Source organism: Cryobacterium sp. 10I5 (assembly GCF_035019865.1).
Classification (GTDB): domain Bacteria; phylum Actinomycetota; class Actinomycetes; order Actinomycetales; family Microbacteriaceae; genus Cryobacterium; species Cryobacterium breve_A.
Genome location: NZ_JASJVI010000028.1, coordinates 1 through 40,767, shown reverse-complemented (window position 1 = coordinate 40,767; position 40,767 = coordinate 1). Strand labels below are relative to the sequence as shown.

Below are 40,767 nucleotides of genomic sequence, written 5' to 3'. Positions count from 1 at the left end.
TCGTTCAGTCAGGTGGATGCGTCGACGACGCGGGTGTATGGCGGTTCGGGTCTGGGTTTGGCGATCAGTCAGGCGCTCGTGGAGATCATGGGGGGCCGGATCGAGGTCACGAGTACCGTCGGGGTCGGCTCGACCTTCGCATTCACCATCGCCTGGCGGGAAAGCCCGTCTCCGGATCGTCGCGTGACTGAAACGATCTCGCTTTCTGGCCTCCGCGCCCTGATGGTGGACGACAACGAGGCCAACCGTCGGATTCTGTCCGGTCAGCTCTCCCGGTGGGGGATGACATGTACCGTGACGGCGACATCCGCTGAAATGATCGCGGACGCCCGGAACGGCCCGGTTCCCGATATCGCGATCCTCGACATGCAGCTGCCGGGGATGGATGGCGCCGCGGTCGCGCGGGTGCTTCAGGACCTCCCGGGATGGCAGGACACCCCGATGATCCTGCTCACGAGCATGAGCGCGACACTGAGCAAGGCGCGCAAGGCGCCGTTCGCCGCGGTCCTGACGAAGCCGGTGCGCAGCGCGCAACTGCAACGCGTCGTCATCGAAGTGCTCTCCGGCCAGGTCGCTGTGGGTGCCGAAACGCCCGCGCGCGCGGACGCCGTTTCCGGATTGCGGATCCTCCTCGCGGAGGACAACCTCGTCAACCAGAAGGTCGCGCAATTGATGCTCGCCAAGGGCGGTCACCGCGTGGACACCGTCAGTAACGGTCTGGAAGCCGTTCAGGCGGTCCAACTCGGCGACTTCGACGTCGTCCTGATGGACGTGCACATGCCGATCGTGGACGGGCTCGAAGCCACGCGGTTGATCCGGGTACTGGGCGACAGTATCCGCCAGCCCATGATCATCGCGCTGACCGCGAGTGTTACGGCGGAAGCGCGCCGGGCCTGTGCCGACGCGGGCATGGACCAGTACCTCAGCAAACCGATCCGGGTCGAGGAACTCGTGGAGGCCCTTGCCCTCACCATCAGGATTCCGGCGCGTCAGTCCGTTCCGTCCGTGCCCGTGCGTGCCCTCAGCGAGCCGAAAGATGAATCGGTTCCGGTTCCGGTTCCGGTTCCGGTTCCGGTGCCGAGTCCAGAGTCGGAACCCGCAGCCGACGTCCCCGCGAAGCTGGCGGCAGAGAAGGTCCCGGTGCTCGATCCCGAGTTGTTCGGCTACCTCGACGAGATGGGCGCCGAGACCAAGGCCGTTCTGTTGCAACACTTCCTCGACGAAAGCGGCGGCCACCTCGCGGCCCTCCAGGCCGAGCTCGACCGCGGCAACCTGGTGCAGGCCGCGTTCATCGCGCACCGGCTGCGCGGGAGCAGCGCCACGATCGGGGCCAGCTCGCTGGCGGGGGTATGCGGTGAGATCGAAGCCCGCGCCAACGAGGGCGGACGCATCACGGAGGATCACCTGGCCAGGCTGGAGGCCGCCATCGCCGAGGTGACGGCGGTACTCGTGCCCCACCTCGCAGCTACGCTCGACGCGGGGTGACCCTGCTGCTCGTCGAGCAGCATTCCGTTGATTTCCTGACCGCGAGCGGTCGCCGATCGTCGCGGCGCTGAGCGTTGCAGCCGTCTTCGCGGTCGTCGGTATTGCCGTGTACTCGGCGATGACCGGCACCCACGGAGACGAGCGATCGGCCGCTGCGGCGGAGGGACCTGCGACGCAGTCCACTCTGCAGGCGACGTTTGCGGGACTGACGCCCTCGACCGGGGCCCCTGAACTGGAGAGCCTGGGCCGGGTGCACCCTGGCCCGGGTGCGATCGTTGCCGCAACCGGGCACGAATGTACCGGCCACGAATACATCGGCTACAAATGTGCCGGATACGAACGCGGTCGGGTCGGGTGCCTGTGCACTGGCCCGGCCGTCGTCGAATCCCGATGGTCACCATCGGTGCGGTGCGGTGCGGTGAACGTGACGACGTGAGCTTCGTGCGGATCAGAACCGGCCATCAACCGGCAGGACTGGGTTCTTGCTGGTCAGGAGGACGGGTTGATGGTCGGGGTCGAGTCCGGTGGCGGGGTGAGCCAGTACTGGCCGGTGTGGTCTCGGGTGATGTGCCAGTGTTCGTTGTGGAGTCTGAGGTGGTCGGACCGGCAGAGCAGGATCCCGTCGGCCAGGTTCGTCTCGCCGGCGTCGTCTGTCCAGTGTTGGATGTGGTGGGTTTCGGTCCAGGAGGGTGGTCGGTCGCAGCCGGGCCACATGCAGCCGCCGTCGCGAAGGGCGAGGGCGGCGCGTTGAGCGGGGCTGAAGGTGCGTTGTTCGCGGCCGAGGTCGACACCCCTCCCGTGGTCGTCGAAGGTGACGTTCAGGAGTCCGCTGTCGCACCGGTTCCGTTCTAAAGTCTCGGACGAGACGGTGACCGCGGTCCCCTCGATGACACCGGGCTGGAGTGCGGGCGTCTCAGTTTCGGGGCCCGCAGCGGCGTCGGAGGCGAGTGCATCCGCGGCCAGAGTTGGGCCGCCCGTTTCAGTACCACCGGCTGCGGCCCCGATAGACGCGGTGCTGACCTGGGTGGTCCCGGTCGGTGCAGTGCTCGTGGGTGCGGCCCCGGTCGACGCGATCCCTGTGGATGCGGTCTCGGACTGTGAGGCGCCGGTGGGTGTGTTCCCGGTCGGTGCGGCGTCGGTCGCCGCTGGCCCGGCGGGCGACGACCCTGTCGATATCGCCCCGGTGGGTGTGGTGTTCCTGGGGCGGATGGTGACCATGCGCACGGCGGGGCTGCGGCCCCCGGCGATGCGCTTCGGGTCGGCCTTGACCCCGAGTTTGGTCAGGGCGAGGAACGCGTCCGCGGTGAGCTGCTCGGTCGTGCGCGGGTCGTCTTGCACCCGCTTCGCCCACGCGGCCTGCTCCTTGTCGACGAACCGCACCCCGCCCCGGCGGGGGCTCGTGATGGCGTCGTAGGTCTGCATCAGGTATTCGCCGTCTTCCGGGGCGAACAGGCCCACCATGCGCACCTGCCCCGTGTGGAGCCGGTAGAACCGCAGGGACCGGTCGTCGTAGGCGGCTTTCTCGCGGGCGGCGATGCCGGCCTCATCGAGCACGTCCCGCACCCTTCGGGCCCGTTTGAACAACTGGTCCGCGTTCAGGGTCCGTGCCTCGGCGAGGAGCCGGGCAAGGGCGGACGCGAGTTTCTCCGGTGTGATCGCCCGGTCCAGGTCACCGAGACCTTTGCGGAGCGCGTCCGCCTTCTCGACGCTCAGCCAGCCCTCTGCGAGGGCCCGGCCGATCGGGGCGTGCCACGGCGGCACCGCGGCCGGCGGAACCGGCGGAAGGTGCGGGGCCATCCCGTCGAGGGGCGGTTGCTCGCCGTTCCCGCCCTGCCCGTCGAGCCCATCGTTCCCGCCGTGTCCGCCCTGCCCGTCGAGGGGCGGAGTCTCGTCGAACAGCTTCTGCGCCTCGGCGGCTTCCCGGGCGGCCTTCTCGGCGGCATCGGCCTCCGCGAGGAGACGGCCGACCGCGAGCAGCTTGGCCGCGTCACCCTTGCTCGACCCGGAGATGGTCTGAAGCAGGTCTTCCGGGGAGCGGTAACCCTGCCGGGCCGCGAGGCCCTTGCCGCCGAGTTCGGGCCGGGACCGGCGGGCCAGGGTCGCCGCGAACCATGCCGCCTGAGTCTCGAGCGCCCGCCGGGCACCGGCGATCAACACCTGCCCCTCCAACACGGCCTCGTCAGTGAGTGCGTCGACGGCGGCTGACGAGCCACCCAGCCCGGTGACGACATCCGCCATCGACCGCAAGCCGGCGAGCACACCGCCGCCCTGCCCCGGGTTATTTAGTACCGGGCAGCCCTGCCCCGAGTTATCCAGCACCGGGTTATCCAGCACCGGGCCGCCCTGCACCGACTCGCCGAACACCCGGTCGCGATACGGCTGATCGGGTGAAGCGGGTGACTCCGGCATGTTGCTCATGCCCCCACGTTACGACCGACCACCGACACTCTCTGAGCAATGCTCAGGTATGTGGAAACTCCCGTTGATCAGGTATCTGTTGAGGACAGGACCATTCGATCACCCGCCGGCTATTCGTCGTCGGTCTCGGCGCGGGGATGCCGTTTCGTGTCGGTCGGGGGCAGTGCGCCGGGCCTGGTGACCTCCTCGCCGGTTTCGGCGTTGACGGCCGTCTGGCCGGGCGGAAGGTTCGACAGGTCCGGCGCGATCATGGTCGGCATCAGGCCGGAGTCCGGCAGGCCGAACCGTGCAATCGACTCCGCTTCTGTCGTGGCGAGCACGAGGTCGTCGGTCTGGCGTGGCAGGGTGCGGCCGCGGAAGAAATTCGGGTTGATCGCCCACCAGATCAGCATCACGATCACGCCGAGCACCAGAGCGCCGATCCCGACGACGGCGACGGCGCCGATGCCGAAGATCGTGACGTTGTTCCCGTTGTCGTCGGTGAGCCAGTCGACCGTGGCGTACTGCTGCAGCCCGTAGACGAAGGCGGCGGTCAGCATCAGGCCGCCGAGCAGCGGGAAGAGGCCCCGCATGATCACGTTCCGGAACGACGACCACATCGACCTGCGGTAATACCAGACGCACGCGAAACCGGTGAGCCCGTAGTAGAAGGCGATCATCAGGCCGACGGAGCCGATCAGCGCCCCGAGCAGCTGGACACTGATCAGTGTGAAGAGCAGGTAGAACCCGATCGAGATGCCACCCATGGCGAGCGTGGCCCAGGTCGGCGTGAGGTACCGCGGGTGGATCTTCGCGAAGCGCGCGGGCAGGGCGCGGTAGACGCCCATCGACAGCGCCGTGCGTGCGGTCGGCAGGATCGTGGTCTGCGTCGACGCGGAGGCCGAGGTGAGGATCGACGCGGAGAGGAGGAGCATGGCGAGGTTGCCGAGGGTGCTGTCGCCGAACAGGGCCGGCCCGATCGCGGCGAAGACGTCCGCCGAGTTCGCGTCGTTGCCGAGCCCAACGCCGTCGGTGCCGACGCCCGCGAAGGCGACCGCCGCGACCGTCACGAGGGCGTAGGTGCCGAGGAGCAACAGGGTGCTGATGATGGCTGCGCGGCCGGGAGTCTTCGCCGGATCGGCCGTCTCCTCATTGACCGAGACGGCCGTGTCCCAGCCCCAGTAGATGAACACGGCGGTCAGCACGGCCGGGGCGATCACGCTGCCGAAGTCGAGCGTGAACGGGTTGAACCAGTCGAGTGTCGGGGTCAGTGAGTAGCTTTCCGCACTCCCGGTGTAAACGCGGATGAGGGCGAAGACCGCGAAAATGATCAGTACGACGACCTCGATGCCGAGGAGCACGTACTGGATACGGGCGGAGAGTTCGATGCCGCGGTAGCAGATCCAGGTCATGATCACGATCCAGATCACGCCGGCGACCGTCGACCAGAACTGGTCGTTCGCGAGGTCGGCGACACCGGTCAGTCCGAGGTCGCCCATGAACGTGAAAGAGTACGAGCCGGCGACCTGGGCGAGGTTGGCCATCACGATGACGTCTGCGGCGATGATGCCCCAGCCGCCGAGCCAGCCGGTGATCGGGCCGAACGCTCGGGTGGCCCAGGTGAACGTCGTTCCACAGTCAGGTTCCGCCTTGTTGAGTTCCTGGTATGCGACGGCGATGAGGTACATCGGCACGAAGGCGAGAAGTACGATCCCCGGCGCCTTGACGCCCGCGAGGAGGGCTCCGCCGCTTGCGACAATGAAGCCGAGGCTCGCGGCGAGACTGTACGCGGGGGCGGTCGACGCCATTCCGACGACCACGCTCGACAGCAGGCCGAGCGCCCCGCCTTTCAGGCCCTTGCTGTCGACCTGGTCGGAACGTTTCTCGCCGGCTTGGGACGAAGCGCTATCGGTCATCAGTACTCCCCACAGGAGGGCCGACCGGGGTCGGCAACAGGGCGGAACAGGACGAACGCGGTCCCTCAGCGGTGAGCGATCGTGATTGACACCGTTCTACCCCTGTTTCCCGCGGCCCGCACCTGCCGAATGTTCCGGTTTCGCATGTTTCTGGGCCGCGGGAGGGACCCTCGATCACCAGTCGGGCAGGAATTCCTGCCAGACCGCCCGCCGGTCCCCGCGGGGATCCGACTCGACGCGGTCCGCCGCGTCGATGATGAGGGTCAGACGGTCCTCCTCGGTGAAGCGGGGCCAGCCTGCGTCGGGACGGCCCGTGACCGCGAAGTGCAGCCAGTTCCGGCGCATCCGCTCGCCCGCGTTGATGAAGTGCTCGCGACCGCCGAGCACGCTCATGATCCGGGCGACGGGCAGGTCGGCCTGGTCGAACAGCGCGAAGAGCTCGATGCCGTGGGTCGCGCCGAAGCCGAGCATGTGCATCAGACGCGGCGCGAGGTCGAAACGGTAGACGTACACCGGCGCGATCCTCGAGTGCAGCTCGCCGAGCTGCAGGCTCGGATACCAGAACACGAAGTCGCTGCCGAAATCGACGGAGCCTCGCAACGGCGACAACCCCGCGTACGCCGCGCGCATCGCCTCGTGCGCGCTCTCCGGCGCCTGGTCGAAGATGGCGTTGATCCGGGGAGCCGAGCGCGGCAGAATGTCGACCCTGCCGCGGAAGAGGGTGCCTTCCCTCTCGTTGGAGCCGATGATGAGCGGGACCCGGTGTTCGCGGCCGGCGCGGAAGGCGTCGACCGGGCGTTCCGGCAGGAAGTCCCCGTCGACGACGGGCACGAGGCAGAAGGTGCCCGGGTTCGAGTCCGGGGTCCGAGTCTGCACCGCGACGGCGGCCTGGGAGATCACGTCGGCCGGTGCCATCGTGAGCAGCTGGTCCGGCGCCAGGCCGACCGCTCCGGCGTCGGCTTCCGTGAGCGTGCGCAACTCCTCGACGACCTCCTCGGCCCAGGCATCCGTGAGTTCGCGCGAGAACGCGGCGTTCGATGGCGAGCTCTGGGCGATTGCGCGCGCGAAGAGCCCCTCGGCCGCCGGCGTCGCCATCAGCGTGACGACCGCGTTTCCACCCGCGGATTCCCCGAACACGGTGACGTTGTTCGGGTTACCGCCGAAGGCGCGGATGTTGTCCCGCACCCAGCGGAGGGCGGCAACCTGGTCGCGCAACCCGAGATTGCTCTCGAGAGGGTGCTCCGGTGTCGAGTACCGGGTGAAGTCGATGTAGCCGAGCGCCCCCAGGCGGTAGTTGAAGCTCACGTAGACGATGCGGCCGCTCCGCACGAAGCGCTCGCCGCGGCCGGTGAAGTCCTGGGAGGAACCCACGCTGTAGCCGCCGCCGTGAATGAATACCATCACCGGCATGCCGAGGCGCCGTGGGTGCGCCGCGGCCGGTCGAATGACGTTGATGGTCAGGCAGTCTTCTCCCGAGGGCCTGCGCGGCCCGTGCGCGCGAAACTGCCCGCGGTGCGGTTGCGAGGCGATCTTGCCGAACTTCGAGGCGTCACGGATGCCCGTCCACGGTTCCACGGGACGCGGCGCCCGGAAGCGCCCTTCGCCGACCGGCGGCGCCGCATACGGGATCCCTCGCCAGGCCAGGATCCCGTCCTCGTGCACCCCGCGCACGAGCCCGCCGGTGACGCGGACGTCGAGTCGTCCCCGGGGGAGTGCAACGGAGCGCAGGGGCATTCCCAGACCCGGGTCGGCGCCCGGGTGCGGTTCGTCGTCGAGGGTCACTGCTGTGGACATGCGCTCCTCCTCGGGGGACTGTTCTGGAGTTGTCTGGGTCCTTTAGGTCGGCGGTGATCGTGCGGGGTTCGGGGCGGCGGGCCGGTTGCCGGGTCAGCGGTACTCGGGGTTGGGTTCGAAGCCGAAACGCTCCCCGGAGTCCCAGTCCTTGCGGAGATTCCCAAAGGCGGGGAAGCCGCCGTTGGCCTTCAGAATCGCCGCGAGGTGCATCAGGTTCCAGGTCATGAAGGTTGTGTTGCGGTTGGTGAAGTCATTTCCGGGGCCGCCGGACCCGGCATCCAGGTAGCTCGGCCCCGGCCCGATCTCGCCGATCCAGCCGGCGTCCGCGGCGGGCGGGATCGAGTATCCGATGTGCTGCAGGCTGTAGAGGATGTTCGACGAGCAGTGCTTCACGCCGTCCTCGTTGCCGGTGATGATGGCGCCGCCGACCTTGCCGTAGTAGACGTACTGGCCCTTGTCGTTGAACTCCCCGCTCATCGCGTAGAGCCGCTCGATCACGCGCTTCGTCACGGAACTGTTGTCGCCGAGCCAGATCGGGCCACCGATCACGAGGATGTCCGCGGTCCTGACCTTGTCGAAGAGCGCCGGCCAGGCATCCGTCTTCCAGCCGTGCTCGGTCATGTCGGGATAGACGCCGGTCGCGATGTCATGGTCGATCGCCCGGATCGTCTCGGCGTACACGCCCTGCTCGTGCATCAGGTTCATGCTCAGGTCGATGATCGCCTGGGTATTGCTGGCTTCGGGGCTGCGCTTGAGCGTGCAGTTGATGAACAGGGCACGCAGTCCGGAGTAGTCGTAGGAGGCCTGGGTGTTGCGGCTCGGGGTCATGGCGCCAGTGTGGCACCTGCTCCGCGCACCGGCTACCCCGGGTGCGGGTTCACTTCAACCGGGATTCGGGGTTGAATTGCCGGGTGACTCCTCGCGAACGCCGTATCCTGATCGTCGCCATCCTCTCCTCCTTCGTCGCCTTTCTCGACGGTTCGATCATCAACGTCGCACTCCCCGCGATCTCGCGCGAACTCGGCGGCGGACTCACCCTGCAGCAGTGGGTCGTCGACGGCTACCTGCTCTCCCTCGGCGCCCTGATCCTCGTGGCCGGCTCACTCTCGGACACCTTCGGCCGAATCCGCGTGCTGCGGGTCGGCCTGATCTGGTTCGGGATCACCTCGCTCGCGTGCGCCGTCGCTCCCTGGGGCGCCGCGCTCGTCGTCGCGCGCATCCTGCAGGGCGCTGCAGCCGCCCTGCTCGTCCCGAGCTCCCTCGCACTCATCACCTCGACGTTCAGCGGACCGGCCCAGGGCCGGGCGATCGGAGCCTGGACCGGCTGGACCGGCATCGCGGGCATCGCCGGCCCCATCCTCGGCGGCATCCTCGTCGACACGAGCAGTTGGCGACTCGTCTTCGCGATCAACGTGCTGCCGATCGTGGTGACCCTCATCGTGCTCGCCGGGGTGCGGGAACCGGCGCGCACCGGTCCGGCTGCCCGGATCGACGTCGCCGGTGCCTGCCTCGCCGTCGTCGGCCTGGGCGGTCCCGTCTTCGCGCTCATCGAGCAGGGCAGGCTCGGCTGGGGCAGCCCCGTCGTCTTCCTGCCTCTTGTCATCGGGTTGCTTTCCCTCGCCGCCTTCATCTGGTGGGAGGCCCGCGCACCGCACCCGATGATGCCCCTCGGCCTCTTCCGGGCGCGCAATTTCTGGGCGGGCAACCTCGCGACCGTCGGCATCTACGGCGCCCTGAGCCTCGGCTTCTTCATCTTCGCCGTCTACCTGCAGCAGGTCGGTGGCCTCTCGGCGACGAGCGCGGGACTCGCGGGCATCCCGGCGACCCTGATGATGCTGTTCTTCTCGACGCTGTTCGGCGGGCTTGCGGGCCGGTTCGGCCCGCGGCTCTTCATGACCCTGGGCCCGATCGTGGCAGGCAGCGGTTTCCTCCTCCTCACCCTCGCCGTTCCCCCGGTGGATGTCTGGCGCACCGTGATCCCCGGCATCGCCGTCGTGGGCCTCGGGCTCGCCATCACGGTGGCGCCCCTGACCGGCGCCGTGCTCGGCTCCATCCACCCGGAGCAGGCCGGAATCGGCTCGGCGATCAACAACGCCGTCTCCCGGGTCGCCGGACTCATCATGATCGCCCTCGCCGGCACGATCGCCGGTGAGCAGCTCGGCGTCGCCGGGTTCCAGCGGGTCCTTGTGGTCACCGCCTCCCTGATGTTCGCCGGCGCCCTCGTCTCCTGGCTCGGCATCCGCACCCCGAAGAGCGTGGCGGATGCCGCGACACCGGTGGCAAGCGAGCACACTTAAGCGCTGCATCCGGTGTCTCTCGCAAGCCCTCGAACGGGAGGGGCCCGGAAATCTGTTATAGTTTCTAAGTTGTCTTCGCGAAGGATTTCGCCTGGCACATGCGCTCGTAGCTCAACGGATAGAGCATCTGACTACGGATCAGAAGGTTGGGGGTTCGAATCCCTTCGGGCGCACAGTATGAAAGCGGCTCACTTCGGTGGGCCGCTTCTTTTTTTCCGCCGCGGTATTCCCAGCGACCCTTTTCCCGGCAGGGTCGGAGGGGGAGACTGTCCGCATCAGGACAGTCGAGCGAGGGAGACCTCTATGAAGACCTATCCAAGCGAGCGGTGGGTTCGCGCGTTCGTCGGGGATGTGACACTGGTGGAGAGCCGCGACCCACTCCTGTTCTGGGAGGACGGCTTTCCCGTTCCCGGCTATGCGTTCTCTCCGGCGACCATCGATATGACACGGCTCTCCGAGTCCGGTGCGGCGCCGGAGCGCGGCGGCTTCGACTTCTTCGGCCCGAAGGGCCAGGTGCAGACGTGGTTCGATGTCGTCGTGGGTGGGCGGGTGATTCCACACGCAGCGTGGATGCTCGCCGGCCTCGGCGACCGGATCGTGTTCAGTTGGCGTCCGGGCGGGATCGACCGGTGGCAGGAGGAGGATATCGTCGTCAGGTCTCATCCGCGGGACCCGTTCCACCGCGTCGATGCTCTGCCGAGCAGTCGGCACGTTCAGGTGTCGGCGAACGATGTCCTCCTGGCCGAGAGTCGGCACCCGGTGCTCCTATTCGAAACGGGGCTCCCAACGCGCTTCTACCTCCCGCAGGCCGACGTCAGGCTTGAGTTGCTCCGGGCGACGACCACGACCAGCGTCTGCGCCTATAAGGGGCAGGCCGATCAGTACTGGGATGTTGTCGACGACCCGAACCTCGCGAACGTCGCCTGGAGCTATACCCGGCCGTCTGCCGCTGTAGCGGAGATTGCGGGCCTCGTCGCGTTCTACAACGAACGGGTCGACATCACTGTCGATGGGGTGGCTCTGGGGCGCCCGGTGAGTCCGTTCAGCGATCCGGCGCAGCGCCCCTCGTAGGGCCCGTGTGCGATCCTCCGTGACGTGACCGGCCGACCACCCCGCATCGCGCCGCGAGTCACTCGCCCAAGCGGCCCGGCGGAGCGGCGCGCACCTGCATCCGCTCGCCCTGACGGCCGAAGAGGGTGAGGAACTCGACGTCGCCAGGTCCGACCCTCCCGAACCAGTGCGGCGTGCGGGTATCGAACTCGGCGGCCTCCCCGGCCGGGAGCACGAGGTCGTGCGTGCCGAGCACGAGCCGCAGCCGGCCGCGGAGCACGTAGATCCACTCGTATCCCTCGTGCACTTTCGGATCCGGATCCCGCTCCGCCACCGAGGCCAGGATCAGGTGTTTGAACGCCTGGGGCCCGCCACTGCCGCCGCGGGACAGCGGCACGATCGTCTGGTCGCGATGCCGGGTCGGTCGCAAGTGGATGCGCGGGTCACCCGTCTCCGGTGCCCCGACCAGCTCGTCGAGCGGGACGCCGTAGGCCCGAGCCAGCGGCAACAGGAGTTCGAGCGCGGGACGCCGCTGCCCGGATTCGAGCCGGGACAGTGTGCTGACCGAGATGCCGGTGGCGCGAGACAGTTCGGCAAGTGTCATCCCGTGCTCGCTGCGCCGCGCGCGCAGGAGCGGGCCGACGGCGGCGAGCATCGTCTCCGTCGTGGGGGAAGTGTCGTCCATGGGTTGATCTTGCCACTTCGGCAAACGAGCTTGGCGATTCCGTCGATCCAGGCCGAGCATCGGAGCAGGAGGTCTGCCATGACACACGAGGAACACCCGTTCGGCCGCGACTATTGGGAAGAGCGCTACGCCGCTCCCGGTCTGGCCTGGAGTGGGGACCCGAACCCCGTGCTGGTTGCCGAAGCCACGTCACTCACCCCGGGCAGAGCCCTCGACATCGGCAGCGGGGAAGGCGGCGACGCACTCTGGCTGGCGATGAGCGGGTGGCAGGTCACCGGTGTCGACATTTCCACGAACGCGCTCGCCAAGGCGCGTGCCCGGGCGGAGTCCGTCGACGGACGTGCCGCGGCGCGCATCCGCTGGGAGCAGCACGACCTGACGTCCTGGTCGCCGGAGCCTCGGTCGTTCGACCTCGTCTCGCCCCAGTTCATGCACCTGCCCGGGTTCGCCCGGAGCATTCTGTTCCGGGCCCTCGCGGAGGCCGTCGCACCAGGTGGCACGCTGCTCATCGTCGGTCACGACGTCTCAGAAGCCGATGCCGGCGAGCACCGGGCTCACTTCCGAGAGCTGATGTTCGGGGTCGACGACGTGCGTGCCGCAATCGACGGCGCGGAGCTCGAGGTTGATCTGGCCGAATCGCGCGAGCGGGACGCCCCCGCCGCCCACGACAGCGTGACTCGGGTGCGAGACGTGGTGGTCAGGGCGACCCGGCCGGTCAGGCCTCCGGCAGCAGGATGAACGGCGTCCGGCCGTGGGTCACACCGTTCACCTGCAACTCGACGGCGTGCTCCCCCGGGTAGTAGCGGCGGGTCGTGATCGGCCGGAGTGAATGGCCCTTGGACAGCAGGACAAGCTCGCCGGGCGCAAGGGTCAGGGTCGTGAGCTTGAACGTCTTGCCGCTGAGGGTGCCGTTCGCCTTCTGGTGGTGCACGACGTAGTCGACCGCCAGGCGGGTGGCCACCCGGGCATTGTTGCGGATGCTGGCGGTGAAGTCGACCGTTCCCCCGAACGCCACCTTCGCCTCGGCCAGCACCGGGCCGGCCACGGTCACGTCGGCGGCATGGAAGCCGAGCTGGGCGAGCGCGGCCGGGTGGCCCCGCTTCACGAGGGTGCGCAGCGCGTGCCGCACGAGTCTGGCGGTGTGCTCGTCCGGTTCGGCGAGCCAGGCGGCCGTCGCGGCGACCGCGAGCTCCGGATGCTGCCTGCTGAGGTCGTTGAGATGGTTGGCGACCGACCGGCGCACGGCCTCGTCCGCGTCGCGGTAGAGCGCGTGCAGGATCGGCAGCGTCGCGGTCGGTTCGGCGAGGATGCCGGGAACGCGCCGGGCCCACGGCAGGAACGGCCGGGTACCCTCTGTCGCGAGCCGGCGCACGTCAGCGTCGGCCGACGCGGTCCAGCCCAGCACGACCGGGAGCGCACGGTCGAGGTCGTGGTCGAGCAGCAACCGAATGGCGAACTCGGAACTGAGCCGGCCCGTGAGCTCGGCGAGCATGCCCAGGGCGTCGTCGAAGGCGGCATCCGTGCCCGCCCCGATGCCCTTGACCGCGATCGCTGTCGACACCGGCCAGATCAGCCAGCCGGTGAACGGCAGGGTCCCCGAGGCGGCGGCGCGCAGCGTCGCGGCGAACGTTTCGTAGTCGCCGGGCAGGTCGGCCAGCAGGGCGTCGCGCAACAGGTCACTCCGCTCTCGAAGCGAGAATGGGCCGAGAATCTCGGTGGCTTCGCGCAGGGCGGTGAGTGACGCGTGCGGCTTGACGGCCTGGATCGCCGCGGTGAGGGCGACCGCGGTCGGCACTCCGATGAGTTGGTCGGCGAAGGGCATGGGACTCCTGGTGCTGGTGTAGCGGTGTACCCCACCAGCGTGCCAGATTGCGGTCGCGCCGGACACCCCTCCGGTCTCAGCAGGCCGCGCCCGAAACGGCGGGCGCGGTGTGCCGAAACGGGCGCGGGCGCGGTCGTGAGCCGCCGAAACCGGCGCGGGCGCGGTGCCCGTCACAGCGAGAAGCGGATGCCTCAGGCCCGGCCGGCGGGCGCGCTCGCACCGCGGCGCCGAAGGGCCGCAGCCCCCTCCCGGACCCCGAGGAACAGGACCGCGGCACCGAGCACGAAGGCCCAGTCCAGGACGCCGAGCCCGCTCGTGCCGAAGAAACCCGCGACCAGCGGCACGTAGACGATCACGAGCATGATCGTGATGGCGAGGGACACGGCATACCAGAATGACGGGTTGGCGAACTGGTACCTCGTGAAGAACCCGTGCACGCTGCGGCGCTGAATGATGCTGACGAGCTGGCAGACCATGATCGTGACGTAGGTGGTCGACATCGCCTCGGCGAGCAGTACGGCGGGCACCGGCCGGCTGAACGGGTCGATTCCGTTCCGGCTGAAGAACACCAGGTAGTTGACCATGGCGAAGACCCCGATCAGGGACCCGCACCACAGCACGTCGACGATCGAGCGTCCGTTGAGGATCCGCGCGCGGGAATCCCGGGGCGGGTCTTTCATCGTCTCCCCTTCGGCGGGGTCCTTGCCGAGCGCCGCGATCGGGAAGATCTCCCCGAGCAGGTCTATCGCGAGGATCTGCAGCACGTTCAGGGCGAGGGGCACGCCGAACAGGGAGGCCAGAGCCAGACTCGCGGTGTTGACGACGAACTCGGCGATGTTCGAGGTCAGGCAGCTGAGCACGCCCTTGGTGATGTTGCGGTAGATCGTCCGACCCTCTGCGATCGCATTCACGAGGGTTGCGAAGCTGTCGTCGAGCAGCACGATCTCTGCGGCCTGCTTGGCCACGTCCGTCCCGGAGGCGCCCATCGCGACCCCGATGTTCGCGTGACGCAATGCGGGCGCGTCGTTGATGCCGTCGCCGGTGACGGCGACGATGTGCCCGGAGGCCTTGACGAGGTCGACGATTCGCACCTTGTCCTCCGGTGCGACCCGGCTGAACACCGTGCCGCCGCCGAGTGCGTGACGGAGGACCTCGGCATCGGGCATCGTCGCGAGCTCCGCGCCGGTGACGATGCTGAGACCGTCGTCGCCGGAGAGCCCGGCCTGATGTGCGATGGCCTCGGCCGTGAGGGAGAAGTCGCCCGTGACGATGTTGACCTTCACGCCTGCGGCGAGAACGGTCGTCATGGCGGCGGGGACGGCGTTGCGGATCGGGTCCTGCATCGAGACGAGTCCCAGGATGGTCAGGTCACGTTCGATGACGCCGATATCGGCGCTGGCGGCATCCGCTTCGGTGAGCACGCGCGTCGCGAAGACGAGGTTGCGGAGTGCCCGGCCCGCCTTCTCGGTGTGCCGGGCGAGCAGCGCCGCCCGGTCGGCGTCCGTGATCGGGCGCACGGCGCTGCCGTCGTCGATCAGGCCGGCCCGGGCGAGGAGACTCTCCGGAGCGCCCTTCGAGTACGCGGTGACGCCTCCGGCCGGATCCCGGCGGATGCTCGTCATAAGTTTTCGGGTGGAGTCGAACGGCAGTTCGCCGATCTCGGGGGAGCCCGCGCGCAGGGCATCGAGGTCGATTCCTGCCTTGCCTGCCACGACGAGGAGTGCGCCCTCCGTCGGGTCGCCCAGGATCCGCCAGCCGTCGTCCCCGGCCGGGGCGACCAGGCGGGCGTTGTTCGCGAAGACCCCGACGGTGAGGAACGCGCGCAGCCGGGCCGTCGCCGTGTCGCTCCGGGACTCCGGTTCGATGACGCCGACCGGTGCGTAGCCGATTCCGGTGACCCGGTAGTCGGCGCCGCCGACCACGAGTTCGCTGACCGTCATCTCGTTCTTGGTGAGCGTGCCGGTCTTGTCGGTGCAGATCACGTGCGTCGCCCCGAGCGTCTCGACCGAGCTGAGCTTCTTGACGAGGGCGTTCTGCCGGGCGAGGGTCCCCGCGGCGGCGGCGAGCGCGGTATTGACCTCGGCGGGCAACCCCTGCGGGATCAGGGCGCAGGCGAATCCGACGGCGAAGAGCATCGCCTCTCGGAGCGGCAGCTCGGACTGCACGGCAACGACCAGCACGACGAGAGACACCACGGCGACGCCGTACGTGACGTACTTCGCGATCTTGCCCGTCTCCACCTGCAGCGGGCTGCGGGTCTGCGGGGCCGACTGGCTGAGACGCGCGATTCGCCCCAGCTCCGTGTGCATCCCGGTCGCCGTGACGAGGCCGAGCGCCTCACCGGTCGCAACGCTGGTGCCCGCGAACGCCAGGTTGCGGCGGTCCGCGAGCGGCACGTCGTGCGGGATAGGTCGCGCGTACTTGCGGGTCGGGTCGCTCTCACCCGTCAGGGCGAAATCGTTGGTGGAAAAGGCGGTGGTGTCGACCAGTCGTACGTCCGCGGGCACGGAAATACCTTCGGTCAGCCGCACCACGTCCCCTGGAACGAGCGCCCGGGATTCGATCTCGGTGAGGACGCCGTCCCGATAGACCTGACTGGTCGGGTCGACGAGCCTTTCGAGCGCCTCCATGGTCTTCTCCGCGCGGTTCTCCTGCACGAAACCGATCAGGGTATTGAAGCCGACGAGGGCGACGAGAACGCCGGCAGTGCCGAGGTCGCCGAGGAACCCCGTGATGGCGGCGCTCGCGAGGAGCAGCACGATCATCCAGTCCGCGAACTGGCGCAGGTAGCGAGTCAGTGTGGATTCCTTCTTGAGCGCGACGATCGCGTTGGAACCCGCAGCGAGCCGCCGCTCGTCCGCCGCGCCGGTCGTCAGCCCAGAGCGGGAGCTTTCGAATGCTCTGAGCACCTCATCAGCCGTTTCCCGATAGATCGATGCGGCGGGGTCAGCGGAATCGGCAGGGTGGAGCTGCGGCAAGCTCATAGCCCAAGGCTACGCTTCGGCCCGGGCGGCGGAGGCCGGGGCACACCAGCCCGGGGTGGCCGGACGGACGTGCAGGGCCTGTGGACCGGGCGTACGCTGTGCTCGTCGGCTACCGCAGAGGGTGACACCGGGGAGAAGCGCATGACACACACCAGGAAGAAGAGCTCGAAGCGATTGGCGCGGCAGCGGGCCTGGAACGACCTCAGCCCCCGTGAACAGACCGGGGTCCTCGTCGCCGGATCGGTGCAGCTCGCGCTCGCCGCGACCGCGTGGACGGACCTGGCGCGGCGTCCGGCCGCGCTCGTCAACGGGCCGAAACTCCTGTGGACCGTCATCATCGGCGTGAACTTCATCGGGCCGATCGCCTACTTCGTGGGCGGCAGGCGGAAAGTGCCCGCAACAACTCCGGTGCCCGTGGCGGCATCGGAGCCCGAAGCCGGTTCAGTGCCCCCTGTGGTCGACGAAGGCGAGTCGGGGCCCATGCCGGGGCTTGCCTAGGCTCCCGGAGACCTCCAGCAGGCGGACCACCCGGTACCGGTGCGGCTGCCAGATGCGCATCGCGGCGACCATGAGCGCGTCGTCGAAGTCCGCGTCGAACAGGGTGTGGCCGATCGCCCCGGCGAGGTGGTAGTCCCCCACCGAGAGCGCATCGGCGTCACCGAACGCCCGCTGGGCGACTTCCGCCGCGGTCCACTCTCCGATCCCCGGCACCGCGCGCAGCCGTGCGCTCGCCTCGGCCGCCGACAGGTCGCTTGCTGCCTCCAACTGACGCGTCACGGCGAGGCAGGTCATCACCGTGCGGGACCGCTGCGGGTCGACGCCGGCGCGATGCCATTCCCAGGAGGGAATGAGTTGCCAGGCCCGCGCCGACGGCGGCACGCGCATTCCGGCGGGTGCCGGGCCGGGCGCCGGTGTCCCGTGCGCACGGACAAGGGCGCGGAACGAGGCCGTGGCCTGCAGGCTGATGACCTTCTGTTCGAGGATCGCGGGGATGAGCGATTCGATGACCCGCCCGGTGCGGGGGATCCGCAGGCCGGGCCAGTGCCGGTGCGCGTCCCGCACGAGCGGATGCTGCGCGTCGAACCCCGAAGGATCGTCGCGCTCCCCGAGAAGTTCCGGCGCGCCCTCGACGGCCTCCTTCGCGCCCTCGCCCCACGCCTCGCAGCGCAGCTCCGTCAGGCCGGACTGGGTGAGTCGCAGGGTTGCGGGCCCGGACCGCGTGAGCGTGGTGCGCCACACGGCACCGTCCGGGCTCACCTGGAACGTGGGGTCTGCACGGCCCCGGCGCAGGCGGGAAAGGGTGAGACCGACATCCGTCGGATGGGCCGGCCGCCACCGGCTCGAGCAGTCGGGTGCCCCCGGTGCGTTGTCAGGTCCCGTCGCTGTGCCCACCCTGACAGCCTAGGGACTGCGTCCGACAGGCCGGGCGTTTCCGCAGGATCAATGCGCTTCGGGTGCGCTTCGAACCTCGGACGCTGAACCTCTGAACCCCCGGTGCCTGGTCAGTGCGCCCCGACCGTGAGGTGCTGCTTGACAATCGGCTCGATCCGCACACTCGTGCGTTCGCAGCCCGAGCACTTGAGCACGTAGAGCGGCAGCGTGACCTGCTTCGCGTGCGCGGCGTTCGGTGTGAGCTGCGCCGATGAATGGCAGAACGGACACGTGATCAGCATGGTTGAGTCCCCTAATTCTCTTACCCGCCACGGTTTTGTAACGTGTACTTCAACGCTAACTCTCCAAACCCGTCGTGGTACCCCCTAGACGGATGTGACGAACTATGTATCCGCACAGAAACGGATGCCTGCCACCGGTCGTGCCCGTCCGATGGCGCCGCTATGGGCTCAGTCCGTGTCGGAGTGCTCGACGACGAAGTCCGCACCCGGGTAGACGACACTCTGGTGCCCTTCGCCGAAGCTAACGAGGTACGGCGGCTGGCCGTCGGGGCCGCGGACCTCGATGATCTCCCCGTGTTTGTCGGGTGTCTCGACCGTCCGGCCGCGAATGATGATTCTGTTGCCGATGATTGCGCGCATGCCCACGCACCTCCTGCGGTTCAAACTACGCCGGGGTGGCCGTTCTCAACAGGGCAGGTCTTCCGGCGGCGGGCAACCCGCCGGCCCGATCCGGAGCCGGTCGCAGAGGGCGGTGAGCTGCTCGAGTTCCTCGTTGGAGAGGGCGTCGCCGAAGCGGGCCGAGATCGAGCCCATGTGGTCGACCGCGACCCTGCGGAACAACGCGTACCCGGCATCCGTCAGCTCGACGATGGCGCCGCGCCCGTCGTTGGGGTCGGTGACCTTGCGGATATACCCGCGCGAGGCCATGCGGTCGATCAGGCGGCTCACGCTCGGCTGGGTGAGCAGAACGTGCTGGTTCAGTTCACGCAGGCGGATGCGGCCATCCGGCTCCCTGGAGAGGTTGAAGAGCACGTCGTATTCGTTGAAGGAGATCTCGCGGGACGGGAAATCGCTCGCGAGGCTGCGCATGATCGCCACCTGCGCGCGGAAGAGCGACTCCCAGGCGGATACTGCGGCCGCTCGATCCGTCACCGGTCCTCCTCAGTCGTGTCTTCCCAGACTAGAGAATCTACGCCGACCCTCGCTGCACAGCTCTTGGCGAATTCGCAGAAAAAATACAGGCGCACAGCTAGCGTTCCGTTACCGGTTCGTTATATATTCGTTGTGCGTCAACCGTTTGCTGTGGCGGAAGACGCGAAATGTGATTGCAGGACACTCTTGGTGCAAGGGAAGAGGGTCGGTCGTTAAGCCTCTACGACCGGCCCTCAATCACTTTAACGCCCCGTCCGCGTCATGACCCCGCCGCTCAGTGCCTACCGAGCACCGCCGCGGCTCATCGCGTATCCACTCGCGCTTGGGCCTCGCGTCTTCTGAGTTCCGGAAAAGACACCTTCGTGTGTTCGACGAAGGTGTTCTTTCCGCAACTCAATCCAGCTGAGCGTCGGTGAAGGTTGCCGGACTGACCCTAGAAGACGTCGGGGCTCGGCGTCGTCGACTGGCGGATCGAGACATCCGCGTGACGGTCGAAGCGGTAGCCGACGCCGCGCACGGTGCGCACGATGTCTTCGTAACGGCCGAGCTTGGCGCGCAGGCGGCGCACGTGCACGTCGATCGTGCGCTCGTTGGGCGCGTCGTCCTCATCTGCGGCGTCCCAGAGCTTTTCGATGAGTTCGGCACGCTCGATCGTGCGGCCTTCACGCAGCACCAGGTACTGCAGGAGTTCGAATTCCTTGTACGTCAGCGCCGCGGTCTCGTTGTCGAGCACGACGCGCTTGCGGGAGATGTCCACGACGACGCCGCCGGCGGCGCGGTCCGGGTCGGCCACGGTGCGGTGGCGGGCCAGGGCGGCCGGGTCCTGAAGGGCGAGGCGAACGACGTCCACGTCGCGGCCGCCGGCCCCTGCCGGGGCGAGCGCCACGGCGGCGTGGGTTTCCGCGTGCGGGGCGAGTTCCTCGGTGAGGGCCTTGAGCGCCTCGACGATGCGGTGCAGCGAGGTGCCGGCCGCGGCGGCCTTGGCCTCGTCGATGCCGACGTAGAGCACGAAGCCGCGGGCCTCTGTGCCCTCCGGGACGGCGCGGATGCGGGGAGCGGCGGGGGCCGGCGCCAGGGCGAGTGCCGGGCGGGCGTTGTGGATGGAGCGGGCGGTGTCAATGTGTGCGAGCGACATGGCAGGAGTCCTTGGGGGTGATGATGCTGGGGTGAACCCGGCGCTCTGCGCGGTTGCGGGTTCGGCAATGGTCGTTGCGACCGGGTGCGGAGCGTCAGAGTGGCTCCGGGAGTTCAACCGACGACTCAGAACCGCGGTGTGCTACACGGGGTTCGGAGGCGAGAGGGGAAGCTCGGCGAGGGTGTCGCGATTCAGCGGCACATTCGGCAACACTCAGCGCGCATGCCGGGCATCATCATGCCGGCATTCCCAAGGGCCTCGAGGGAGGTCAGGAGGCGGAGGGAGGTTGTCATAACTGTGAGTAAAGCCCACTGTTACGGCGTGTGTCAACTTTGTGACGCAGGAAGCCGGGAAACCTGCTGCATCACGTTCGCCCCGGTCGGGTCGAACGGGAGGATCCGTGCCCGATGGACACTTTGTCAGATCTTCCTCGATGAAAAGCCACTTCATCAAAGATTCGTGAAAGTACTGCCTTGCTGCGCTCGTGTGTCGCAGGACCTGCGCGTTCCGCCGGTGTGGTCGGGGCCGGCGGAACGGGGGGAGTGTGCTCTAGACGAGTCCGTACAGACGGTCGCCGGCGTCGCCGAGTCCGGGAACGATGTAGCCGAGCTCGTTGAGGCGCTCGTCGACGGCGCCGAGGACGATCGAGACCTCACGACCGGGGAATGCCGCCTCGACGGCGGCGAGGCCCTCGGGCGCTGCCAGGATGCAGATGGCCGTGACGTCGACGGCGCCGCGATCGAAGAGGAACTTGATGGCCGCGATCAGCGAGCCTCCGGTGGCGAGCATCGGGTCGAGCACGAAGCACTGGCGGTCGGAGAGGTCGTCGGGCAGGCGCTCGGCGTACGTGGTCGGCTGGAGGGTCTCCTCGTTGCGGGCCATGCCGAGGAAGCCGACCTCCGCGGTCGGCAGCAACTTGACCATGCCCTCGAGCATGCCGAGGCCGGCGCGCAGGATCGGCACGACGAGCGGCTTCGGGTCGCTGATCTGCACCCCGTGGGCCAGCCCGACCGGGGTTTCGACGGTAATGTCTTCGACCCGCACCCCGCGGGTTCCCTCGTAGGCGAGGAGCGTCATGAGCTCCTCCACGAGGGAGCGGAAGAGCGGTGAGGAGGTGCGTTTGTCCCGCAGAACCGTCAGTTTATGGGTGATGAGCGGATGGTCGGCTACATGGACTCGCATAGGCTCAATCTACTAGCTGGGGGAGGTATCCGGATGGGCGAGCAGGGTCGCGAGCACCGCGAATGGATGGAGCTTGCCCTCCGGGAGGCCCGCGCCGCCCTCGAAACGGGCGACGTTCCCGTCGGCGCGATCGTGGTCGACGCCTCCGGGGCTGTCATCGGCCGCGGCCGCAACGACAGGGAGGCACGGCAGGACCCGACCGGCCACGCCGAGATCGTCGCCATCCGGGCAGCGGCCGCAGCTCTCGGCGACTGGCACCTGACCGGTTGCACGCTCGTGGTCACGCTCGAACCCTGCGTGATGTGTGCGGGCGCGATCCTGGCCGCGCGCATCCCGGTCGTCGTCTTCGGCGCCTGGGACGAGAAGGCGGGCGCGGCCGGCTCCGTCTACGACGTGCTGCGCGACCGCAGGCTCAACCATCGTGCCGAGGTCTACGCCGACGTCGACGCCGAGGAGTGCGGCGCCCTGCTCCGGGAGTTCTTCAGCGATCCAGCCCGTCGAGCCATTCGCTGAACAAAGCGCGGGACGCATCCTGCATTGTCCCGGCGTAGAGCTCGCGCTCCGCGCGCAGCGCCTCAGGGTCGAGGCCGGCCGCGGCGAGCTCGGCGGCGGATGCCTGCATCCAGACCTCGTGCATGGCCGGTGTCACTTCGGGGTGGAATTGCACGGCGAGCGCCCAGTTGCCGATGGAGAAGGCCTCGTTGCCGTACTGCGGTGAGCCGGCGAGGCGGGTCACGCCCTCCGGGAGGTCGAAGGTGTCGCTGTGCCACTGCAGCACCGGAACGCCGGCCACGTGGCGGAGCGGTCCGGCGGCGCCGAGACTCGTGGGCTCGACCGTGCGGAAGCCGATCTCGTTGGTCGGCCCCGGGTAGACCCTGGCGCCGAGGGCGTTGGCCATCAGCTGCGCGCCGAGGCACACGCCGAACACCGGGCGCTCTGCGGCGAGCCGGTTCTGCAGGATCGTGATCTCCTCCGCGAGCGCGGGGAACCGGTCGGTCTCATACGCTCCCATCTCGCCGCCGAGCACGACGACGAGGTCGGCGGCCGTCGGGTCGATCCCCGCGAGGTCGTCGCTGAGGATCTCGACGTAGTCCACCGTGTAGCCGTGCTCGTGGAGCACGGGCTCGAGGTTGCCGAGATGGATGGTGGCGTCGTGCCGCAGCACGAGCGCCGTCCGCGTCACAGCGACCGGTGCGGCATCCGTGGCCGCGGCGGCCGGCACTGCGCTCATTCCCGGCCCCGGATGATGATGGTGTCGGTGAGCGGGCCGTGCTGGCTCGGGTCGTGGAACACGTCGGGCTCGAGGTAGATCGCGCGGGCGCTCGGCATGGCCGCCCGCACCCGTTCCTCGATCACGTCGATCGACGCCGCGACGTCGGAGAAGCGCAGTTCGGCGTCGAACGCGAGCTTCGCGGCCACGAGCAGTTCGTCCGGCCCGAGGTAGAGCGTCTTCATGTGGATGATGCGCTGGGTCTCCGGGCCGTTCAGGATCGCACGCTGGATCTTGGCGGTGTCGGCGGTGCCGGCGCCCTCGCCGACGAGGAGGCTCTTCGTCTCGATTCCGAGCACGATCGCCACGAGCACGAGGAGCACGCCGATGCAGATGGTCCCGATCGCGTCCCAGATCGGGTCGCCGGTGACGATGGTCAGGCCGACGCCGAGGAACGCGAGCACGAGCCCGCTGAGCGCCGCGACGTCTTCGAGCAGCACGACGGGCAGCTCGGGGGCCTTCGCGTGGCGGATGAACTGCACCCAGGTCTCCTTGCCCCTGGTGTGGTTCGACTCCTTGATCGCGGTGCGCAGCGAAAACGATTCGAGGGCCATGGCCACGAGCAGCACGAGGATCGGCAGCCACGGCACCTCGAGCGGGTGCGGGTCTTGCAGCTTCTGCACGCCCTCATACAGGGAGAACACGCCGCCGATGGAGAACAGGATGATCGAGACGACGAAGGCGTAGACGTAGCGTTCGCGCCCGTAGCCGAACGGATGCTCGGTGTCGGCGTCCTTACGTGACTTGCGGCCCCCGAGCAGCAACAGCAGCTGGTTGCCGGAGTCGGCGAGGGAGTGCACGCCCTCCGCGAGCATCGAGGAGGAACCGGAGAACGCCCAGGCGATGAGTTTTGTCGCGGCGATGCCCAGGTTCGCCCCGAGTGCCGCGATGATGGCCTTGTTCCCCGAAGATGCGCTCATGGAGCAATTCTAGGAGGCCCCCGAGGCTGCGAAACGCCCCGAAAGTAGACTGGTTGCATGACCGAGACTGCCGCCACCGCGGTGACCCCCACCGTCCTGCCCGCCATCGCCTTCCTCGGGGCCGGATCGATGGCGCGTGCCGTCCTCACCGGGCTGCTGACCCCCGCCGTGACGGTCGAGGGCGGCATCCGCGCCACCAACCGCACCGCGGAGAAGGCCGCAGAGCTGCGGGACCTGCCCGGCGTCACCGCGTGGGCCACCGCGCTCGATCCGGACGCCAACCGCACCGCTGTGACCGGGGCCCGCATCGTCGTCGTCGCGGTGAAGCCGGCGATGGTGCCCGACCTCCTTCGCGAGATCGCGTCGTCGCTCGCGCCGGGCACCCTGGTGCTGAGCGTCGCGGCCGGCGTCACGATCGCCACGTTCGAAGCGCTCCTGCCGGCATCCGTCGCCGTGATCCGGTCGATGCCCAACACCCCCGCCCTCGTCGGCAAGGCCGTGACCGGCCTGAGCGCAGGCACCCGCTCCACCGAGGCCGACCTCGACCTGGCCAGGGCCCTGTTCGGCACCGTCGGTTCGGTGCTCGTCGTTCCGGAGGAGAAGCTCGACGCGCTGAGCACGATCAGTGGCTCCGGCCCGGCCTATGTGTTCTACCTGATCGAGGAGTTCACCCGCACGGCCATCGACAAGGGCTTCACCCCCGAGGAGGCCGCCGTGCTCGTCAACGGCACCTTCCTCGGGGCGAGCACCCTTCTCGCGGCAAGCCCGCTGTCGCCCGGCGAACTGCGCCGCCAGGTGACGAGCCCGCACGGCACCACGGAGCGCGCGGTGTGGGAACTCGAGAAGGGCGGCCTCAAGGACCTCTTCGACCGGGCGACGGATGCCGCACTCGCCCGTGCCCGCGAACTCGCCGCCCCGGCGGAGTAACCAGCCGGCGTCACGCGCGGCACGATCCGTGTGCTGCGGCGCAATCGAGGCCGGGACCAACGGCCTGGGGCGTCGGCACTGAGGAAAGCACCCCGCCAGGCTGTGCAATTCTGCCCGTCATCTGGACTAAGTTTCGACTATGACTCAACGACGGTATGCACGGCTCACCCTCCTCGCTGCAGCCGCCGTCGCCGCGCTGATGGCTGGCTGTGCGTCACCGTCGACAGACGTCGCCGCGCCCGCGCCGACTGCAACGACCAGCGCGAGTGACCTGGCCACGACGACGCCCACCCCGGCAGAGACGCCGACGACGGCTCCGTCTTCGGCCCAGACAACCTGCCCGACAGCGTTCGTCGACGCCGAGAATGCGAAGCTGACCCAGGACGGGCTTGCACCGCGAAGCCCCGGCGCGAACACGGACCTCGACGCTCTGGCGGGCGCGACGGGTCTGCGTTGCACGTGGACCAAACCGGGCACAGACATCGTGGTGTGGTACGGAGAATGGCCCGGCGACCTGGGAACGTGGGAGGACGTGCGCACGAAGCTTTTGGCCGACGGGTACACGGCGACGGGGGACCTGTCGGTGTCGAGACCGGTTTCCGAGTACGATTCGGCCGTCTCGTACCTCGGTGGCGTGCTGTACTACGTGAGTCCTTCCTCACTGATCGCCTCGGTTCGAGCCCTGGAGTAGAAGCTCAGCCGCAGGCTTCTTCCGAATCTCACCAGGCCCGGCCGCAGGACGTGCGGCAATCCGGCAAACGGGGTCGTCGTAGTATCCCTTCGCGGGAATGACTAGCCTAAAGGTATGGCAGACATCTTCGGCGTGGTGGCGGACTCGACTCGACGCGAAATATTACGCATTCTCCTCGAGCGATACAACCAGTCCGGGGCTGCCGGCGGCGAGCTCAGCGTGTCTGACATCGTCGTGCAACTCGGCCTCAGCCAGCCGACCGTCTCCAAGCACCTCAAGGTGTTGCGCGAGGCAGGACTCGTCGGCGTGCGCGAGGCAGGGCAGCACCGTTATTACCATCTCGACTATGCCCCCCTGGAGGAGATCGAAGACTGGCTGATCCCATTCCTGAGCGTCGATTTCGACGCCGCAACGGAGGAGGAAGCCGAAGAGGCCGAGGGTCTCAAGGAAGAACAGCGGGCCTTCGCGACCGCGATCGGCAAGGTCTTCGCCGACACCTCATTCCAGGTCGCGCATGCCGTCAAAGACGTTAAACCGCGCAAATGGCGGAAGAACGAATAGAACAATCAGCAGTACTCGACCGGCAACCGCCGACCGAGCGTCGAGCGTCGCGCTTATCCGCTAGACTGGCACTTTCGTGTCTGTCGCGAATCTCGCGGCGAAATCAAATCTTGTGAGGTCCGTGTGGGTTCTGTAATTAAGAAGCGACGCAAGCGTATGGCGAAGAAGAAGCACCGCAAGCTGCTTCGTAAGACCCGCCATCAGCGTCGCAACAAGAAGTAGGACGGCTTAGCCCGTCCCCAAGCGTGAGCGTTAGGTCCTTCCGGGCCTAGCGCTTTTTGCTTGCCCGGACCCGGTTCGCGCGCGCAGCCCGGCGGATGCTCGCCCGCTTCATCCGCATCACGGGCCAGTCGCGCGCCGCCGCATACCGCGCGAGCGCGGCGTCCGGGTTGACCACGACCGGGTGGCCGACCAGGTCGAGCAGCGGAATGTCGTTGTGGGAGTCCGAGTACGCCCAGCAGTCTGCGAGGTCGACCCCGCTCGCCGTCGCTCGTGCCCGGGCCGCCTCGGACTTCAGCGCGCCGTGACAGACCCCGGCGGCCAGACGACCCGTGAAGATGCCGTCATCGGCCTCGAGCACGGTCCCGACCGCGCCCGTGAAGCCGAGGCGCACGGCGATCACGTCGGCGACCTCCTGCACGCTCGCGGTGAGCAGCCAGACCTCGTGGCTGTTCTCGAGGTGCCGCCTGGCCACCGCGACCGTCTCCGGCCAGAGCCGGCGGGTGAGCTTCGTGTCGAAGATCTCCTCGCTCAACCGGATGAGCTCGGCCTGTTCGAACCCGACGGCGACTTCGAGGGCACGCAGCAGCACCGTGGAGAGGTGATCGCGGTTCTCGCCGACGGCGAGGAACCGGGCCTGCTTCCAGCCGAAGGAGGTGATATCGCGCCGGGTGATCAGCCCGCACCGCCAGGCGGCGACGCCCAGATGATAGAGGCTCGCCCCTCGCATCAGGGTGTTGTCGACATCGAAGAACGCGATGGCGCGCGGGGGAGTGGCTTGGAACATCTCCCTTGGAGTCTAGTTGGGTCACCATGCCGTGCCCGGCTTAGGCTGAGTGCATGCCCACTGCACTCCTCACCCTGATCGGCAAGCCCGGCTGTCACCTCTGCGACGATGCTCGTGAACTCGTGACGGATGTCGTCCGCACCCTCGACGGAACGCCCGGAGCACCGGAGATGGCCATCGAGGAGCGTTCGATCCTGGACGACGCGGCCCTGAGCGAGCTGTATCTGGAGGACATTCCCGTGCTGATGATCAACGGCAAGGTGCACAACTACTGGCGGATCGATCCCGACCGGCTCCGCGCGGCCCTTCTGGCCGTCAAATGATCCGGCACGTGGTGTCGTGGCGGCTCGCCGCAGCAGACCCCGCCGCACGTGCGGCCGATGCCGCCGAAATCGTCGAGCGCCTCGAGGCCCTCGTCGGCGTCGTCCCCGAGATCCGCACCCTGCAGGTCGGCACGGATGTCGTCGGGAACCCCAACTGGGACGTCGTGCTGATCGCGGACTACGAAGACCTCGACGCGCTCGCGCGCTACCAGGCGCATCCGGCCCACGAGGCCGCGGGTGCCTTCATCCGCTCCGTCGTCGCCGAGAAGGCCACGGTCGACGTCCAGTTCTGAACCCGGCGGTCTTCAGACGGCGATTCGCCACGCAACGCCGAAACGCAGGACGTCCGGGCTGCTGAGGCTGTGTGAGCCTCAGGGCGCCGGAAATCCTGCGTTTCGTGGTGCCGTCGGGGCCGTGGCCCCCGCGATTTACGGCTCGAGGCGGGTCGGGCCGCGGAACAGGTAGGTGACCTCGCGGATGCTGGCCTGGTGCAGCATCAGCATGAGCACCCGGGCGAGGCCCATGCCGAAGCCGCCGTGCGCGGGGACGCCGTAGCGGAAGAAGTCGAGGTAGCCGCCGAGCTCTTCCGGGTCGAGGCCCTTCTCGATCGCCTGGGCGGTGAGCACGTCGATGCGATGCTCACGCTGCGCGCCGGTGGAGATCTCGGTGCCGTTGAAGATCAGGTCGTAGCTGTTGGTGATGGTCTGGTCGTTCTCCGGACGCATGTGGTAGAACGGGCGGATGCTCGCGGCGTAGTCGGTGAGGAACACGAACTCGTGGCCGTAGGTCTCGAGCACGTACGCGGCGATCTGGCGCTCGCCCTCCGGGTCCATGTCGTCGTCGTCGCGCGGAACCTCGTAGCCGCGGCTCTTGACGATCTCCTTGGCCTCGGCGAGGGGGATGCGCGGGAACGGCTGCGTCGGAACGCTCACCTCGACGCCGAACAGGGCGAGTACTTCTTCGCCGTGCTTGGCCTTGACGGCCGTGAAGCCGGCGACGAGGAGTTCCTCGTGCAGCTGCATGACGTCTTCGTGGCTGTCGATCCAGCTGATCTCGGCGTCGACGCTCGTGAACTCGGTCGCGTGGCGGCTCGTGAAGGACGGGTCGGCGCGGAATGCCGGTCCGACTTCGAAGACCTTGCCGAAGCCGGCGGACTGGGCCATCTGCTTGAAGAACTGCGGGCTCTGCGCGAGGTAGGCCTTGGTGTCGAAGTAGTCGACCTCGAAGAGCTCTGCACGGGACTCGCTCGCGCTCGCCATCAGCTTCGGGGTGTGCAGCTCGATGAAGTCGTGTTCGATCCAGTAGGTGCGCAGAGCGTGCTCGAAGGTGGTCTGGATGCGGAAGATCAGGTTCTGCTTCGGCTGGCGCAGGTCGAGGAAGCGCCAGTCGAGGCGCTTGTCGAGGCTCGAGTCCGCGGCGATCGGCGTCTCGGGGATGGCGGCGGTGACGACCGTAAGCGTCGCGAGCTTGATCTCGATCCCGCCGAGCTTGACGCGTTCGTCGTGCTTGAGCTCACCGGTCACGGTGATGAAGCTGCCCTGGGCGAGCGCGGAGATCGTGGAAGCCGGCTCGTCGGCGACGACGGCACCGTCGGCATCCGTCGTGCGGGGGTTCACGAGCTGCACCGCACCAGACTCGTCGCGCAGCACGACGAACTGCACCTTCTTCTGGTCGCGGACCGTGTCGACCCACCCCGAGACCGTCACGGTTCCGTTGGAGAGGGCGGCCAGGTTCTTGATCAATACGCGCGAAGTCACCAGATAAGTTTAGCGGCACCGGCTCTCGGCTAATTCATGGGCACCTCCTCCGTAGAATGAGCGGGTGGTAGCCAGCCAGATCCATCTCGTCCGTCACGGTGAAGTGTTCAATCCCGAGCGCGTGCTGTACGGCAGGCTGCCCGAATTCCGGCTCTCCGATCTCGGCGCCGCCATGGCGACCACCGCCGCCGTCGATCTCGCCGAACGGGGCCGGCCGGTGCGCCGCGTCATCGCCTCCCCCCTGCAGCGCACGCGCGAGTCCGCGGCGCCGATCGCCGCGGCGTTCGGCCTGCCCGTCGAGATCGACGAGCGCATCATCGAACCGACCAACAAATTCGAGGGCAAACGGATGTCTGGCGAGCACAGCGCCCTGCGCGACCCGCGCAACTGGCCGGCCATGCTCAACCCGCTGCGACCGAGCTGGGGCGAACCGTACCGGGCGATCTCCGCGCGGATGCTCGCCGCGATCGACGAGGCCTTCAACTCCGTGACCGACGGCGACGTCGTGCTCGTCAGCCACCAGCTGCCGATCTGGATGGTGCACCGCTCCCTCGCCGGCGAGCGGCTCGCGCACGACCCCCGCGGCCGCCGCTGCGCCCTGTCGAGCATCACCACGCTGTCCTGGCGCGGCGAGGGACTCGTGGAGATCAGCTACGCGAACCCGGCAGCCGCGCTGCAGGCCGGGGCCACGGACGTAGGAGCGGTGTGAAGGCCGCTCCCGGGAACGGAATGCCCCCGCGTCGGCGCCGCGCCGCCGGCCTGGGCGGCCTGACAGGGCTGCTCGCCCTTGCCCTCGTGCTCACCGGCTGCTCGACCGACCCGCTCGCCGACCAGTACCGTGCCGGCAGCAACAAGGGCTTCATCGCCGGCGACGGCAGCGTCACGGAGATCGCCGCCGCCGACCGCGGAGCCGCCGTGACCTGGAGCGGTCTCGACGAGACCGGCGCCGCCGTGTCGAACACCGACTACGCCGGAAAAGTGCTCGTGGTCAACTTCTGGTACGCAAGCTGCGCCCCGTGCCGCGCCGAGGCCCCGGCCCTGCAAAAGCTCAACGCCGAGTTCTCCGGCAAGGGCGCCGAGTGGCTCGGCGTGAACGTGCGCGACCAGGCCGCGAACGCGATCGCATTCAACCAGAGCTACGGCATCACCTACCCCTCGATCATGGATGTCGACGGTGGGGCCATGCAGCTCGCCTTCAGCGGCAGCATCCCGCCCAACGCGGTGCCGACCACCCTCGTGCTCGACAAGAGCGGCCGGGTCGCCGCGCGCATCCTCGGCGCCCTGTCGACGCCGTCGATCCTGGAGACCATTGTGCGCGACGCCATCGCCGAGGTCCCCGCGGCGTGAACAATCCCTTCGGCGAAATCGTCTTCAGCGGCCAGCTCCTGTTTGCGATTCCCATCGCTGTCCTGGCCGGGCTCGTCTCGTTCGCGTCCCCATGCATCCTGCCGCTCGTGCCCGGCTACCTCGCATACATCGGCGGGTTCACCGACGGCCGGTCGACGGCCGGCCGCGGCGACCGGCGCGGCCGGAACCGGCTCCTGGCCGGCGTCGGCCTCTTCGTGCTCGGCTTCACCCTCGTCTTCGTGCTGACCGGGGTCGTCTTCGGCGCCGCCGGGTTCTGGCTCAACCAGTACCGCGACCTCGTCACCCGGATCGCCGGCGTCGTCGTGATCCTGCTCGGGCTCGTCTTCGTCGGCCAGTTCGCCGCCCTGCAGCGCACGATGAAGACGACCTGGCGCCCGCGCGCAGGGCTCGCCGGCGCCCCGCTACTCGGCACGGTCTTCGCGGTCGGCTGGACCCCGTGCACCGGTCCGACGCTCACCGCGATCAACTCGCTCAGCCTCACCACGGGCTCCCCGTGGCAGGGCGGCCTGCTCGCGCTGTTCTACGCGCTCGGCCTCGGCATCCCTTTCCTTCTCATCGCGCTCGGCCTCAACTGGGCGACCGGGGCGGTGTCGTTCCTGAAACGGCACGTCCGCGCGATCAATCTGTTCGGGGGCGTGCTCCTCGTCGTCATCGGCGTCCTCATGGTGACCGGCGTCTGGAATGCCTGGCTCCTCGACCTGCAAGGAGTGATCGGCAGTTATGTCCCGGCCATCTGACCACTACGATTCCCCAGCGCCGGCCCCGGCGTCCGACGACGTCACCCAGCCCAGGCTGGGCCTTATCGGCTGGCTGCGCTGGTTCTGGCGCCAGCTCACCAACATGCGCACCGCCCTGTTCCTGCTCCTCCTGCTGGCGATCGCCGCCGTGCCCGGCTCCCTCGTCCCGCAGCGCAGCTCGGACCCGAACGGTGTCACCCAGTACTTCGCGGACAACCCCGACCTGGCTCCCGTGCTCGACAAGATCCAGGCGTTCGACGTGTACTCGTCGGCGTGGTTCTCGGCGATCTACCTGCTCCTGTTCATCTCGCTGATCGGCTGCGTGATCCCGCGCACGAAGCACCACTTCCAGGCGCTCAGGGCTCAGCCGCCGCGCACGCCGGCACGGCTCATGCGGCTCGCCGGCTTCACCGAGCGAACGGCCCCCGCGGACACGGATGCCGCGGCCGCTGTCGACTCCGCCCGCTCGCTCCTGAAGAAGAGCGGCTACCGCGTCGCCCTCTTCGACAGCGCGCCCCGCGGCGGCGCCCGGGAATTCTCGGCGTCGGCCGAGCGCGGCTACCTGCGCGAGACCGGCAACCTCGTGTTCCACTTCGCGCTCGTCGGCATCCTGATCACGGTCGGTTTCGGCAGCGGCTTCGGGTTCAGCGGCCAACGGGTGCTCGTCGAGGGCCAGACCTTCGTGAACACCCTGCTCGCCTACGACTCGTTCAGCCCCGGCCGGTTCTTCAGCGACGCGAGCCTCGAACCGTACAAGCTCACCCTCGACGACTTCAGCGTCACCTACGAGACCCAGAACCTCAAGGCCTACGGCCAGGCGATCGACTACTCCGCCGCCGTGAGCGTCACCCGCCGCGGCGAAGCCCTCCAGAACGGCGTCGTCAAGGTCAACGCCCCGATGCGCACCGGCGGCACCGACGTCTACCTGCTCGGCAACGGCTACGCGCCCTCGATCACCGTCAAGGACCCCAACGGGGTCGTCGTCTTCACCGACGCGGTACCGTTCCTGCCGCAGGACGCGAACCTCACCTCGCTCGGCGTGATCAAGGTGCCGGACGGCCTCAGCGAACAGCTCGGCATGATCGGCTTCTTCTACCCGACCCAGGCGGCGAGCTCCACGGGCGCCTTCTACTCGTCCTACCCGGACCTCGAGTACCCGATGCTCACCCTGAACATCTACTCGGGTGACCTCGGGCTGAACGCCGGAGTGCCGACATCCGTCTACTCGCTCAACACCGACAAGATGACGCGGCTCACCGGCGGCAAGACCGGCGTGAAGTCGCTCGAGCTCAAGCCAGGCGAGACCCAGCAGCTGCCGAACGGACTCGGCTCTGTCACCTTCAATGACGCGCACCCCGGCGCCGCCGCCGGCGACTTCTCCGGCTCGGTGCTGCGCTTCGCGTCCTTCGACATCCACCACGACCCGACCCAGGTCTGGGTGCTGTCCTTCGCTGTTCTCGCGCTGCTCGGACTGCTGACGAGCCTGTTCGTGCCGCGGCGCCGCGTCTGGGTCAAGGCGATCGAGCAGGACGACGGAACGCTGACCCTCGAGTACGCGGGGCTCGCCCGCGGCGAGGACCCGGCCCTCGAAGCCGCCGTGACCGACATCGCAGACCGTCATGGGCGACTGCTGATATCCTCCACATCAGCCGTCCCGGCGACCGAACAGAATTAGGCTGACCACGTGAATCTCAACGAGCTCTCGATCCTGAGCCTCTACTCGGCGATGGCCGTCTATGCGCTCGCCTTCATTTCCTTCGCCTTCGACCTCGCGAAGCGCTCCGCGGCCGTGAAGACCGCGGACGAAGCGGCGGGCCTCGCGGCCCTGGCCGCCGTCCCGGTCGGCGTCGGCGCGGCGAACGGGACGCAACCGGTGGGCTCGACCGCGACCCTCGATGGGGCGGCCCCTGCGGGCACGGCCGGTGCCGCGGCATCCGCCGGCACGATCGTCAACCGGATCAGCGCCCGGATCGCGAACGACGCTGCCACCCCGTACGGTCGCTCGAAGAGCCTGCGGATCGGCGTCTCGCTGACCGTGCTGGCCTGGGCGATCCACCTGGTGGCCGACGTGCTGCGCGGCTTCGCGGCCGGCCGGGTGCCGTGGGCGAACATGTACGAGTTCGCCATGACGGGCACCCTGCTCATCGTGACCGTGTTCCTGATCGTGCTCACCCGTGCCGACCTGCGCTTCCTCGGCACCTTCGTGACCGGCATGGTGCTCGTCCTGCTCGGCATCGCTGCGCTGCGCTTCTACGTCGAGGTCGCCCCGCTGCCTCCGGCACTCCAGTCGGCGTGGCTCGTCATCCACGTCTTCGTCGCCTCGCTCGGCACCGGGTTCTTCGCTCTCGGCTTCGCCCTCTCCGTGGTGCAACTGCTGCAGTTCCGGCGAGAGGCGCTCGTCGCGAGCGCCGGCCGCGTGCGACTGCGCTTCCTCGCGACGCTGCCCTCGGCCGCGACCCTGGAGAACCTGGCATACCGGGTGCACATCATCGGCTTCATCCTCTGGACGTTCACCCTGATGGCCGGCTCGATCTGGGCCGAGAAGGCCTGGGGCCGGTATTGGGGCTGGGACACCAAGGAGGTCTGGACCTTCATCATCTGGACCATCTACGCCGGCTACATCCACGCGCGCGCGACCCGCGGCTGGCGCGGCTCACGCTCCGCGTGGCTCGCGATCGTCGGTTTCAGCGCGGTGATGTTCAACTTCGGCGTCGTCAACGTCTTCTTCAAGGGACTGCACGCCTACTCGGGCCTCTAGCCCTAACCAATTCGACGGAGATTTTGGGTTTCCGACGCGTAGGAGGCCGGGTAAACCGGTTCAGAACGGAAAAACTCCGTCGAATTGGTTCGGGGCGGGTCAGCCTGCGAGCGGTGCCTCGGGAGTCGCGGCGGGTTCGGCGGCGAGCAGGGCGTAGCAGCGGGTGAGGCGGGCGATCCACCAGGCGCTGCGCTCGGCGGATGCCGCGTAGCGGTCGAGCAGGTCGGCGTCCGGCACGACGCGGCGCACGGGGATGCGTCCGTCGACGGGGAGCAACGGCTCATGGGTGACGTCGGCGGCGAGCAGGGAGGCCGTGCCGAGCCCGCAGTCGAACTCGAGGCCGGGGATCGCCGCGGCGAGGTACGCGCCCATGGCGATACCGACCGAGGTGTCAAGGGCACTCGAGACGACGACCGGCAGGCCGGCCTGCTCGACGAGGTCGAGCGCGACGTGGATGCCGCCGAGCGGCGCCGCCTTGATCACGAGGATGTCGGCAGAACCGGTCGTCGCGACGAGCAGCGGATCGTCGGCGCGGCGCACACTCTCGTCGGCCGCGACGGGGATGCCGAGGTAGTCGGCGGAGCGACGGCGGATCTCGGCGAGTTCCTCGATGCTCGCGCAGGGCTGTTCGACGTACTCGAGGTCGAACTCGCCGAGGGCGTTCAGCGCGTGTTCGGCTTCGTCGAGATTCCAGAGGCCGTTCGCGTCCACCCGGATGCGTCCCTCCGGTCCGAGCACCCGGCGCACGGCGCGCACGCGTGCGACGTCCTCTGCGAGGGTCTGCCCGGGGGCGGCGACCTTCACCTTGGCCGTGCGGCACCCGGGAAAGCGGGCGAGGACATCCGCCACGAGCTCTGCGTCGATCGCCGGGACGGTCGCGTTGACCGGGATGCTCTCGCGCAGGAGGGCGGGCGTCGGGGTCCAGCCGAAGTCGATCGCGGCGCGCAGCCAGGCGACGGACTCTGCGTCGTCGTACTCGGCGAACGGTGCGAACTCCGTCCAGCCCTCGGGACCCTCGAGGAGGAGTGCCTCGCGGGTGTCGATTCCGCGGAATCGGGTGATGAGCGGCAACGCGACAATGCGGGCCGTTCCGAGCAACTCTGCGAGTGGGGGAAGCATGCTTCCAGTCTGCCAGCCGGGCGCGGGTGCGGCCGACCGGTCGCCACGCGGGTGTGGGGCCGCGCGTGTGGGGCCGCGCGCCAGATCCGCCGCTTCGCGCCAGGCATGCTGGGCGCGAAGCGGCGCACGTGGCGCGCGCGGGAGTGAAGGAGGCGCGAAGCGGCGCACGTGGCGCGCGGCCGGTGCGCCGAGTCCGTCGCGCGGGAGGCTAGAGGGAGTCGGAGTCGTGGTTGAAGACGCCGTCGACCTCGAGGTCGAGGTCGTCCCCGTTGGTGGGCTTGACGTCGATGACCGCGAACGCGATGCCGGGCATGATCAGAAGGTAGGCATCCTCGAAGCGACCACCGCCGCTGTTGACCGGAAGCCAGTACGGCTGCCCGGACGTGACGGCCGCGGTGATCTCGTTCCGGATCGACTCCGCGGACCGGCCGCCGAGGGAGTACTGCTGACCGCCATAGACGATGTCGACACGAATCATGGTTCGTCCTTCGTCGCGAGCACGGATGTCGGCCGGTGCGGCTCGGGGACGAGCTGCAGCCCGCCCGAGGAGTTGGCGGTCAGCATGAGCGCCTCCACCCAGTCGCGGTTGAGGCTCGGTGAGCGACCCCCGAAGTACTTGAAGGCGAGCGGTATCGCCGGATGCAGCCAGATCGTGCTTCGGCCGTCACCTCCGGACGGGTCGTCCCTCCACGTGAAGTAGAAGCACTCCCCTCGGCGCAGCTTGGCTCCGATGACCACCTGGATGTGTGCCAGGATGCGATCGTCAAAGTCGGCCGTCACCGTCGCGTTATAGGTGAGCTTTCCCATGATTCCCTCGTTGGCGCGTCATACAGAATTATTGCTACAAAAACGAGACGTTGCCAATGCTCATTTCGGGGGGTCTCCCGGAGCCGTGGAAAAGTTCGGAGCCGTGGAAAAGTTCAGTGCCGTGGGAAAGTCCGGTCACGCCCGAACCGGGCTGCGCGGGTGCCGAGGCGGCACCCGCACAACCCGTCAGGGACGTACCGGTCCTGCGGCGAGCTAGTCGCGCAGGTATCGTTCGAGCCGGGGCACGTGCAGGAGGGCGAGCGCGCGCTTTTCGATCTGGCGGACCCGCTCCCGGGTGACGCCCTGGATGACGGCGATCTGGTCGAGGGTGCGCGGCTCGTCGCCGTCGAGCCCGAACCGGGCCTTCAGGATCGACCGCTCGCGCGGCGGCAGAGCGTCGAGGTAGAAGCAGATGTCCGCGGCACGCAGCGTGACCGTCGCGTACTCGTCGGGCTGGGGCAGGTCGTCGTCGATGATGAGTTCCGAGATGTCCCCGACGCCGTCACCGACGGGGGAATGCAGGGAGATCGGTTCGTTGTCGTACTGCAGCAGCCGCGAGACGTCGCGGATGGGGATCTGCGCCGCCTCGGAGAGTTCCTTGAGCGAGGGGTCGCGGTCGAGGGTGCTCGTGAGGTCGCGGCGGATGCGCTTGATCTTGTTGAGCTTCTCCGCGGTGTGCACGGGGATGCGGATCATCCTGGACTTGTCGGCCATTCCGCGGTGGATCGCCTGGCGGATCCACCAGGTCGCGTAGGTGGAGAACTTGTAGCCGGTCATGAAGTCGTACTTCTCGACCGCTCGGACGAGGCCGATGTTGCCGTCCTGGACGAGGTCCATGATCGGCACCCCGCGGCCCGAGTAGTGCTTCGCGATGCTGACGACGAGGCGGAGGTTGGCTTCGATGAAATGGTTCTTCGCCCGGCCGCCGTCGTGGGCGAGCCAGGCCAGTTCCCGGGAGAGCTCGGGGTCGTCGACCCCGTGCGCGAGCTTCTCCGCGGCGAACAGGCCGACCTCGATGCGCCGGGCGAGGTTGACCTCGTCCTCGGCGCTCAGGAGGGGGCCCTTGCCGATGCGACGCAGGTAGTCGCCGAAGGCATCCGTGGATGCCCGGCTGTACCGGGAGGCTGCGGTGCTGCCGGTCGAACGCGCGGACGAGCCGGCCGGGTTGATCGAGGGGAGTGGGGCGCGATAGGAGTCTGGCGAATCGAACAGCTCGCGGGACGGAGCGGACGTGTTCATGGTGACGGTCATGGTCGTACCGCCGTTCCGATGGCATTCCGGTGTTTTCTGGTCGTGTCTGCTGGGGTCGTGCGGAACTCTGTGGTGTTCTGTGTTCGGTTTGCCACGTCGTTGTGGAGTGGCAGGTCGATTCGGGCTTTTGACTGTGTGTCTAGGTCGTTCATGACTACCTCCGGGTCTCACTCAGATCACAAGTACACATGGTGAAAATGGGGCGCTCAAGGGGGTTGACTTTGCCTCCACAAAAGGGGTATTTCTCACTTTTACCGGCGTGTCGCTTGGTTTTCCGTGCCCCGGTGTGTGAGAGCGCGGCCATCCGGTCCCGCGTCGGCCGATCAGTCCCGGGCGCCCGCGCAGGGTGCGCCGCGTAGGCTTGCTGCATGATCGAACAGGTGTCTGAAATCTTCGACCCGAGCCAGTGGCAACTCGTCCCGGGCTTCGAGTCCCTGACCGACGTGACGTACCACCACGACCTCACCGGGCAGATCGCGCGCGTCGCGTTCAACCGACCGGAGGTGCGTAACGCGTTCCGGCCGCACACCGTCGACGAGCTGCAGTCCACCCTCGAAGACGCCCGGATGAACCCGCGGATCGGCGTCGTCCTCCTCACCGGAAACGGACCGAGCCCGAGGGACGGCGGCTGGGCGTTCTGCTCGGGCGGCGATCAGCGCATCCGTGGCCGTGACGGCTACAAGTATGCGGAGGGCGACACCGCCAGCGGCATCGACAAGGCCCGCAGCGGTCGACTGCACATCCTCGAGATCCAACGACTGATCCGCTTCATGCCCAAGGTCGTCATCGCCGTCATCCCCGGCTGGGCCGCCGGCGGCGGGCATTCCCTGCACGTGGTCTGCGACCTCAGCATCGCGAGCGCAGAACACGCCAAGTTCAAGCAGACGGATGCAAACGTCGGCTCCTTCGACGCCGGTTACGGCAGCGCATACTTCGCCCGCCAGGTCGGGCAGAAGGCCGCGCGCGAGGTCTTCTTCCTGGCCCGCGAGTACTCGGCCCAGCGCGCCCTCGAGATGGGCGCGATCAACGCGGTCGTCCCACACGCGGATCTTGAGAACGAAGCCATCGACTGGGCCCGCACGATCCTGACGAAGTCGCCCACCGCCATCCGCATGCTCAAGTTCGCCTTCAACGCCGTCGACGACGGTCTCGTCGGCCAGCAGGTCTTCGCGGGCGAGGCGACGCGGCTCGCCTACGGCACCGACGAGGCCGTCGAAGGCCGAGACGCATTCCTTGAGAAACGCGATCCCGACTGGGGTCCGTACGACTGGCAGTTCTAGTCCCGCTGTGACACGGATGCTCAGGGTCGTGCCCGCCGATCGGCCGCTCGTCATGCTCGACCTGCTTCGCGACGCCCTGGACGGGCGCGGGGACGCCCTGCTGCCCGTGTTTTCCCCCGTGCCCGACCTTGCCGTCTACCGCGCCAGTTCCGCCGTTACGCGCCCGGCACGCCTGGCGCGAAACGGCGCACCCGGCGCGCACGTCCCTGTTGCGGCATCCGTCTCGCCTGTGCCCTCGCCAGTGCCCGCGACCGTTCCTGCGACAGTTCCGGACGGAACGGCGGTCGTCATCGAGACGAGCGGCTCGACCGGCGTGCCCAAGCGGGTGCTGCTCGGCGCGGCAGCCCTCCGGGCGAGCGCCGCGGCATCGAGTGCGGCGCTCGGCGGACCAGGCCAGTGGCTGCTCGCCCTGCCTGTCCACTACGTCGCGGGCGTCCAGGTGCTCGTCCGCTCGCTCTCGGCGGGAACGACACCGATCGTGCTCGCTCCCGGCCACTTCGACCCCGCCGCCTTCTTCGCAGCGGCAAGCCGGCTGACCGCACCGCTGCGCTACACCTCCCTCGTTCCTGTGCAACTCGCCCGCCTGCTCGACGCGGTCGACGCCGCTGGTGCCGCAGATCAGGACGCGGCCGGAGAATCGCTCGCACTCCTGCGCCGCTTCACCGCGATCCTCGTCGGCGGCCAGGCCATGCCTCCCGAACTGCTCGCGCGCGCCGCCTCGCTCGGCATCACCGTCGTGCGCACCTACGGCTCCTCCGAAACGGCCGGCGGATGCTGCTACAACGGCCGCCCGATCGGAGACACGGTGGTGCGCGTCGTCGCCGGCGAGCTCGAGATTTCCGGCTCCGTGCTCGCCGACGGGTACCTCGACGACCCGCTTCGCACCCGCGACCGCTTCACCGAGGAGAACGGCGTGCGCTGGTACCGCACCGGTGACCTCGGCGAGGTCGACGCCGTGACCGGCCTCGTGCGTGTGCTCGGCCGCGCGGACAACGTGATCATCTCCGGAGGCGAGAAGGTCTCCCTCGACGCCGTCGAACGGGTCGTGCGGGGCCTTCCCGGCTTCTCGGCGGCCGTCGTGGTCGGGGCGACGGATGCCCGGTGGGGCCAGGTCCCGGTCGTTGCTATCCCAGCGGCGCACGACACGGTGCCGAGCTGGTCGGGCGGCGAGGCCTCGCCCAGGTCGCGGACCGCAGTGCCGTCCTCATCCCCGGAGGCGGATACGGCGCAGCTCGCGGTCGTGATGGAAGCTGTCGCATCCGCGCTCGGCAAGGCGGCCAGGCCGAACCGCCTGCTCCTGGTCGCCGAGATTCCCGTGCTCGCTTCCGGGAAGCCCGACCGGCGCGCCCTGCAGCGCCTCGCCGAGGCCGGCAGCTGACCTGTGGTTCACCGGCCTGCGCCGGGAAGCCCGCCTGGATCCCTGAACCCTGTGACCGTGAGGCCGGGCTGCTTGGCCGAGCCCACGACACACCCCGCGAGCACGGTGACGGGCCAGCCTGGATTCGGTCGCGCACTCGCGGCATCCTCTTATCAAGCGCCCGGTAACATGAAAACGTGGCACAGGGAGCGCGGCCGGTCAGGCCCAAAATGCAGCGATTGAATCCTTCGGAGACCCTCGGGGCGTCGGCGTCCGCCGGGCAGTCGGCCGGAAAGCAGACGGGGAAGCCGGCCGGGAAACCCGCGGCCAAGCCCGCCAAGCCCGCCAACTCCGGTCGATCCGGCAACCCGGCGAAGCGGAACGGCGCAGAAGCGCACGGCCGCTCCGGACCGGCGACGGCCGGCGACTGGATCTCCGGCGCGCGACTTCGCACCCTTCCCCTCGCGATCGCCCCGGTCGCCCTCGGCACCGGCGCGGCCATCGTTGCGAGCGATCCGGGCGTCTTCCACCCGGTGCGCGCCGTGCTCGCTCTCATCGTCGCACTCTGCCTGCAGATCGGCGTGAACTACGCGAACGACTACTCCGACGGCATCCGCGGCACCGACGCCTACCGCGTCGGCCCGGCCAGGCTCACCGGCGGCGGGGCGGCGAGGCCGCGGTCCGTGCTCACGGTCGCCCTCGCCTTCTTCGGCCTCGCCGCGCTCGCCGGTCTCGTGCTGGTCGTCCTGAGCGGCCAGTGGTGGCTGCTGCTCGTCGGCGCCGCCGCGATCGTCGCCGCCTGGTTCTACACCGGCGGCAAGCGTCCGTACGGCTACTTCGGCCTCGGTGAGCTGTTCGTATTCGTGTTCTTCGGGCTCGTCGCAACCGCGGGTACGACCTTCGTGCAGGTCGGCACGGTGAACCTCGAGAGCTGGCTCGGCGGGGTCGCGATCGGCCTCATCGCCTGCGCCGTGCTCATGGTCAACAACCTGCGCGACATCGTGCCGGACAAGGCCTCCGGAAAGCGCACCCTCGCGGTGCTGATCGGCAACCTGCCCGGCCGCATCGTCTTCTGCGTGCTGCTGCTCGTGCCGTTCCTGATCGCGGCCTTCTTCGCGCTGTTCTACCCGCTCGCGTGGTTCGTGCTCTTCGTGCTCCTGCTCGCCCTCCCGGCGTGCCTGATCACCGTGACGGCGAAGACCGCGGCCGAGCTCATCCTGGCGCTCAAGCTCACGAGCTTCAGCGCGCTCCTGTACGGCCTGCTACTGGGCGCTGCTTTCGCGTTCTGACGTCGGTGATGCCGCTGACGCAGCGGTCGTGACGGGCGCAGCGGATGCCGCGG

At 68.5% G+C, this 40,767-nt stretch carries 41 protein-coding genes and 1 tRNA gene; 21 read left to right on the top strand and 21 right to left on the bottom strand.

Going from position 1 to position 40,767, the window contains the following annotated elements:
• A partial coding sequence (locus tag QN350_RS09430) for a response regulator (protein WP_323516248.1) occupies positions 1-1,485 on the top strand: 1,485 nt, incomplete at its 5' end.
• 489 nt (positions 1,486-1,974) lie between these two features.
• On the opposite strand, the gene QN350_RS09425 is transcribed toward QN350_RS09430, so the two are convergent.
• The 4 genes from QN350_RS09425 to QN350_RS09410 all read right to left on the bottom strand — a co-directional run bounded on the left by QN350_RS09425 (position 1,975) and on the right by QN350_RS09410 (position 8,420).
• Positions 1,975-3,903: an HNH endonuclease signature motif containing protein gene (locus QN350_RS09425; RefSeq protein ID WP_323516245.1), complete on the bottom strand. Its 1,929-nt coding sequence runs from the start codon at positions 3,901-3,903 to the stop codon at positions 1,975-1,977.
• A gap of 110 nt (positions 3,904-4,013) precedes the next feature.
• Positions 4,014-5,798: an APC family permease gene (locus QN350_RS09420; RefSeq protein WP_322138296.1), complete on the bottom strand. Its 1,785-nt coding sequence runs from the start codon at positions 5,796-5,798 to the stop codon at positions 4,014-4,016.
• Positions 5,799-5,972: 174 nt separating this feature from the next.
• Complete coding sequence (locus tag QN350_RS09415) at positions 5,973-7,592, bottom strand: carboxylesterase/lipase family protein (protein ID WP_322138295.1); 1,620 nt, start codon at positions 7,590-7,592, stop codon at positions 5,973-5,975.
• A 93-nt stretch (positions 7,593-7,685) separates the two neighbouring features.
• A complete protein-coding gene (locus tag QN350_RS09410) occupies positions 7,686-8,420 on the bottom strand; it encodes a flavodoxin family protein (RefSeq protein ID WP_322138294.1) in 735 nt (244 codons plus the stop codon).
• An 83-nt stretch (positions 8,421-8,503) separates the two neighbouring features.
• Here QN350_RS09410 and QN350_RS09405 point away from each other — a divergent pair, with 83 nt between their 5' ends.
• From QN350_RS09405 to QN350_RS09395, 3 genes are all read left to right on the top strand, one after another.
• Positions 8,504-9,889 carry an MFS transporter gene (locus tag QN350_RS09405; RefSeq protein WP_322138293.1) on the top strand — a complete coding sequence of 462 codons (1,386 nt, stop codon included), beginning with the start codon at positions 8,504-8,506 and terminating at the stop codon, positions 9,887-9,889.
• Positions 9,890-9,989: 100 nt separating this feature from the next.
• A tRNA-Arg gene (locus tag QN350_RS09400) sits at positions 9,990-10,062 on the top strand.
• Positions 10,063-10,192: 130 nt separating this feature from the next.
• The gene (locus QN350_RS09395; protein WP_322138292.1) at positions 10,193-10,960 is read left to right on the top strand and encodes a DUF427 domain-containing protein; all 768 of its coding nucleotides are present in this window, start codon (positions 10,193-10,195) and stop codon (positions 10,958-10,960) included.
• A gap of 58 nt (positions 10,961-11,018) precedes the next feature.
• Here the strand turns inward: QN350_RS09395 and QN350_RS09390 are convergent, their stop codons facing one another.
• Positions 11,019-11,624 carry an XRE family transcriptional regulator gene (locus tag QN350_RS09390; protein WP_322138291.1) on the bottom strand — a complete coding sequence of 202 codons (606 nt, stop codon included), beginning with the start codon at positions 11,622-11,624 and terminating at the stop codon, positions 11,019-11,021.
• A gap of 78 nt (positions 11,625-11,702) precedes the next feature.
• Here QN350_RS09390 and QN350_RS09385 point away from each other — a divergent pair, with 78 nt between their 5' ends.
• Positions 11,703-12,362 (top strand): class I SAM-dependent methyltransferase, encoded by a 660-nt coding sequence (locus tag QN350_RS09385; protein WP_322138290.1) that lies wholly within the window; start codon positions 11,703-11,705, stop codon positions 12,360-12,362.
• On the opposite strand, the gene QN350_RS09380 is transcribed toward QN350_RS09385, so the two are convergent.
• Together QN350_RS09380 and QN350_RS09375 are read right to left on the bottom strand one after the other, a co-directional pair.
• Positions 12,340-13,446, bottom strand: a complete 1,107-nt coding sequence (locus tag QN350_RS09380; protein ID WP_322138289.1) for a DNA alkylation repair protein — start codon at positions 13,444-13,446, stop codon at positions 12,340-12,342. The genes QN350_RS09385 and QN350_RS09380 overlap by 23 nt on opposite strands.
• Before the next feature lie 191 nt (positions 13,447-13,637).
• The gene (locus QN350_RS09375; protein WP_322138288.1) at positions 13,638-16,430 is read right to left on the bottom strand and encodes a cation-transporting P-type ATPase; all 2,793 of its coding nucleotides are present in this window, start codon (positions 16,428-16,430) and stop codon (positions 13,638-13,640) included.
• Positions 16,431-16,571: 141 nt separating this feature from the next.
• Between QN350_RS09375 and QN350_RS09370 the strand changes: the two genes are divergently transcribed.
• Positions 16,572-16,928, top strand: a complete 357-nt coding sequence (locus tag QN350_RS09370) for a PLD nuclease N-terminal domain-containing protein (protein WP_322138287.1) — start codon at positions 16,572-16,574, stop codon at positions 16,926-16,928.
• Here the strand turns inward: QN350_RS09370 and QN350_RS09365 are convergent.
• The 6 genes from QN350_RS09365 to upp all read right to left on the bottom strand — a co-directional run bounded on the left by QN350_RS09365 (position 16,872) and on the right by upp (position 21,293).
• The gene (locus QN350_RS09365; protein ID WP_323502723.1) at positions 16,872-17,822 is read right to left on the bottom strand and encodes a DNA-3-methyladenine glycosylase 2 family protein; all 951 of its coding nucleotides are present in this window, start codon (positions 17,820-17,822) and stop codon (positions 16,872-16,874) included. The two genes, QN350_RS09370 and QN350_RS09365, sit on opposite strands and share 57 nt — an antisense overlap.
• A gap of 110 nt (positions 17,823-17,932) precedes the next feature.
• Positions 17,933-18,103 (bottom strand): hypothetical protein, encoded by a 171-nt coding sequence (locus tag QN350_RS09360; RefSeq protein ID WP_322138285.1) that lies wholly within the window; start codon positions 18,101-18,103, stop codon positions 17,933-17,935.
• Between the two features lie 168 nt (positions 18,104-18,271).
• Complete coding sequence (locus QN350_RS09355; RefSeq protein WP_281533353.1) at positions 18,272-18,463, bottom strand: DUF1918 domain-containing protein; 192 nt, start codon at positions 18,461-18,463, stop codon at positions 18,272-18,274.
• Positions 18,464-18,508: 45 nt separating this feature from the next.
• Positions 18,509-18,976, bottom strand: coding sequence for a MarR family winged helix-turn-helix transcriptional regulator (locus tag QN350_RS09350; RefSeq protein WP_322138284.1), 468 nt, complete (start codon positions 18,974-18,976; stop codon positions 18,509-18,511).
• Between the two features lie 433 nt (positions 18,977-19,409).
• On the bottom strand, positions 19,410-20,111 hold the full coding sequence (locus QN350_RS09345) for a winged helix-turn-helix domain-containing protein (RefSeq protein WP_281533351.1): 702 nt from the start codon (positions 20,109-20,111) through the stop codon (positions 19,410-19,412).
• Positions 20,112-20,660: 549 nt separating this feature from the next.
• On the bottom strand, positions 20,661-21,293 hold the full coding sequence (gene upp / locus QN350_RS09340; protein ID WP_281533350.1) for a uracil phosphoribosyltransferase: 633 nt from the start codon (positions 21,291-21,293) through the stop codon (positions 20,661-20,663).
• 33 nt (positions 21,294-21,326) lie between these two features.
• Here upp and tadA point away from each other — a divergent pair, with 33 nt between their 5' ends.
• The gene (gene tadA / locus QN350_RS09335) at positions 21,327-21,806 is read left to right on the top strand and encodes a tRNA adenosine(34) deaminase TadA (RefSeq protein ID WP_281533349.1); all 480 of its coding nucleotides are present in this window, start codon (positions 21,327-21,329) and stop codon (positions 21,804-21,806) included.
• Here tadA and QN350_RS09330 read toward each other — a convergent pair.
• The gene (locus QN350_RS09330) at positions 21,775-22,524 is read right to left on the bottom strand and encodes a glutamine amidotransferase (RefSeq protein WP_322138283.1); all 750 of its coding nucleotides are present in this window, start codon (positions 22,522-22,524) and stop codon (positions 21,775-21,777) included. The genes tadA and QN350_RS09330 overlap by 32 nt on opposite strands.
• Positions 22,521-23,483: a cation diffusion facilitator family transporter gene (locus tag QN350_RS09325; protein ID WP_322138282.1), complete on the bottom strand. Its 963-nt coding sequence runs from the start codon at positions 23,481-23,483 to the stop codon at positions 22,521-22,523. Before QN350_RS09325 ends, QN350_RS09330 begins: the two co-directional genes overlap by 4 nt.
• Before the next feature lie 57 nt (positions 23,484-23,540).
• Between QN350_RS09325 and proC the strand changes: the two genes are divergently transcribed.
• The 4 genes from proC (at position 23,541) to QN350_RS09305 (ending at position 25,884) form a co-directional block, all read left to right on the top strand.
• Positions 23,541-24,410, top strand: coding sequence for a pyrroline-5-carboxylate reductase (gene proC / locus QN350_RS09320; RefSeq protein WP_322138281.1), 870 nt, complete (start codon positions 23,541-23,543; stop codon positions 24,408-24,410).
• 139 nt (positions 24,411-24,549) lie between these two features.
• Positions 24,550-25,101 carry a hypothetical protein gene (locus QN350_RS09315; protein WP_322138280.1) on the top strand — a complete coding sequence of 184 codons (552 nt, stop codon included), beginning with the start codon at positions 24,550-24,552 and terminating at the stop codon, positions 25,099-25,101.
• Between the two features lie 114 nt (positions 25,102-25,215).
• Positions 25,216-25,662, top strand: coding sequence for a metalloregulator ArsR/SmtB family transcription factor (locus QN350_RS09310; protein ID WP_322138279.1), 447 nt, complete (start codon positions 25,216-25,218; stop codon positions 25,660-25,662).
• 123 nt (positions 25,663-25,785) lie between these two features.
• Positions 25,786-25,884, top strand: coding sequence for a 30S ribosomal protein bS22 (locus tag QN350_RS09305; protein ID WP_003792170.1), 99 nt, complete (start codon positions 25,786-25,788; stop codon positions 25,882-25,884).
• A gap of 46 nt (positions 25,885-25,930) precedes the next feature.
• Here QN350_RS09305 and QN350_RS09300 read toward each other — a convergent pair whose 3' ends face one another.
• On the bottom strand, positions 25,931-26,668 hold the full coding sequence (locus tag QN350_RS09300; RefSeq protein ID WP_281533345.1) for an HAD family hydrolase: 738 nt from the start codon (positions 26,666-26,668) through the stop codon (positions 25,931-25,933).
• 53 nt (positions 26,669-26,721) lie between these two features.
• Between QN350_RS09300 and QN350_RS09295 the strand changes: the two genes are divergently transcribed.
• Together QN350_RS09295 and QN350_RS09290 are read left to right on the top strand one after the other, a co-directional pair.
• Entirely contained in the window at positions 26,722-26,991 is a 270-nt protein-coding gene (locus QN350_RS09295) for a glutaredoxin family protein (RefSeq protein WP_281533344.1), read from the top strand.
• A complete protein-coding gene (locus QN350_RS09290) occupies positions 26,988-27,284 on the top strand; it encodes a Dabb family protein (protein WP_281533343.1) in 297 nt (98 codons plus the stop codon). Before QN350_RS09295 ends, QN350_RS09290 begins: the two co-directional genes overlap by 4 nt.
• A 135-nt stretch (positions 27,285-27,419) precedes the next feature.
• On the opposite strand, the gene aspS is transcribed toward QN350_RS09290, so the two are convergent.
• Positions 27,420-28,748, bottom strand: a complete 1,329-nt coding sequence (gene aspS, locus QN350_RS09285) for an aspartate--tRNA(Asn) ligase (protein WP_322138277.1) — start codon at positions 28,746-28,748, stop codon at positions 27,420-27,422.
• Positions 28,749-28,812: 64 nt separating this feature from the next.
• Here aspS and QN350_RS09280 point away from each other — a divergent pair, with 64 nt between their 5' ends.
• From QN350_RS09280 to ccsB, 5 genes are read left to right on the top strand one after another with little or no spacing between them, the layout of a single operon-like run.
• Positions 28,813-29,457, top strand: a complete 645-nt coding sequence (locus tag QN350_RS09280) for a histidine phosphatase family protein (protein WP_322138276.1) — start codon at positions 28,813-28,815, stop codon at positions 29,455-29,457.
• Complete coding sequence (locus QN350_RS09275; protein WP_322138275.1) at positions 29,454-30,095, top strand: TlpA disulfide reductase family protein; 642 nt, start codon at positions 29,454-29,456, stop codon at positions 30,093-30,095. The genes QN350_RS09280 and QN350_RS09275 overlap by 4 nt, the downstream gene beginning before the upstream one ends.
• The gene (locus QN350_RS09270; protein ID WP_322138274.1) at positions 30,092-30,853 is read left to right on the top strand and encodes a cytochrome c biogenesis CcdA family protein; all 762 of its coding nucleotides are present in this window, start codon (positions 30,092-30,094) and stop codon (positions 30,851-30,853) included. Before QN350_RS09275 ends, QN350_RS09270 begins: the two co-directional genes overlap by 4 nt.
• Positions 30,837-32,528 carry a cytochrome c biogenesis protein ResB gene (gene resB, locus QN350_RS09265; protein WP_322138273.1) on the top strand — a complete coding sequence of 564 codons (1,692 nt, stop codon included), beginning with the start codon at positions 30,837-30,839 and terminating at the stop codon, positions 32,526-32,528. Before QN350_RS09270 ends, resB begins: the two co-directional genes overlap by 17 nt.
• Before the next feature lie 51 nt (positions 32,529-32,579).
• Complete coding sequence (gene ccsB / locus QN350_RS09260) at positions 32,580-33,611, top strand: c-type cytochrome biogenesis protein CcsB (RefSeq protein WP_322140353.1); 1,032 nt, start codon at positions 32,580-32,582, stop codon at positions 33,609-33,611.
• Positions 33,612-33,710: 99 nt separating this feature from the next.
• On the opposite strand, the gene QN350_RS09255 is transcribed toward ccsB, so the two are convergent.
• The 4 genes from QN350_RS09255 to QN350_RS09240 form a co-directional block, all read right to left on the bottom strand.
• The gene (locus tag QN350_RS09255) at positions 33,711-34,730 is read right to left on the bottom strand and encodes an o-succinylbenzoate synthase (RefSeq protein ID WP_322138272.1); all 1,020 of its coding nucleotides are present in this window, start codon (positions 34,728-34,730) and stop codon (positions 33,711-33,713) included.
• 208 nt (positions 34,731-34,938) lie between these two features.
• On the bottom strand, positions 34,939-35,208 hold the full coding sequence (locus QN350_RS09250) for a hypothetical protein (RefSeq protein WP_322138271.1): 270 nt from the start codon (positions 35,206-35,208) through the stop codon (positions 34,939-34,941).
• Positions 35,205-35,537, bottom strand: a complete 333-nt coding sequence (locus tag QN350_RS09245) for an ATP-dependent DNA ligase (protein ID WP_322138270.1) — start codon at positions 35,535-35,537, stop codon at positions 35,205-35,207. Before QN350_RS09245 ends, QN350_RS09250 begins: the two co-directional genes overlap by 4 nt.
• A 213-nt stretch (positions 35,538-35,750) precedes the next feature.
• Positions 35,751-36,788, bottom strand: a complete 1,038-nt coding sequence (locus QN350_RS09240; RefSeq protein WP_322138269.1) for a sigma-70 family RNA polymerase sigma factor — start codon at positions 36,786-36,788, stop codon at positions 35,751-35,753.
• Positions 36,789-37,156: 368 nt separating this feature from the next.
• Between QN350_RS09240 and QN350_RS09235 the strand changes: the two genes are divergently transcribed.
• The 3 genes from QN350_RS09235 to QN350_RS09225 all read left to right on the top strand — a co-directional run bounded on the left by QN350_RS09235 (position 37,157) and on the right by QN350_RS09225 (position 40,714).
• Positions 37,157-38,068 (top strand): 1,4-dihydroxy-2-naphthoyl-CoA synthase, encoded by a 912-nt coding sequence (locus QN350_RS09235; protein ID WP_281533337.1) that lies wholly within the window; start codon positions 37,157-37,159, stop codon positions 38,066-38,068.
• Positions 38,069-38,084: 16 nt separating this feature from the next.
• The gene (locus QN350_RS09230) at positions 38,085-39,446 is read left to right on the top strand and encodes an AMP-binding protein (protein ID WP_322140352.1); all 1,362 of its coding nucleotides are present in this window, start codon (positions 38,085-38,087) and stop codon (positions 39,444-39,446) included.
• A 209-nt stretch (positions 39,447-39,655) separates the two neighbouring features.
• Positions 39,656-40,714: a 1,4-dihydroxy-2-naphthoate polyprenyltransferase gene (locus tag QN350_RS09225; RefSeq protein WP_322138267.1), complete on the top strand. Its 1,059-nt coding sequence runs from the start codon at positions 39,656-39,658 to the stop codon at positions 40,712-40,714.
• Positions 40,715-40,767 lie beyond the last annotated feature (53 nt).

Coding starts and splice junctions, on each gene's coding strand:
- resB (WP_322138273.1), top strand. CDS start 30,837: ATGTCCCGGCCATCTGACCACTACGATTCCCCAGCGCCGGCCCCGGCG.
- tadA (WP_281533349.1), top strand. CDS start 21,327: ATGGGCGAGCAGGGTCGCGAGCACCGCGAATGGATGGAGCTTGCCCTC.
- QN350_RS09225 (WP_322138267.1), top strand. CDS start 39,656: ATGCAGCGATTGAATCCTTCGGAGACCCTCGGGGCGTCGGCGTCCGCC.
- QN350_RS09325 (WP_322138282.1), bottom strand. CDS start 23,483: ATGAGCGCATCTTCGGGGAACAAGGCCATCATCGCGGCACTCGGGGCG.
- QN350_RS09385 (WP_322138290.1), top strand. CDS start 11,703: ATGACACACGAGGAACACCCGTTCGGCCGCGACTATTGGGAAGAGCGC.
- QN350_RS09300 (WP_281533345.1), bottom strand. CDS start 26,668: ATGTTCCAAGCCACTCCCCCGCGCGCCATCGCGTTCTTCGATGTCGAC.
- QN350_RS09295 (WP_281533344.1), top strand. CDS start 26,722: ATGCCCACTGCACTCCTCACCCTGATCGGCAAGCCCGGCTGTCACCTC.
- QN350_RS09415 (WP_322138295.1), bottom strand. CDS start 7,592: ATGTCCACAGCAGTGACCCTCGACGACGAACCGCACCCGGGCGCCGAC.
- QN350_RS09240 (WP_322138269.1), bottom strand. CDS start 36,788: ATGACCGTCACCATGAACACGTCCGCTCCGTCCCGCGAGCTGTTCGAT.
- QN350_RS09345 (WP_281533351.1), bottom strand. CDS start 20,111: ATGTCGCTCGCACACATTGACACCGCCCGCTCCATCCACAACGCCCGC.
- QN350_RS09255 (WP_322138272.1), bottom strand. CDS start 34,730: ATGCTTCCCCCACTCGCAGAGTTGCTCGGAACGGCCCGCATTGTCGCG.
- QN350_RS09230 (WP_322140352.1), top strand. CDS start 38,085: ATGCTCAGGGTCGTGCCCGCCGATCGGCCGCTCGTCATGCTCGACCTG.
- QN350_RS09290 (WP_281533343.1), top strand. CDS start 26,988: ATGATCCGGCACGTGGTGTCGTGGCGGCTCGCCGCAGCAGACCCCGCC.
- QN350_RS09370 (WP_322138287.1), top strand. CDS start 16,572: ATGACACACACCAGGAAGAAGAGCTCGAAGCGATTGGCGCGGCAGCGG.
- ccsB (WP_322140353.1), top strand. CDS start 32,580: ATGGCCGTCTATGCGCTCGCCTTCATTTCCTTCGCCTTCGACCTCGCG.
- QN350_RS09310 (WP_322138279.1), top strand. CDS start 25,216: ATGGCAGACATCTTCGGCGTGGTGGCGGACTCGACTCGACGCGAAATA.
- QN350_RS09390 (WP_322138291.1), bottom strand. CDS start 11,624: ATGGACGACACTTCCCCCACGACGGAGACGATGCTCGCCGCCGTCGGC.
- QN350_RS09420 (WP_322138296.1), bottom strand. CDS start 5,798: ATGACCGATAGCGCTTCGTCCCAAGCCGGCGAGAAACGTTCCGACCAG.
- QN350_RS09395 (WP_322138292.1), top strand. CDS start 10,193: ATGAAGACCTATCCAAGCGAGCGGTGGGTTCGCGCGTTCGTCGGGGAT.
- proC (WP_322138281.1), top strand. CDS start 23,541: ATGACCGAGACTGCCGCCACCGCGGTGACCCCCACCGTCCTGCCCGCC.
- QN350_RS09330 (WP_322138283.1), bottom strand. CDS start 22,524: ATGAGCGCAGTGCCGGCCGCCGCGGCCACGGATGCCGCACCGGTCGCT.
- QN350_RS09425 (WP_323516245.1), bottom strand. CDS start 3,903: ATGAGCAACATGCCGGAGTCACCCGCTTCACCCGATCAGCCGTATCGC.
- QN350_RS09410 (WP_322138294.1), bottom strand. CDS start 8,420: ATGACCCCGAGCCGCAACACCCAGGCCTCCTACGACTACTCCGGACTG.
- QN350_RS09380 (WP_322138289.1), bottom strand. CDS start 13,446: ATGCCCTTCGCCGACCAACTCATCGGAGTGCCGACCGCGGTCGCCCTC.
- QN350_RS09245 (WP_322138270.1), bottom strand. CDS start 35,537: ATGGGAAAGCTCACCTATAACGCGACGGTGACGGCCGACTTTGACGAT.
- QN350_RS09250 (WP_322138271.1), bottom strand. CDS start 35,208: ATGATTCGTGTCGACATCGTCTATGGCGGTCAGCAGTACTCCCTCGGC.
- QN350_RS09375 (WP_322138288.1), bottom strand. CDS start 16,430: ATGAGCTTGCCGCAGCTCCACCCTGCCGATTCCGCTGACCCCGCCGCA.
- upp (WP_281533350.1), bottom strand. CDS start 21,293: ATGCGAGTCCATGTAGCCGACCATCCGCTCATCACCCATAAACTGACG.
- QN350_RS09315 (WP_322138280.1), top strand. CDS start 24,550: ATGACTCAACGACGGTATGCACGGCTCACCCTCCTCGCTGCAGCCGCC.
- QN350_RS09360 (WP_322138285.1), bottom strand. CDS start 18,103: ATGCTGATCACGTGTCCGTTCTGCCATTCATCGGCGCAGCTCACACCG.
- QN350_RS09235 (WP_281533337.1), top strand. CDS start 37,157: ATGATCGAACAGGTGTCTGAAATCTTCGACCCGAGCCAGTGGCAACTC.
- QN350_RS09355 (WP_281533353.1), bottom strand. CDS start 18,463: ATGCGCGCAATCATCGGCAACAGAATCATCATTCGCGGCCGGACGGTC.